56 protein-coding genes (2 of these 56 running past the window's edge) are annotated in these 55,419 nt (G+C 67.1%); 36 read left to right on the top strand and 20 right to left on the bottom strand.

The features are described from left to right. The 3 genes from BLS74_RS09970 to BLS74_RS09960 all read left to right on the top strand — a co-directional run. Positions 1 to 621, top strand: partial view of a TetR/AcrR family transcriptional regulator gene (locus tag BLS74_RS09970; protein ID WP_093105144.1) — the 3' portion only. 36 nt of this gene lie to the left of the window's left edge; 621 of the gene's 657 nt are visible here — the last part of the coding sequence; its start codon lies beyond the left edge, outside the window; its stop codon occupies positions 619 to 621. 30 nt (positions 622 to 651) lie between these two features. Continuing rightward, positions 652 to 1,902, top strand: a complete 1,251-nt coding sequence (locus tag BLS74_RS09965; RefSeq protein WP_093105141.1) for a branched-chain amino acid ABC transporter substrate-binding protein — start codon at positions 652 to 654, stop codon at positions 1,900 to 1,902. A gap of 98 nt (positions 1,903 to 2,000) precedes the next feature. Beyond that, positions 2,001 to 5,219 carry a bifunctional cytochrome P450/NADPH--P450 reductase gene (locus BLS74_RS09960; RefSeq protein ID WP_093105139.1) on the top strand — a complete coding sequence of 1,073 codons (3,219 nt, stop codon included), beginning with the start codon at positions 2,001 to 2,003 and terminating at the stop codon, positions 5,217 to 5,219. 11 nt (positions 5,220 to 5,230) lie between these two features. Here the strand turns inward: BLS74_RS09960 and BLS74_RS09955 are convergent, their stop codons facing one another. From BLS74_RS09955 to BLS74_RS09930, 6 genes are all read right to left on the bottom strand, one after another. Then, entirely contained in the window at positions 5,231 to 5,623 is a 393-nt protein-coding gene (locus tag BLS74_RS09955) for an iron chaperone (protein ID WP_093105136.1), read from the bottom strand. 13 nt (positions 5,624 to 5,636) lie between these two features. Beyond that, on the bottom strand, positions 5,637 to 6,005 hold the full coding sequence (locus BLS74_RS09950) for a VOC family protein (RefSeq protein ID WP_093105462.1): 369 nt from the start codon (positions 6,003 to 6,005) through the stop codon (positions 5,637 to 5,639). Positions 6,006 to 6,030: 25 nt separating this feature from the next. Beyond that, a complete protein-coding gene (locus BLS74_RS09945) occupies positions 6,031 to 6,804 on the bottom strand; it encodes an esterase/lipase family protein (RefSeq protein WP_093105134.1) in 774 nt (257 codons plus the stop codon). Positions 6,805 to 6,876: 72 nt separating this feature from the next. Continuing rightward, positions 6,877 to 7,512: a TetR/AcrR family transcriptional regulator gene (locus tag BLS74_RS09940; RefSeq protein ID WP_093105131.1), complete on the bottom strand. Its 636-nt coding sequence runs from the start codon at positions 7,510 to 7,512 to the stop codon at positions 6,877 to 6,879. Positions 7,513 to 7,539: 27 nt separating this feature from the next. Beyond that, the gene (locus BLS74_RS09935; protein WP_093105128.1) at positions 7,540 to 7,995 is read right to left on the bottom strand and encodes a phasin family protein; all 456 of its coding nucleotides are present in this window, start codon (positions 7,993 to 7,995) and stop codon (positions 7,540 to 7,542) included. 48 nt (positions 7,996 to 8,043) lie between these two features. Then, positions 8,044 to 8,595, bottom strand: coding sequence for a hypothetical protein (locus BLS74_RS09930; protein ID WP_093105125.1), 552 nt, complete (start codon positions 8,593 to 8,595; stop codon positions 8,044 to 8,046). Between the two features lie 205 nt (positions 8,596 to 8,800). On the opposite strand from BLS74_RS09930, the gene BLS74_RS09925 reads away from it, so the two are divergent. Next, the gene (locus BLS74_RS09925; RefSeq protein WP_093105122.1) at positions 8,801 to 10,378 is read left to right on the top strand and encodes a WS/DGAT/MGAT family O-acyltransferase; all 1,578 of its coding nucleotides are present in this window, start codon (positions 8,801 to 8,803) and stop codon (positions 10,376 to 10,378) included. Here the strand turns inward: BLS74_RS09925 and selD are convergent. Then, complete coding sequence (gene selD / locus BLS74_RS09920) at positions 10,368 to 11,429, bottom strand: selenide, water dikinase SelD (protein ID WP_093105119.1); 1,062 nt, start codon at positions 11,427 to 11,429, stop codon at positions 10,368 to 10,370. The two genes, BLS74_RS09925 and selD, sit on opposite strands and share 11 nt — an antisense overlap. A gap of 25 nt (positions 11,430 to 11,454) precedes the next feature. Further along, a complete protein-coding gene (gene senB, locus BLS74_RS09915; protein WP_093105460.1) occupies positions 11,455 to 12,414 on the bottom strand; it encodes a selenoneine biosynthesis selenosugar synthase SenB in 960 nt (319 codons plus the stop codon). 37 nt (positions 12,415 to 12,451) lie between these two features. Here senB and senA point away from each other — a divergent pair, with 37 nt between their 5' ends. From senA to BLS74_RS09885, 7 genes are all read left to right on the top strand, one after another. Then, the gene (gene senA / locus BLS74_RS09910) at positions 12,452 to 13,627 is read left to right on the top strand and encodes a selenoneine synthase SenA (protein WP_093105116.1); all 1,176 of its coding nucleotides are present in this window, start codon (positions 12,452 to 12,454) and stop codon (positions 13,625 to 13,627) included. 32 nt (positions 13,628 to 13,659) lie between these two features. Beyond that, entirely contained in the window at positions 13,660 to 14,523 is an 864-nt protein-coding gene (locus BLS74_RS09905; RefSeq protein ID WP_093105113.1) for a putative selenate ABC transporter substrate-binding protein, read from the top strand. 16 nt (positions 14,524 to 14,539) lie between these two features. Further along, positions 14,540 to 15,379 (top strand): phosphonate ABC transporter ATP-binding protein, encoded by an 840-nt coding sequence (locus BLS74_RS09900; RefSeq protein ID WP_244503819.1) that lies wholly within the window; start codon positions 14,540 to 14,542, stop codon positions 15,377 to 15,379. Positions 15,380 to 15,399: 20 nt separating this feature from the next. After that, positions 15,400 to 16,209, top strand: a complete 810-nt coding sequence (locus tag BLS74_RS34360) for a PhnE/PtxC family ABC transporter permease (RefSeq protein ID WP_244503818.1) — start codon at positions 15,400 to 15,402, stop codon at positions 16,207 to 16,209. Between the two features lie 5 nt (positions 16,210 to 16,214). Next, on the top strand, positions 16,215 to 17,024 hold the full coding sequence (gene phnE / locus BLS74_RS34355; protein WP_170855570.1) for a phosphonate ABC transporter, permease protein PhnE: 810 nt from the start codon (positions 16,215 to 16,217) through the stop codon (positions 17,022 to 17,024). A 22-nt stretch (positions 17,025 to 17,046) separates the two neighbouring features. Further along, positions 17,047 to 17,961 (top strand): arginase, encoded by a 915-nt coding sequence (gene rocF / locus BLS74_RS09890; protein WP_093105110.1) that lies wholly within the window; start codon positions 17,047 to 17,049, stop codon positions 17,959 to 17,961. A gap of 99 nt (positions 17,962 to 18,060) precedes the next feature. Then, positions 18,061 to 18,288: a hypothetical protein gene (locus BLS74_RS09885; protein WP_093105107.1), complete on the top strand. Its 228-nt coding sequence runs from the start codon at positions 18,061 to 18,063 to the stop codon at positions 18,286 to 18,288. Positions 18,289 to 18,292: 4 nt separating this feature from the next. Here BLS74_RS09885 and BLS74_RS09880 read toward each other — a convergent pair whose 3' ends face one another. From BLS74_RS09880 to putA, 4 genes are all read right to left on the bottom strand, one after another. Next, on the bottom strand, positions 18,293 to 18,922 hold the full coding sequence (locus BLS74_RS09880; RefSeq protein ID WP_093105104.1) for a DUF2242 domain-containing protein: 630 nt from the start codon (positions 18,920 to 18,922) through the stop codon (positions 18,293 to 18,295). A gap of 95 nt (positions 18,923 to 19,017) precedes the next feature. Beyond that, positions 19,018 to 19,635 carry a nucleoside/nucleotide kinase family protein gene (locus BLS74_RS09875; RefSeq protein WP_093105101.1) on the bottom strand — a complete coding sequence of 206 codons (618 nt, stop codon included), beginning with the start codon at positions 19,633 to 19,635 and terminating at the stop codon, positions 19,018 to 19,020. Then, complete coding sequence (locus BLS74_RS09870) at positions 19,632 to 20,903, bottom strand: Glu/Leu/Phe/Val family dehydrogenase (RefSeq protein ID WP_093105098.1); 1,272 nt, start codon at positions 20,901 to 20,903, stop codon at positions 19,632 to 19,634. Before BLS74_RS09870 ends, BLS74_RS09875 begins: the two co-directional genes overlap by 4 nt. Positions 20,904 to 20,988: 85 nt before the next feature. Then, positions 20,989 to 23,952, bottom strand: coding sequence for a bifunctional proline dehydrogenase/L-glutamate gamma-semialdehyde dehydrogenase PutA (gene putA, locus BLS74_RS09865; RefSeq protein ID WP_093105095.1), 2,964 nt, complete (start codon positions 23,950 to 23,952; stop codon positions 20,989 to 20,991). 93 nt (positions 23,953 to 24,045) lie between these two features. On the opposite strand from putA, the gene BLS74_RS09860 reads away from it, so the two are divergent. After that, positions 24,046 to 24,525 carry an Lrp/AsnC ligand binding domain-containing protein gene (locus BLS74_RS09860; protein WP_093105092.1) on the top strand — a complete coding sequence of 160 codons (480 nt, stop codon included), beginning with the start codon at positions 24,046 to 24,048 and terminating at the stop codon, positions 24,523 to 24,525. A gap of 88 nt (positions 24,526 to 24,613) precedes the next feature. Then, the gene (locus BLS74_RS09855; RefSeq protein WP_093105089.1) at positions 24,614 to 25,309 is read left to right on the top strand and encodes a hypothetical protein; all 696 of its coding nucleotides are present in this window, start codon (positions 24,614 to 24,616) and stop codon (positions 25,307 to 25,309) included. Here the strand turns inward: BLS74_RS09855 and BLS74_RS09850 are convergent. Continuing rightward, positions 25,302 to 25,997 carry a YggS family pyridoxal phosphate-dependent enzyme gene (locus BLS74_RS09850; protein WP_093105086.1) on the bottom strand — a complete coding sequence of 232 codons (696 nt, stop codon included), beginning with the start codon at positions 25,995 to 25,997 and terminating at the stop codon, positions 25,302 to 25,304. The genes BLS74_RS09855 and BLS74_RS09850 overlap by 8 nt on opposite strands. Before the next feature lie 39 nt (positions 25,998 to 26,036). Here BLS74_RS09850 and BLS74_RS09845 point away from each other — a divergent pair, with 39 nt between their 5' ends. Further along, positions 26,037 to 27,080: a type IV pilus twitching motility protein PilT gene (locus tag BLS74_RS09845; protein ID WP_093105083.1), complete on the top strand. Its 1,044-nt coding sequence runs from the start codon at positions 26,037 to 26,039 to the stop codon at positions 27,078 to 27,080. 31 nt (positions 27,081 to 27,111) lie between these two features. Further along, positions 27,112 to 28,248: a PilT/PilU family type 4a pilus ATPase gene (locus BLS74_RS09840; protein WP_093105080.1), complete on the top strand. Its 1,137-nt coding sequence runs from the start codon at positions 27,112 to 27,114 to the stop codon at positions 28,246 to 28,248. Positions 28,249 to 28,274: 26 nt separating this feature from the next. On the opposite strand, the gene BLS74_RS09835 is transcribed toward BLS74_RS09840, so the two are convergent. Then, positions 28,275 to 29,186, bottom strand: coding sequence for a LysR family transcriptional regulator (locus tag BLS74_RS09835; protein ID WP_093105077.1), 912 nt, complete (start codon positions 29,184 to 29,186; stop codon positions 28,275 to 28,277). A gap of 117 nt (positions 29,187 to 29,303) precedes the next feature. Here BLS74_RS09835 and BLS74_RS09830 point away from each other — a divergent pair, with 117 nt between their 5' ends. Genes BLS74_RS09830 through BLS74_RS09820 form a run of 3 tightly spaced genes read left to right on the top strand, consistent with a single transcriptional unit; the run spans position 29,304 to position 32,771 of the window. Beyond that, positions 29,304 to 30,791 carry an amidase gene (locus tag BLS74_RS09830; protein ID WP_093105074.1) on the top strand — a complete coding sequence of 496 codons (1,488 nt, stop codon included), beginning with the start codon at positions 29,304 to 29,306 and terminating at the stop codon, positions 30,789 to 30,791. Between the two features lie 33 nt (positions 30,792 to 30,824). Next, a complete protein-coding gene (locus BLS74_RS09825; protein WP_093105072.1) occupies positions 30,825 to 31,814 on the top strand; it encodes a Bug family tripartite tricarboxylate transporter substrate binding protein in 990 nt (329 codons plus the stop codon). 33 nt (positions 31,815 to 31,847) lie between these two features. Then, positions 31,848 to 32,771 carry an NAD(P)-dependent oxidoreductase gene (locus tag BLS74_RS09820; protein ID WP_093105069.1) on the top strand — a complete coding sequence of 308 codons (924 nt, stop codon included), beginning with the start codon at positions 31,848 to 31,850 and terminating at the stop codon, positions 32,769 to 32,771. Positions 32,772 to 32,875: 104 nt separating this feature from the next. Here the strand turns inward: BLS74_RS09820 and BLS74_RS09815 are convergent, their stop codons facing one another. The 3 genes from BLS74_RS09815 to BLS74_RS09805 form a co-directional block, all read right to left on the bottom strand. Further along, positions 32,876 to 33,613 (bottom strand): BON domain-containing protein, encoded by a 738-nt coding sequence (locus tag BLS74_RS09815; RefSeq protein ID WP_093105066.1) that lies wholly within the window; start codon positions 33,611 to 33,613, stop codon positions 32,876 to 32,878. Further along, on the bottom strand, positions 33,610 to 34,236 hold the full coding sequence (locus tag BLS74_RS09810; RefSeq protein WP_093105064.1) for an SIS domain-containing protein: 627 nt from the start codon (positions 34,234 to 34,236) through the stop codon (positions 33,610 to 33,612). Before BLS74_RS09810 ends, BLS74_RS09815 begins: the two co-directional genes overlap by 4 nt. Positions 34,237 to 34,333: 97 nt before the next feature. After that, positions 34,334 to 34,690, bottom strand: coding sequence for a YraN family protein (locus tag BLS74_RS09805; RefSeq protein WP_093105061.1), 357 nt, complete (start codon positions 34,688 to 34,690; stop codon positions 34,334 to 34,336). Positions 34,691 to 34,730: 40 nt separating this feature from the next. Between BLS74_RS09805 and rsmI the strand changes: the two genes are divergently transcribed. After that, entirely contained in the window at positions 34,731 to 35,669 is a 939-nt protein-coding gene (gene rsmI, locus BLS74_RS09800) for a 16S rRNA (cytidine(1402)-2'-O)-methyltransferase (protein WP_093105059.1), read from the top strand. A 103-nt stretch (positions 35,670 to 35,772) separates the two neighbouring features. Here rsmI and BLS74_RS09795 read toward each other — a convergent pair whose 3' ends face one another. Then, entirely contained in the window at positions 35,773 to 36,501 is a 729-nt protein-coding gene (locus BLS74_RS09795; RefSeq protein ID WP_093105056.1) for a glutathione S-transferase, read from the bottom strand. 437 nt (positions 36,502 to 36,938) lie between these two features. On the opposite strand from BLS74_RS09795, the gene BLS74_RS09790 reads away from it, so the two are divergent. Further along, complete coding sequence (locus tag BLS74_RS09790) at positions 36,939 to 37,160, top strand: hypothetical protein (RefSeq protein WP_093105053.1); 222 nt, start codon at positions 36,939 to 36,941, stop codon at positions 37,158 to 37,160. A 121-nt stretch (positions 37,161 to 37,281) separates the two neighbouring features. Here BLS74_RS09790 and BLS74_RS09785 read toward each other — a convergent pair whose 3' ends face one another. Then, positions 37,282 to 38,043 carry a GntR family transcriptional regulator gene (locus BLS74_RS09785; RefSeq protein WP_093105051.1) on the bottom strand — a complete coding sequence of 254 codons (762 nt, stop codon included), beginning with the start codon at positions 38,041 to 38,043 and terminating at the stop codon, positions 37,282 to 37,284. 215 nt (positions 38,044 to 38,258) lie between these two features. Between BLS74_RS09785 and BLS74_RS09780 the strand changes: the two genes are divergently transcribed. The 8 genes from BLS74_RS09780 to BLS74_RS33785 all read left to right on the top strand — a co-directional run bounded on the left by BLS74_RS09780 (position 38,259) and on the right by BLS74_RS33785 (position 47,365). Next, positions 38,259 to 39,692, top strand: a complete 1,434-nt coding sequence (locus BLS74_RS09780; RefSeq protein ID WP_244503833.1) for a mannitol dehydrogenase family protein — start codon at positions 38,259 to 38,261, stop codon at positions 39,690 to 39,692. Positions 39,693 to 39,741: 49 nt separating this feature from the next. Then, entirely contained in the window at positions 39,742 to 40,761 is a 1,020-nt protein-coding gene (locus tag BLS74_RS09775; protein ID WP_093105046.1) for a TRAP transporter substrate-binding protein, read from the top strand. Between the two features lie 37 nt (positions 40,762 to 40,798). After that, complete coding sequence (locus BLS74_RS09770) at positions 40,799 to 42,658, top strand: TRAP transporter large permease (protein WP_093105043.1); 1,860 nt, start codon at positions 40,799 to 40,801, stop codon at positions 42,656 to 42,658. Positions 42,659 to 42,685: 27 nt separating this feature from the next. After that, on the top strand, positions 42,686 to 43,894 hold the full coding sequence (gene manD / locus BLS74_RS09765; protein WP_093105041.1) for a D-mannonate dehydratase ManD: 1,209 nt from the start codon (positions 42,686 to 42,688) through the stop codon (positions 43,892 to 43,894). A 40-nt stretch (positions 43,895 to 43,934) separates the two neighbouring features. Beyond that, entirely contained in the window at positions 43,935 to 44,969 is a 1,035-nt protein-coding gene (locus tag BLS74_RS09760; RefSeq protein ID WP_093105038.1) for a Zn-dependent oxidoreductase, read from the top strand. Positions 44,970 to 45,355: 386 nt separating this feature from the next. After that, a complete protein-coding gene (locus BLS74_RS09755) occupies positions 45,356 to 46,246 on the top strand; it encodes a hypothetical protein (RefSeq protein ID WP_093105036.1) in 891 nt (296 codons plus the stop codon). A gap of 272 nt (positions 46,247 to 46,518) precedes the next feature. Beyond that, on the top strand, positions 46,519 to 47,070 hold the full coding sequence (locus BLS74_RS09750; RefSeq protein ID WP_093105033.1) for a tripartite tricarboxylate transporter substrate-binding protein: 552 nt from the start codon (positions 46,519 to 46,521) through the stop codon (positions 47,068 to 47,070). A 64-nt stretch (positions 47,071 to 47,134) separates the two neighbouring features. Further along, the gene (locus BLS74_RS33785; RefSeq protein ID WP_139191662.1) at positions 47,135 to 47,365 is read left to right on the top strand and encodes a type 1 glutamine amidotransferase family protein; all 231 of its coding nucleotides are present in this window, start codon (positions 47,135 to 47,137) and stop codon (positions 47,363 to 47,365) included. Here BLS74_RS33785 and BLS74_RS09745 read toward each other — a convergent pair. After that, a complete protein-coding gene (locus BLS74_RS09745) occupies positions 47,362 to 48,525 on the bottom strand; it encodes a citrate synthase family protein (protein WP_093105030.1) in 1,164 nt (387 codons plus the stop codon). The genes BLS74_RS33785 and BLS74_RS09745 overlap by 4 nt on opposite strands. Positions 48,526 to 48,662: 137 nt before the next feature. Here BLS74_RS09745 and BLS74_RS09740 point away from each other — a divergent pair, with 137 nt between their 5' ends. The 8 genes from BLS74_RS09740 to BLS74_RS09705 form a co-directional block, all read left to right on the top strand. Next, positions 48,663 to 49,616: a 2-hydroxyacid dehydrogenase gene (locus tag BLS74_RS09740; protein WP_093105027.1), complete on the top strand. Its 954-nt coding sequence runs from the start codon at positions 48,663 to 48,665 to the stop codon at positions 49,614 to 49,616. A gap of 49 nt (positions 49,617 to 49,665) precedes the next feature. Beyond that, a complete protein-coding gene (locus tag BLS74_RS09735) occupies positions 49,666 to 50,640 on the top strand; it encodes a Bug family tripartite tricarboxylate transporter substrate binding protein (protein WP_093105024.1) in 975 nt (324 codons plus the stop codon). 32 nt (positions 50,641 to 50,672) lie between these two features. Continuing rightward, positions 50,673 to 51,272 (top strand): TetR/AcrR family transcriptional regulator, encoded by a 600-nt coding sequence (locus BLS74_RS09730; RefSeq protein WP_093105022.1) that lies wholly within the window; start codon positions 50,673 to 50,675, stop codon positions 51,270 to 51,272. A 38-nt stretch (positions 51,273 to 51,310) separates the two neighbouring features. Beyond that, positions 51,311 to 51,826, top strand: coding sequence for a DUF2147 domain-containing protein (locus tag BLS74_RS09725; RefSeq protein WP_093105019.1), 516 nt, complete (start codon positions 51,311 to 51,313; stop codon positions 51,824 to 51,826). Positions 51,827 to 51,835: 9 nt separating this feature from the next. Then, positions 51,836 to 52,837, top strand: coding sequence for an NADP-dependent oxidoreductase (locus tag BLS74_RS09720; RefSeq protein ID WP_093105017.1), 1,002 nt, complete (start codon positions 51,836 to 51,838; stop codon positions 52,835 to 52,837). A gap of 123 nt (positions 52,838 to 52,960) precedes the next feature. Further along, positions 52,961 to 53,665 carry an SDR family oxidoreductase gene (locus tag BLS74_RS09715; RefSeq protein ID WP_093105014.1) on the top strand — a complete coding sequence of 235 codons (705 nt, stop codon included), beginning with the start codon at positions 52,961 to 52,963 and terminating at the stop codon, positions 53,663 to 53,665. Positions 53,666 to 53,735: 70 nt separating this feature from the next. Beyond that, positions 53,736 to 54,830, top strand: coding sequence for an alkene reductase (locus BLS74_RS09710; RefSeq protein WP_093105011.1), 1,095 nt, complete (start codon positions 53,736 to 53,738; stop codon positions 54,828 to 54,830). A 152-nt stretch (positions 54,831 to 54,982) separates the two neighbouring features. Continuing rightward, positions 54,983 to 55,419, top strand: partial view of an alpha/beta fold hydrolase gene (locus BLS74_RS09705; protein ID WP_244503831.1) — the 5' portion only. It continues 415 nt past the right edge of the window; 437 of the gene's 852 nt are visible here — the first part of the coding sequence; the start codon lies at positions 54,983 to 54,985; its stop codon lies off the right edge, out of view.

Here is a 55,419-nt window from a genome sequence, read left to right as displayed (position 1 = left end):
CTGCCGCAGGGCACCGGCCGCCAGCGCGCCGCGACGCAATCGACCGACGCGCAGCGCGAGCGGATCCTTCAGGCCGCGACCGACCTCTTCGCGCGGCAGGGCTACGCGAACACCACGATGGCGCAGATCGTGCGCGCGCTCGGCGTGACCAAGCCCTTCGTCTACTACTACTTCCGCGACAAGCAGGAGATCTTCGAGACGCTCTCGTGGCGCCCCGCCGTCGACTGCTTCATCTCGCTGGACTTCGCCGACGCCGACGAGCGCCCTGCGGTCGAGAAGGTCAAGGAAGGGATCGAGCGGCTGATCCGCGCCACCGTCACGCACCATCCCTGCGCCTTCTTCCCTTATCGCGAGCCGCAGGTCTACCGCCCCGAGTACATCGCCGCGCAGAAAAAGCTCGCGCACCACTTCTACGACCGGCTCTTTCCGCTGCTCGAGGAAGCCCGCAGCGACGGCGACCTGGACTTCCAGGACACCCGGATCACGGCATTCGCCGCGCTCAGCCTGCCGGGCTTTCTCTACAGCTGGTACCGGCCCGACGGCCGTCTTTCCCCCGACGAGGTGATCGCCCAGTTGTCGAAGCTTGCATGGCGCGTGCTGGGCCTGCGCACGACGACCTGATCCTCACCGACGACCCCAAGGAGACAACGCATGATTTCCCTTCGCCTCGCGCCCCTCGCGCTGGCAATGCTGGCCGCATCGGGCCTCGCATCGGCCCAGCAGACCTACAAGATCGCCTACATCGACCCGCTCTCGGGCCCCTTCGCGAACGTCGGCGAGCTGATGCTCACGCACATCCAGTACGCGGTCGAAGACCTCAATGCCAAGGGCGGCGTGCTCGGCGGTACGAAGCTGCAGTTGCTGCAGTTCGACAGCAAGCTCTCCGCGCAGGAGAGCCAGAGCGCGCTACAGGCCGCCATCGACCAGGGCGCGCAGGCCATCGTCACCGGCGGCTCGGGCTCCTCGGTGGTGACGGCGCTGGTGCAGTCGGTGAACCGCTGGAATCAGCGCAACCCGGGCAAGGAACTGCTGGTGCTCAACCACTCCTCGATCGACCCCGAGATGACCGGCAAGGGCTGCAGCTTCTGGCACTTCCAGACCGAGGCCAACACCGCGATGAAGATGAAGGCGCTGGCCAACTACATCAAGAAGACGCCGGACATCAAGAAGGTCTACCTGCTCAACCAGGACTATGCGCACGGCAAGCAATGGGCCAGCTACGGCCGCCAGCTGGTGGGCCTGGCGCGGCCCGACGTCCAGTTCGTCGGCGAGGCGCTGCATCCCATCGGGCGCGTGAAGGACTTCTCGCCCTACCTCGCGAACGTGCGGCAGGCCGGCGCCGACACGGTGATCAGCGGAAACTGGGGCCAGGACATGACGCTCTTGCTCAAGGCCGCGGGCGACGCCGGCTACAACCTGCGCTACTTCAATCACAGCGCCGGCTCCGTGCCGGGCACCGTGCTCGCGGTGTCGCAGGCCAAGCTGGGCCAGCTGACCTGGGTGGCCGAATGGCATCCGGGGGAGGCCGACACGCCCAAGGCCGATGCGCTCGCCAAGGCCTACAGGGCCAAGACAGGCAAGGACTTCCTCGCGCCGCGCATCGAGTTCACGCCGCGCCTGCTGGCGGCCGCGATCAACAAGGCCGGCAGCACCGATACCGTGAAGGTCGCGCGCGCCCTCGAAGACCTGAGCTTCGACTCGGTGGTCGGCCCCGTGCGCATGCGCGCCGAGGACCACCAGTTGCTGCTGCCCCAGGTCGTCAACACCATCGCACCGGTGGACGGCAAGACGGTCAAGGTGGGCTGGGAAGGCACGAACTATGGTTTTCGCACCGACGCGGTCTACACCGGCAACGAGCTGGCGCAAGGCACGGAATGCAAGATGGTCCGACCTGCCTCCTGATGCCCTCGCGCTAAGGGATAGCCCTGCCTGCCGCGCGCAGCGGCATCGAGATACTGCGATGTCGCCCGCAACGGGCTGACCGGAGGCATCAGAACACCATGGCAGGCAAGAACGCGCTCTACCCGATCCCGCATCCGGCGAAGAAACCCTTCGTCGGCAACATCCTGTCGATCGGCTCCGACTCGCCGGTGCTCGACATGTGGAAGATCGCGCAGGAGCTCGGCGCCATCTACTGGCTCGACATGCCGGGCATGCCGGTGATCGTGGTGTCCTCGGCCGCGCTGGTCGACGAGCTGTGCGACGAGAAGCGCTTCGACAAGAGCACCAAGGGCACGCTGCGCCGGCTGCGCGCGCTCTCGCACGGCCTCTTCACCTCCGACACGCACGAGGCGACCTGGTCGAAGCCGCACAACATCCTCTTGGCCAACTTCAGCCAGCGCGCGATGCAGGCCTACCACCCGATGATGTTGGACATCGCCGAGCAGCTCGTCACCAAGTGGGAGCGGCTCAACTTCGACGAAGAGGTGGACGTGGTGCGCGACATGACCGCGCTCACGCTCGACACCATCGGCCTGTGCGGCTTCGGCTACCGCTTCAATTCCTTCTACCGCGAGGGCTTCCACCCTTTCGTCGACGCGATGGTGCGCACGCTCGAGACGGTGCAGAACCGGCGCGGCATCCCGCTCGAGGAGCTGATGCTCAAGAAGGAGCTGGCGCAGCAGCGCAAGGACATCCGCTTCATGCACAAGATGGTGGAAGACATCATCCAGGAGCGTCGAACGAGCGGCGCCGATATCGCGACCAAACCCGACCTGCTGAGCTACATGATCGCCGGGGTCGACAAGAAGACCGGTGAGCGGCTGGACGACCGGCAGATCCGCGACGAATGCATCGAGTTCCTGATCGCCGGCCATGAGACCACCAGCGGCCTGCTGTCCTTCGCGATCTACTTCCTGCTGAACAACCCCGAGGCGATGGCCAAGGCCCAGGCCGAGGTCGACAACGTGTTCGGGTCCGACCTCTCGGTGAAGCCCAGCTACGCGCAGGTGAACCGCCTGGTCTACGTGCTGCAGGTGCTCAAGGAATCGCTGCGCATGTTCCCGACCGCGCCGGCGATCGCGATGGCGGCGAAGGAAGACACGACCATCGGCGGCCAGTACACGATCAAGAAGCGCAACATGGTCATCATGCATGCGCTCGCGCTGCATCGCGACAAGACGGTGTGGGGCGAGGATGCGGAACGGTTCAACCCCGACCACTTCAGTCGCGAAGCCGAGCGCGAGCGGCCCGTCAATGCCTTCAAGCCCTTCGGCAACGGGCAGCGCGCCTGCATCGGGCGGCAGTTCGCGCTGCAGGAGGCGGTGCTCACGCTGGGCATGATCCTGCAGCGCTTCACGCTGGTCGATCACACGGGCTACAAGCTCAAGATCAAGGAGGCGCTCACGATCAAGCCGGAGGGCTTCAAGATCAAGGCGCTGCTGCGCGATCCGGCCACACGGCCGCGCGGCGAGGCCTCCTCGCAGTCGGTGCAGGCCGCGGTCGAGCGCCCTGCCGCCGCGAAGCCGCAGGCCGCGCGCCACGGCACATCGCTGCTGGTCCTTCAGGGCTCCAACCTCGGCACCGCCGAGGACTTGGCGCGCCAGCTGGCCGAGGCCGGCGAGATGCGCGGCTTCTCGACCCAGCTCGCCTCGCTCGACGACTATGCGGAGCGGCTGCCCGCGAACGGCGCCGTCGCCGTCGTCTGCGCCTCCTACAACGGCGTGGCGCCCGACAACGCGGCCGAGTTCCATCGCTGGCTCGACAAGGCCGACGACTCGCTCAACGGCGTGCGCTTCAGCGTGTTCGGCTGCGGCAACACCGACTGGGCCTCGACCTACCAGGCCGTGCCGCGGCGCATCGACGAGCGGCTCGCCGCGCTCGGCGCGACGCGCGTCCACGCACGCGGCGAAGGCGATGCGCGCGAGGACATGGACGGCGCTTTCCAGGACTGGAGCGATGCGCTGTGGCCGCAGCTCGTCGCGGCCTTCGACCTCAAGCAGGGCGACTACACGCCGGCGCAGAGCGAGCCGCTCTACACGCTGGAGGAACTGCCGCCGCCGCAAAAAAACGCGCTGGTCGATGCGCTGGGCGCCGTGGGCATGCGCGTGATCGAAAACCGTGAGTTGCAAAGCGCCGGCAGCAGCGATGTCGAAGGACGCTCGACGCGGCACGTCGAACTGCAGCTGCCCGAGGGCGTGAGCTACCGGCCCGGCGACCACCTGAGCGTGGTGCCGCGCAACGGCCCGGCGCAGGTGGAGCGCGCGATGGCGCGCTTCGGCTTCGACCGCAAGGCGCATGTGCGCCTGCAGGCGCAACCGGGGCGAAAGGCCGCGCTGCCGGTGGACCAGGTGATCGCGGTCGACCGCCTGCTGGGCGACTACGTCGAGCTCCAGGACGTAGTCACGCGCAAGCAGATCGCCCAACTCGCGGCGCACACCGAATGCCCCTTCACGAAGCCGAAGCTGGCGGCGCTGTCGGGCGCCGACGAGGCCTCCGCGGCGCTCTACAAGAGCGAGGTGCTGCAAAAGCGCAAGTCGGTGCTCGACCTGCTGGAAGAGTTTCCGGCCTGCCAAGTGCCGTTCGCCGTGTTTCTGGAAATGCTGTCGCCGCTCTCGCTGCGCTACTACTCGATCTCCTCATCGCCCTCGGTCGACAGCGTGCGCTGCAGTGTCACGGTGGGCGTGGTGGCGGGCCCTGCGCGCTCCGGTCTCGGCCAGTTCGAAGGCGTGTGCTCCAACTATCTCTCGCGCACCGAGGCCGGCGAAATGGTGCATGGCGTGGTGCGCGAAACCACGGCCGAGGGCTTCCGCCTGCCCGACGACCCGCAGCGTCCGATGATCATGGTCGGGCCGGGCACCGGCCTCGCGCCCTTTCGCGGCTTCCTGCAGGAACGCGAGGCGCAGATCGCCAAGGGCGCGACGCCGGGCAGGGCCATGCTCTTCTTCGGCTGCCGGCATCCCGATCAGGACTTCATCTATGCCGACGAGCTCAAGAGCTGGGCCGAGCGCGGCGTGGTGCAGCTCCACACCGCGTTCTCGCGCGCGGGCGACCGCAAGGTCTATGTGCAGGACCGCATCCGCGAGCAGTCGGCCGAGGTCTGGCGGCTGCTGGAACAGGGCGCGATCGTCTACGTCTGCGGCGACGGCTCGCGCATGGAGCCCGACGTGCGGCGCGCGTTGTCGGACATCGCGCGCGAGCATGGGCAGGACGGCAACGCCTGGCTGGACAGGATGATTGCCGAGAAGCGCTATGTGCTGGATGTGTGGGCGGGGAACTGAAGTCGCGATGATCAGCTTCGCCGCTTCCCCGCCTTCGCGCTTGCCTTGGCCAGGTTCTGCTTGACCCTGAGTTTCACGATCCGCTCGATCAGCCCGTACGGCATCGGCTGGTCGAGCGGGAATCGCAGGTTGCCCTTCTCCCCCGCGTAGGCGGACACGGCCTTCTCCAGCCGCGCGTCGCCCCGCACCGGCGGATAGAAGCCGATGTGCTTCTTGAAGGCCGCGAAGTACACCAGAACACCGCCCAGCGTCAAAGCGGGGATCTGGTAGCTGATCGTCTCCTCGGCGTCGGGTGCGGCCTTCCTGATCGTCGTTCGGATCTCTTCGAGGATCGCCTGCACCTCGGGCGAAAAGGCCGCGATATACGCGTCGATGTTCTTCGGCGTCGTCCGGGTCGTCGCCATGCTGTGTAAAAGCTCAAGCCTCCGGCGCGTGGCACACGGCCTCGACGTTGTGCCCGTCGGGACCGATGACGAAGGCGCCGTAGTAGTTGGCGTGATAGTGCTCGCGCAGCCCCGGCGGGCCGTTGTCCTTGCCCCCTGCGGCGAGCGCTGCGTCGTAGAACCGACGGACCTGCTCGCGGTTCTCGGCCGCGAACGCGATGTGAATGGGACCCGGGCTGCTGCCGAACGAGCCGATCCAGAACTGGGGTCTGCCGGGGCGGCCGAGCATGACCCAGCCTTCACCGTCCATCGCGACACCGATGCCGAGCGGCGCCAGCGCCCGGACATAGAAGGCCTTGCTGGCCTGCAAATCGCTCACATTGAAGCCGATGTGATCGAAGATCATGGCCACCTCCAGATCAGCAGGACTATTCCGGCCGCGCCGGATCAGGAAACACCAGCGGCCCGAGCGCGCCTCGATTGAAAGGCTTCCACGCCCCTTCCGGCTGCGCCAGCCGATCCGCCAGCGCATAGAGCACCGCCGGATGCGCACCCAGCCCCAGGTGGCTGGCCACCACTTCGATGTTCTCCGAGCTCGGCCCGGTCTCTTCCACGCTGCATTGCCACGCGACCACGCCGTCGCTGCGGCTGAAGATCGAGGTGGTGGGCACCTTGGGCGTCGGCCGCACCTGCTTCATGCGCCGCGGGTCTTCCGAGCTCTGGCCACTCACGCCTTCGTAGACGCGCCATGCGTTCGTTGCGCGTGCGCTGCCCGTGAAGGGGCTGCCCAGCGTGACCACGCTGCGCACGAGATCCGGCCGGGTCGACGCGAGCAGGCGCGCGTAGACACCGCCCAGGCTCCAGCCGATCAGGCTGACCTTGCGGCCGGTTTCGGTGTGCAGCGATTCGAGCTTCTCGATCATGCCGTCCTCGATGCCCTCGCGCGGGCCGAGGTTGCGCCCCAGGCCCCAGCCGTGGGCGTCGTAGCCGCGGCTTCGCAGGTAGTGCCGCAGCAGCTTGGTGGACATGTCGCTCGCCACCAGGCCGGGCAGCACCAGCACCGGATGACCGTCGCCGCGCGGCGTCAGTTGCAGCAGCGGCCAGAGGGCGACGGCAGCGCCGGCCTCCCAGAGCGCGCGCGCCTCTGCAAGAAGCAGCAGGCGCGAGGGCGGCGGGATGGGGTTGTGGGTGGCTGCCATCATGAAGTTCTCCTTTGTCGTTCTGAGTGAATGTGCGGTCGCGCAGGCCGAATACCAGTCGGACGGCAAGCTCATTTATCGGAGGTATTTGCCCCGGAGGTAATCAAGGTAAGCCCTCGATTCGCGGGAAACGTAGGGGGAAACCAACGTCAGCGTGTAGAAGGCCGCCAGCCCCGGATCGGCCTGCTGCAGGGCGTCGCGGCCCGGCACCAGCCGCTCGAAGGAAAGCCAGCAGGTGGTGGTGAACACCATCTGCAGCGCGAGCATCTGCGCCTCCTCGGCTGTCGCATCGATGACACCGGCGGCCACCAGCGTTTCGCACAAGGATTGCGCCGCCAGCAGGTTCTGCGCCGTCAGCCCCTGCGCCCGCTGCCCGAGTTCGGGGTACTCGCCGGAGAGGTAGGCCATGTCGCGGTAGACGAAGCGGTAGGCGTCGATGGCCTCGAAGCGCAGGTGCAGCGCGAGCCAGAGGTCGTCGATCGCGCGCACGGTATCCGACGAGGCGTTGAGCAGTTCGAGCCGGTCCTCGAAGCGCCGGAACAGCCGATCGACGATCAGCTGCTTGGCCTTGAAGTGGTAGTGGAGGTTGCCGGGGCTGATCTCGAGCTCGGCCGCGATCCTGTGCGTCGACACTGCCGCGAGCCCTTGCGCGTTGAACAGCGCCAGGCTGGTCTGCAGGATGCGTTCGCGCGTCGTGTTGGAGCTGGCCACGGGCTGAAGGGCTCGAAGCGTTGTGCCTCAGCGCTTGCGCCGGCCGGATTCGATGCGCTCGAGATGCTCGAGCAAGAGGCGCATCTGCTCGCGCAGTTCCTGGATTTCCTGTGCGCTGGGCATGCCCAGTCGCTGCATCGCCGTGGCGACGCGCTGGTCGAACACGTCTTCGAACTTGCGGATACCGAAGCTGTCGAGCCCCGGAAAGCCGCGCGCCGGGGCATCGGGCTTGGGTTGCCCGATGCCGAGCAGGCTTTCGATGACGTTGGTCTGGCGCTTGACGACGTCGTTGCGCACGTTGCCCAAGGCCTTCAGGCCTGCGCGCAGCAGGCCTTGCGCGCCGGCCTTCTTTGCAGGCGCGGCGGCTGTCGTTTTCTTGGCTGGAGCCGCCTTGCGCGGCGCCGACTTCTTGGCCGGCGCCGCTTTCTTGGTGGCCGCCGCCTTCTTCTTCACGCTGACAGTTTCATCGCGGCGAGTCGCCATCGTTGCTCCGGAGGACGTTGAAAGAAAGGCGGCCGGCCGCCACAGCCATCAGGCCTTGCGCGTGGTGCTGCGCACGGCGCGGCGCACCACCGGCTTGGCCTTGGCCTTCACGGTCTTGACAACCTGGGCGGCGCTCGTGTCGCCGGCCACGCGGCTTTCGATCTGCTTGGCACCGGCGGCGATCTTGTCGGCGATCTGCACCGAAACGTTGGCGATCGGCATGTGGACGCTGCCCAGCGTGTTCAGCACCGAGCTGCCGAGCGGCGACTCGACGCGCGCCGCGACCTTGGCGACCGACTCGATGCCGCTCGTGGTACCGGCGGCGACACGGTCCATCACCGAGACCACGCGGCCGGTGTCGATGTCGAGGCGGTTGGCCAGGAAGCCGTTGATCTTGTCTTGCGCGCCGATCAGGCGGGCCTTGATGTCGTCGTTCAGGAGCGGCAGTTGGCGTTTGCCGAGGAAGGCGCTGTAGCGCGAAGCGGCGCCGTTCAGCAGCCGATGCGCGCCGGTGCGGTAGGCGCTGACCAGCGTCTTGCCGGCCTCGTTGTACTGACCGACGACATGGATGGCGGCCGTGGAGATGTTTTGCGTGGACATGGTGGTTTCCTGGTGAAGTTGATGAGGCTCATCTTCTTCGCAAAGGCCTAGGCCTGAAAAACTAGAACGGTTCGATAGTTAGTCCAACTGCCCCAATTTTCTTCGGCCCCCGCGATGCTACGACGAGACGCCCTCGGGGCTTACCCGCTATCCGGCGCCTCCCACATTGCCGATCATTTTGACGCGCAAGACACAGGACACCCGAATGAAACACCTGAGCGGCCTCGATGCAACCTTCCTCCACACCGAGACGCCGGAGACGCCCATGCACGTCGGCGGCCTGCACCTGCTGGAGCTGCCCGCCGGCTACAAAGGCGATTTCTACGAGGACGTGAAAGCGCACATCGCGAGCCGCATGCACCTCTCGGAGATCTTCACGCGCAAGCTCGCGCTGATGCCCTTCGAGCTCTCCAACCCCGTCTGGGTCGAAGACGACGATGTCGATCTCGACTACCACGTGCGGCGCGTCACGCTGCCGCGACCCGGCACGATGCGGCAGCTGGAGCAGTACGTGGGCCGCCTGCATTCGACGCTGATGGACCGCAGCCGGCCGCTGTGGGAGTTCTTCGTGATCGACGGCCTGCAGGGCGGCGGCATGGCGATGTACTCGAAAGTGCACCATGCCGGCATCGACGGCCAGGCCGGCGCCGCCTTCGCGCAGGCGATCATGGATCTGACGCCCCATCCCGACCCCATCAAAGCGCCGCGGCAGATCGCGCGGCGCAGGAACTACCAGCTCGGCGTGGCCGAACTGGCGGGCGCCGCCTTCACCAACACGCTGCAGCAGTACGTGAAGCTGGTGAAGACGCTGCCCGACATGGCGCGCGCGGTGCGCAGCCTCATCGTCCCGCAGCCGACCAGCGAGGGCAGCAAGGCCTGGGCGCTGCCGAAGAATCTCAACGTGCTCGGCCCGCGCACGCCGCTCAACGTGGCAATCACCAACCAGCGTTCCTATGCGGTGCGCTCGATCCCGCTGACCGAAGTCAAGCAGGCCGGCAAGAAGCTCGGCGCCAGCCTCAACGACGTGGTGATGGCCATCTGCGCCGGCGCGCTGCGGCGCTACCTGTCGGACCACGGCAAGCTGCCGAAGAAGCCGATGAGCGCAGCCATCCCGGTCACGCTGCGCGCGCCGGGCGACACTTCGTCGAACAACCAGGTCTCGATGACCGTCATGACGCTGGCGACCGACGTCGCCGATCCGATCGAGCGCATCAAGGTCATCTCCGAATCCTCGGCCGCCGCGAAGAACCTGATGGGCAGCATCAAGGCCGCGATCCCGACCGACTTCCCTTCCTTTGGCGCGCCCTGGCTGATGTCGGGCCTGGCCTCGATGTACGGCCGCTCCCGGCTGGCGGACCGGCTTCCGCCGGTGGCCAACGTGGTGATCTCGAACGTGCCGGGCGCGCAGACCGCGCTCTACTTCGCGGGCGCCAAGCTCTTGACCTACTACCCGGTGTCGATCCCGAGCCATGGCATGGCGCTCAACATGACGGTGCAGAGCTACAACGGCATGCTGGACTTCGGCCTGATCGCCTGCCGCCGCGCGGTGCCGGACGTGGAGGACATCGCGGACTACCTGCTGGAAGAGCACCACGCGATCCTGGCGCGCATCAGGTCGCTCGAGGCCGCCGAGGCGACCCCGCATCTGGCGGCCGCCACGGCGGCCAACGCTGCGAAGCCGCTCAAGGTACCTGCCCGCAAGAAAGCCGCGCCCGCCAAGGCCGCGGTCCGCAAGACGCCGGCGCGCAAGAGGACGGCGACCGCTGCCGCGGCTACGCGCTGACGCGCAGGCCGGCCGGCCCGGCTTCCATGCGGCCGATCACGCGCGCGGCTTCGAAGCCCTGCGCATGGAACAAGGCCAGCACCTCATCGACGGTGTCGGGCGCGCAGCTCACGAGCAGGCCGCCCGAAGTCTGCGGATCGCTCAGCAGGTCCTGCGCCACCGGCGGCAGCGCCGCATCGAGCTGCACCTCGGCGCCATAGCCGGCCCAGTTGCGCCCCGAGGCGCCGGTCACGAAGCCCTGCGCCGCCATTTCGGCGACACGCGGCAAGAGCGGCACCTGCGGCCAGTCGATCACCGCCCGGAGCCCGGCGCCGCGCGCCATCTCGAGCGTGTGGCCCGCCAGACCGAAGCCGGTCACGTCGGTCAGCGCATGCACGCCTTCGAGCGCGGCCAGCGCGATGCCGGGCTTGTTGAGCCGCGTGGTGTTGGCGATCAGCTGCGCATAGCCCTCGGCATCGAGCTTCTCTTTCTTCAACGCGGCCGAGAGCACGCCCACACCCAGCGGCTTGCCGAGCACGAGCAGGTCGCCGGCCTTGGCATCGGCGTTGCGCCGGACCTTGTCCGGGTGCACCAGGCCCATCACCACCAGGCCGTAGATCGGCTCGACCGAGTCGATGGTGTGGCCGCCCGCGATCGGGATGCCGGCTTCGCGGCAGACCGCCTGGCCGCCGCGCACGATCTCGCCGATCACCTCCACCGGCAGCTGGTTGACCGGCATCGCGACCAGCGCGAGCGCCATGATCGGCGTGCCGCCCATCGCGTACACGTCGCTGATCGCATTGGTCGCCGCGATGCGGCCGAAGTCGAAGGGGTCGTCGACGATCGGCATGAAGAAATCGGTGGTGGCGATCAGCGCCTGCTCGTCGTTGAGCCGGTAGACCGCCGCATCGTCGGCGGTCTCGATGCCGACCATGAGCTCGGGCGGAATCAGGCCCCCGCCGCTGTTGCGCAGGATTTCCGACAACACGCCCGGCGCGATCTTGCAGCCGCAGCCGCCGCCGTGGGAGAAGCTGGTGAGCCGGATGCCTGGAGAGAGGATGCGATCGTTCATGGAGGGCTTTCGTGGGTCGCAAAGATTATGGTGGCGCCAGCAGATCGCGCAGCAGGCGCCGCACGCTTTGGCGTTCGGCCTGTGGGGTGAAATCGGGTTCGCGCAGCGCGCATTGTGCCGCCAGGCGTGCCGCGAACGCGGGTTCCGACACGAAGCGCTGCATCAGCGCGGCGAGGGCCGCATCGTCGCCGGCGGCGAAGCAGCCCTCGTAGTCTTCGCCCAGCAATCCCAGATTGCCGCCGATGCGGCTCGCCAGCACCGGCACGCCGGAACGCACGGCCTCGATCACCACCTGCGCGCCGCCCTCGATGCGGCTCATGTGCACCAGTGCGCCGGCGCGCGCGATCCAGCGCCGCGCGGCTTCGCGCGGCAGCCCGCCGAGCCACCGGTAGTGCGGGCACTCGGCCATGGTGCGGCGCGCCGCTTCGCCCAGCTCCGGCGCCAGCGCGTCGCCGATGTGCGCGATGCGGATCGGCGTCTCCGGAGGCAGTCGGCGCGCCGCAGCCATCAGGGTGAGCGGGTCTTTCTCGTCGCGCAGATGGCCGACCGCCACCAGGTCGAGGCTGCGGGCGCCGTCGCGGCGGCGCATGCGGCTGGCCGATTGCAGGATCACGCGGGCCTTGGTGCGTTCGCCGGCACCAAGGCGATCGAGCGCATCGGGCTGCAACACCACGAGTTGGCTGGCACACTGGAGCGAATGCTGCGCTGCCTTGCTCTCGTCGATGTCGCGGTACACATCGGTGCCGGTCAGGACCAGCGCGATCGGGCAGTCCGGTCGCGCGGCCCGCAGGCGTGCGATCGAATCGGCGGAACGGCGCGCATGCAGCGCGATCATCGCGTCGCAATGCCCGCCGTCCCACGTGCGTGCAATCTCGACCTCGGCCACCCCCGACAGGAACTGCGCCCAGCGCGAGGCGGTACGCCAGTTGCCGTTGTTGGCGTCCGCCAGTGCCGGCGTAACGATCAGGACCCGGGGTTTGAGCACCGGGCCATTCTGGCAGGGCGGCGCGTCCTGCGTGACCATGGCTGAGGCGCGAACCTTCGCCGGCGAAGCGCTCGCCGCCGCGCTGCGCGAGAGCCGCGCGCGCACGCGCGCCTGGACCTTCGACCTGAGCGATGCGCAATGGCGCGTGCCTCAGCAACCCGGCGTAAACCTCGTCGCATGGGAGCTGGCGCACCTCGCATGGTTCGCCGAATTCTGGGTGCTGCGCGGCCCGCACACGGTCGATACCGACGGCTGGGTGCAGGCCAGCGAGCCCGCTCGCCTGGCGGGCCCCGATGCGCTGTTCGACTCGGCGCGCCTTTCCCACATCGCGCGCTGGGCTGCGCCGCTGCCCTCTCGCGACGAACTCGGCGCGCGGCTCGGCGCGCAACTCGACGCCTGCCTCGCCGCGCTCGCGCAGCAGGACGACAGCGACGAAGCCCTGTACTTCCACCGCCTGACGCTGTTCCACGAAGACATGCACGGCGAGGCCTTCGCCTGGCTGCGCGCGACGCTGGGCTACGGCGCACCCGCAGGCCTGGCCCTGCCGCGTCTCGCCGCAGCGCCCGCGATCACGGTGCCCGCTGCGCAGGTTCGCATCGGCTGGCCGGCAACCCGCGGCGGTTTCGCCTTCGACAACGAGCTGCCGGAGCATCCTGTTCCCCTGGCCGCCTTCGAGATCGATGCCACGCCGGTCATGGCCGGCCAGTACCTGCGCTTCGTCGAGGCCGGCGGCTACGACGATCCGGCCTTCTGGCCCGGCGATGCAGGCCGTTGGCGCGCGGCGCAGTCGCGCAGCCATCCCGCGCGCTGGCGCCGGCAGCCGCAATGGCAGACGCGATGGTTCGACCGCTGGCTGCCGCTAGACCCCGACCAGCCCGTGATCCACCTCAACGCCTGGGAGGCCGAAGCCTATGCGCGCTGGGCCGGACGCCGCCTGCCCACGGCCGCCGAATGGGAACATGCGGCCGCCTCGCAGCCCGACTTCGCCTGGGGACACAGCGTATGGGAATGGACGGCCAGCACTTTCGAACCCTACGCGGGTTTCGCTGCCGGGCCCTATCGCGACTATTCCGACCCCTGGTTCGGCGACCATCGCGAGTTGCGCGGCGGGGCCTTCGCCACCCATGCGCGGCTGCACGACCTCCGCTACCGCAACTTCTTCCAGCCCGATCGCAACGACGTCTTCGCGGGCTTCCGGACCGCCGTTCCTTAAACTGCAGCCCTCCCTCCAACCGGCAGCGCGCCATGAAACGACAACTCCTCCAGCTCGCCCTCTTCTCCCTGCTCGCATTCGCCGCCGGCACGCCAGTCCATGCGCAGAGCGGCGTACTGCGCGTGTCGGCCATTCCCGACGAGGCGCCCACCGAGCTGCAGCGCAAGTTCAAGCCGCTCGGCGACTACCTGAAGAAGGAGACCGGCCTCGACGTGCAGTTCACGCCCGTCACCGACTACGCCGCGGTGGTCGAGGGCCTGGCGACGAACAAGATCGACCTGGCCTGGCTCGGCGGCTTCACCTTCGTGCAGGCCAAGCTGCGCACCAACGGCGCGGCCGTGCCGATCGTGCAGCGCGCCGAGGACGAGAAGTTCACCAGCAAGTTCATCGTGCCGACCGACAGCAAGGCCAAGACGCTGGCCGATCTCAAGGGCGCCACCTTCGCCTTCGGTTCGCCCTCCTCGACCTCGGGCCACCTGATGCCGCGCTACTTCCTGCTGCAGGCCGGCATCAATCCCGACAAGGACTTCAAGACCGTCGCGTTCTCGGGCGCGCACGATGCCACCGTGGCCTTCGTGGCCGCAGGCCGGGCCGAAGCCGGCGTGCTGAACGCCTCGGTGATGGACAAGCTGATCGAATCGGCCAACCCCAACGCCGCCAAGGTGCGCGTGCTGGCGACCACGGCGCCCTACTACGACTACAACTGGACCGTGCGGCCCGGCCTCGATGCCGCGACGACGAAGAAGCTCGCCGATGCCTTCCTCAAGCTCGACGCGGCGAATCCGCAGCACAAGGAGATCCTGGCGCTGCAGCGCGCCTCGAAGTTCATCCCGACCAAGGCCTCGAACTACGACGGCATCGAAGCCGCTGCCAAGTCCGCCGGCCTCATCAAGTAAGGGCTTGGGGCAGCCGGTGAACGCCGAAGCCGCGCTGGCGCTCGAGGATGTCGGCCTCGTGCATCCCAACGGCCAGCGCGCGCTGCAAGGCGTGACGCTGGCCGTCGAACGCGGCGCACGCATGGCCGTCATCGGTCCATCGGGCGCGGGCAAGACCAGCCTGCTGCGCATCGCGGCGACCGCGCTGCGCGCGAGCGAGGGCCGTGTCGAGCTCCTGGGCGCGCGGCCATGGCAGCTCGGGGCACGGCCGCTGAAGGCGCTGCGCGCACGCATCGGCCTCGTCCACCAGGCGCCGCCGATCCCGCCGCGCCTGCGCGTCATCACGGCAGTGCTCGCGGGCCGGCTCGGCGCCTGGTCGAGCGCTCGCGCGCTGGTCTCGCTGCTGGTGCCGAGCGACATCGCCGGCGCGCAGGCCGCGCTCGCGCGGCTGGACCTGGCCGACCGGCTGTTCGATCGCTGCGACCGGCTTTCGGGCGGCCAGCTGCAGCGCGTCGGCATGGCGCGCGTGCTCTACCAGGCGCCCGAACTGATGCTCGCCGACGAGCCGGTCTCCGCGCTCGACCCCGCGCTGGCCGACATGGCGGTCGGCGAACTGATCGCGCAGAGCGAAGCCACCGGCGCGACGCTGGTGGCCTCGCTGCATGCGGTGGACCTGGCCTTGAAATGGTTCGATCGCATCGTCGGCCTGCGCGCCGGCGTGGTGGTGTTCGACGCACCGGCCGCGGCGGTCAGCCGCGCAATGCTGCAGGAGCTCTACGCCACCGAAGGCGGCGTGCTGCCGACCCAGGCACAGGGCGGCTTCAACGACATCGAACGCGGCAGCCGCGAGCCCGTGCTTCCGGCCGCCTGCCGATGAGTGCCGCGAGCCCGCCCGCAATGCGCGATCCGCTCGCACGCCGGCGCCTCGGCGCGCTGCTGCTCGGGTTGCTGGTGTTGTGGCCGATGCTGGTGATCGCAGAGTTCAAGCCGCAGGCGTTGCTGGCCCCCGCCAGCCTGCGCGTGATGGGCGGCTTCCTGGCCGGCTTCCTGCCACCGGCGCTGTCGGCCGACTTCCTCGGCCTGCTGGCGCGCGCGACGCTGGAAACCCTCGCCATGGCCACGGCCGGCGTCGCGCTCGCCTTCGTGCTTGCCGTGCCGCTGGCCTTCGCGGTGACGCAGGCGCTGTCGATCTCGCGCATCGGCCCCGGGCCGGGGCGCTGGCACGGCCAGGCGGTGCGCACGACAGCGCGCGGCGTGCTCACCCTGCTGCGCGCCATCCCCGAAGTGGTTTGGGCGCTGGTGCTGGTGCGCGCCCTCGGCCTCGGCCCGGCGGCCGGCGTGCTCGCGCTGGCGATCACCTACGGCGGCATGCTTGGCAAGGTCTACGCGGAGATCCTCGAGTCGGGCGACACGCGGCCCGCGCGGGCGCTGCTGGAGGGCGGCAGCGGGCGCGTCGCCGCGCTGTTCTACGCCCTGTTGCCGGGCGCCGCGCAGGAGCTGGTCTCCTACACCATCTACCGCTGGGAATGCGCGGTTCGCGCCTCGGTCGTGATGGGCTTCGTCGGCGCGGGCGGGCTCGGCCAGCTGATGGACCAGTCGATGAAGATGCTCAACGGCGGCGAGGCCAGCAGCATCCTGATCGTGTTCCTGCTGCTGGTGCTGATGGCAGATGCACTCAGCGCAGCGCTGCGAAAGTGGCTGGCGTGAAGCCTATGCAGCCGTCAGCCTCGGAGCGCGCGCGGGCCGCCGGGCCCTGCCTCGGCTGCATCGCGGCGACTTCCGCGGTGGCGATCGCGGTGGTCGCAAGCTTCATCTACCTCGGCATCGACTTCCGCGCCCTGTTTGCGCGCGAGTCGATCGCGGCGATGGCGAAGTTCATCGCCGAGTTCTTCCCGCCCGACCTCTCGCCCGCCTTCCTGGCCAAAACGGCCTGGGGCGCGCTGCAGACGCTCGCGATGTCGGCGCTCGGAACGCTGCTCGCGATGCTGGCCGGCGCCGCATTGGCGCTGCCCGCCTCGGGGCGCTACGGGCTGGCGCTGCGCCAGGCCTCGCGCTTCGTGCTGAACTTCCTGCGCAGCGTGCCCGAGCTGGTGTGGGCCGCGCTGATGGTGCTGGCGGCCGGGCTCGGCCCCTTCGCGGGCGTGCTGGCGCTCGCTTTGCATACCACCGGCGTGTTCGGCCGGCTCTTCAGCGAAACGCTGGAGAACGTGCCCGAAGCGCCGGAGCGCGCGCTGCTCGATGCCGGCGGCGGCGCGGTCGCGGCCTTCGCCTACGGCAGCCTGCCGCTGGTCTGGCCCCAATGGCTGGCCTATACGCTGTACCGTTGGGAGATGAACATCCGCATGGCGGCGGTGCTCGGCTTCGTCGGCGCCGGCGGGCTCGGGCAGATGCTGTACTTTCATCTTTCGCTGTTCCAGCAGGCACAGGCGTCGACTGTGATCGGCGCCATGTTCGTGCTGGTTTTCATCGTCGACAGCGCGAGCAGCCGACTGCGCCGCGGACTGGCTCCGGCCTACGCCTGATATCCATCGGAGGTTTTTTCCAATGAACACTCCCACCATCCAGCTGATCGGCGCGCCCACCGACATCGGCGCCAGCGTGCGCGGCGCCGGCATGGGGCCCGATGCGCTGCGGGTCGCCGACATCGCCGGCACCCTCGCGCGACTCGGCTTCGCGATCGTCGACCGCGGCAACCTGGCCGGGCCGGCCACGCCCTGGACCGAGCCGGCGAACGGGCTGCGCCATCTCGACGAGGTGGTGACCTGGAATCGATCGGTCTACGACGCCGTCGACGAGGCGCTGCGTGCCGGCCACCTGCCGCTGCTGATGGGCGGCGACCACTGCCTCGCGATCGGCTCGATCAGCGCCATCGCCTGGCATGCGCGCCAGCGCCGCAAGAAGCTGCGCGTGCTGTGGCTCGACGCGCACTCCGACGTCAACACCGAGCGCACCAGCCCGAGCGGCAACATCCACGGCATGCCGGTCTCCTGCCTGCTCGGCCACGGGCCGGCGGCGCTGACCGGCTGGAGCGGCGAGGCCGCAGCGCTCGAGCACGACGCGATCCGCTTCCTCGGCATCCGCAGCGTCGACGCCGACGAGAAGGCCGCGATCCGCGCGCTCGGGCTGCACGTGTTCGACATGCGCCACATCGACGAGCACGGCATGCGCACGACCATGACCGAGGCGCTGCAGGACATCGACGAAGACACGCACCTGCACGTGAGCTTCGACCTCGACTGCCTGGACCCCGACTACGCGCCGGGCGTCGGCACCGGCGTGCGCGGTGGGCCGACCTGGCGCGAGATGCAGCTGTGCATGGAGATGATCGCCGACACCGGCCGGCTGGGTTCGCTCGACGTGGTCGAACTCAATCCGGCGCTGGACGTGCGCAACCGCACGGCGGAAGTGGCGGTGGAACTGATCGAGAGCCTGTTCGGCAAGTCGACACTGGTGCGCTGAGGGAGCGCAAAAGCCACCGGAGCGTGACTTTTTCACCTCCGCCAAATAGACACATAGTCTTACATTCTTTAGTACTCATTTTGAAAACGGAGTACCGAGATGGACGTGCGAAAGATTGGCTTGCTGGTGGAACAACCCTTTGACGGTTCCTACTACTGGGTGATTCACGAGGACGTGCGCCACGACGGCCATTTCGAGCCGCTGCACCGCGCCGACCGCGCCTTCGCCACCTATTCCGCGGCGCTGGCGCAGGGCTACGGCGTGCTGCAGCGCCTCTGCGGATTGACTGGTCTGCCGGCCTACGCGGCGCGCTCGGTCGCGCTTTGAGTTCTCAACCTCGGGAAAGCGACAGGGGCACCGGCCGCAGCGGCGCGTCGGTGCTCGGCTTCGGCGGCTCGGGCGGCGCGACCGGCGTGACCTCGACCGATTCGGGCACCAGAAAGCGGTCGATCAAGGCAAAGAAGCGGTCGTAGAAGCGTTCGTCGGTCAGCGTCTCGCTGGCCACCTTGACCAGCGCATCGTCGCTGGACGAGAACGGCAGCGACAGGGAACCCAGCGCGCCCACGCCCACGCTCGCCGAGTTGTTGACCTTCTTCAGGCTGTAGCGGTCCTGCAGCGCGCTGGCGAAGGCGACCGTGCTGTTGGCGCTGCCCTCGCGCGCGCAGACCACGCGCAATTCGACCTCCACATGCACCTCGCCGGTCGGCTGGAAGCTCTTGCGGCCGGCCACCAGGTCGGCATTCGCCGCCGTCACCAGATAACCTTGGCTCAAGAGCGCGCGCCGCGCGGCCTCGCAGGTCTGCGCCTGCGTGGCGCGGAAGACGCGCGTGTGCGTGGTGGTCGAATCGAACTCCTCGGGGTCGTAGGAGACGCGCTTGGCAGGCGAGATGCAGCCCGCCAGGAGGAGCGAAAGCAGCAGCGCGGTGGCGGTGCATGAAGACGAAAGGCGCATGACAGGCATCGAAGCATCGGAATGGGCGAGCCGCAGATGCTAGCGGCATGCCACCGGCGTAACCGGCTTCTTTTGGACGTCCTGATCCGCGCCGCGTTCCCGCCTCAGGCGTCGCGATGAATCACGCGGTGCGCCCGGCCGCGCGTGGCGGCGATGCGGCGCGCGTTGGGCTCGTCCGTGTCTGCCACCCAGGCCAGCGCGGCTTCGCGGCTGCGGCCGAACTGCTGGTGGCGCTGCACCAGGCGCTCCATGCGCAGGCCGTCGTCGACTTCCACGTACCAGACCTCGTCGAGCAAGGGCGCAACCTCGGCCCACGGGCCTTCCTGCAGCAGCAGGTAGTTGCCTTCGGTGATGAGCAGCTGCGTCTGCGGCAACACCGCGATCGCAGCTGCGATCGGTTCCTCGATCTCGCGGCGGAATTCGGGCGCGTAGACGATCTCGTCCTCGCGCTGCTCGCGCAGGCGCCGCAGCAGCGCGACATAGCCCGCGCCGTCGAAGGTGTCGGGCGCACCCTTGCGATCGGCTCGGCCCAGCCGCTGCAGCTCCGCGTTGGCAAGGTGGAAGCCGTCCATCGGCACCACCTGCACGCGCCCGGGCAGGGCCTGCCGGAGCGCCAGCGCGAGCGTCGACTTGCCCGAGCCGGGCGCCCCGACCAGGCCGAGCAGCTTGCGCCGGCCATCGGCCAACAGGGCATCGATGTGCGCGCTGTAGTCAGGCGTCATGGATAGAGGCCGCGTTCCTGCCGTGCCATCAGGATGCGCTCGCAGGCCACCGCGAAGGTCGCCGTGCGCAGCGTGATCCTGTGCTTGTCGGCCGTGTCCCAGATGTGGTTGAGCGCGTTCATCATGATGCGGTCGAGCCGCACGTTGATCTCGTCCTCGTCCCAGAAGAAGGATGAGAAGTCCTGCACCCACTCGAAGTAGCTCACCGTCACGCCGCCTGCATTGCAGATCACGTCGGGCACCACGAGCACGCCGCGCTCGGCCAGGATGTCGTCGGCCGTCGGCACGGTTGGGCCGTTGGCGCCTTCGAGCACCAGTTTGGCAGTCGTTTTCTGCGCGCGCTCGGCGGTCAGCTGGCCTTCCAGCGCGGCCGGGATCAGGATGTCGCAGGGGATTTCCCAGAAGGCCTCGTTGTTGATGACGTCGCCGCCCTTGAAGCCCACCACGCCCTCGGTGCGCGAGAGCGGCACCAGTTCTTTCAGATCGAGGCCCTTGCTGTTGACGATGGTGCCGGTGTGGTCCTGCACCGCGACGATCTTGGCGCCGGCCTCGGCGAACAGCTCGGCCGCGACCGAGCCCACGTTGCCGAAGCCCTGCACCGCGATGCGCGCGCCGCGCAGCTCCAACCCGAGGCGCCGCGCCGCCTCGCGGCCGGTGACGAAGACGCCGCGGCCGGTGGCCTTGACGCGGCCCAGCGAGCCGCCCAGGTGCAGCGGCTTGCCGGTGACCACGCCGGTGGCGGTGCCGCCGACGTTCATCGAGTAGGTGTCCATCATCCACGCCATGATCTGGGCGTTGGTGTTGACGTCGGGCGCCGGGATGTCTTGCTGCGGGCCGATGATGATGCCGATCTCGCTGGTGTAGCGACGCGTGACCTTCTCGAGTTCCTGCAGCGTAAGCTTCTTCGGATCGACGCGGATGCCGCCCTTGGCGCCGCCGTAGGGCAGGTTCACCGCGGCGGTCTTCACCGTCATCCAGGCCGACAGGGCCATCACTTCTTCGAGCGTCACGTCGGGGTGGAAGCGCACGCCGCCCTTGCCCGGGCCGCGCGACATGTTGTGCTGCACGCGGTAGCCCTCGAAGTGGGCGATGGTGCCGTCGTCCATCTCGATTGGCACGTCGACGATCAGCGCGCGCTTGGGGCGCTTGAGCGTCTCGACCCAGCGGGCCAGGCCGCCCAGGTAGGGAACGACGCGGTCGACCTGCGAGAGATAGGTGCCCCACGGGCTGTTGGCGGTCGGTTGAACGTAGGACAGATCGGCGCTCATGGCACTCCTGGTTGCTGTTGGGATGCGGCGGACGATAGCTGCGCGGCGCCCGCTGCGCCATGGCCTATGCGCGTTGCGTTGCCCCTTATGCGCTTGCGGCAAGCAGCGCGGCATTGCCGCCGGCCGCGGTGGTGTTGATGGTGAGCGTCTGCTCCGCGCAGAAGCGCAGCAAGTAGTACGGCCCGCCCGCCTTCGGGCCGGTGCCGCTCAGGCCCTCGCCGCCGAAGGGCTGCACGCCGACCACCGCGCCGATGATGTTGCGGTTGACGTAGATGTTGCCCACGTGGGCGCGCGCAGCCATGGCCTGGGCACGGCTGTCGATGCGCGTCTGGATGCCGAGCGTGAGGCCGAAGCCGAGCGCGTTGATCTGGTCGATCACGGCCTGCGGCTCGCCCGACCAGCGCACGATGTGCAGTACCGGGCCGAAGATCTCGGTCTTCACGCGCTCGATGGAGGGCAGCAGGTAGGCATGCGGCGCGATCAGGTTGGCCACCGCCGGTGCGGAGGACACCGGCGCGACCAGCACGCGGGCTTCCGCGTTCAGGCGCTGCAGGTGGCGCTGGATGCCCTCGAAGGCTTCGCGGTCGATCACCGGGCCGACGTCGGTCGCGAGCTCGGACGGGTCGCCCGCCGCAAGCTCCTGCGCCGCGCCGCGGATCATCTCGATCACGCCGTCGGCGATGCTCTCGTGCAAGAGCAGCAGGCGCAGCGCCGAGCAGCGCTGGCCGGCCGATCGGAAGGCGCTCTGCACCACCGCATCGACCACCTGCTCGGGCAGCGCGCTGGAGTCGACGACCATCGCGTTGATGCCGCCGGTCTCGGCGATCAGCGGCACGATCGGGCCGTCTTTGGCGGCCAGCGCGCGGTGGATGATCTTCGCCACCTGGGTCGAGCCGGTGAACACCACGCCGGCCACACCGGGCGCCGCCACCAGCGCGGCGCCGACGGTCTCGCCGGGGCCGTGCAGCAGTTGCGCCGCATCGGCCGGCACGCCCGCCGCATGCAGCAGCCGGACGGCTTCGAGGGCGACGGCCGGCGTCTGCTCGGCCGGCTTGGCCAGCACCGTGTTGCCGGTCGCGAGCGCGGCCGCCACCTGGCCCAGGAAGATCGCGAGCGGGAAATTCCAGGGGCTGATGCAGACCCAGGGCCCGCGCCCCGTCAGCCGCAGTTCGTTGCTCTCGCCGGTGGGGCCGGGCAGCACGACCGGCCGCATGACGCGCTCGGCCTCGTCGGCGTAGTAGCGCAGAAAGTCGACCGCCTCGCGCACCTCGGCGACCGCATCGCCCCAGGTCTTGAAGGCTTCCTTGACCAGCAAGGCGCAGAAGCGCGGCAGCTCGGCATCGAGCGCATCGGCCGCGCGGCGCAGCACCGCGGCGCGTTGCGCGACCGGGGTCTTGCTCCACGTGCGATAGCTGGCCGCCGAAACGGCCACTGCATCGGCGGCTCGCTGCGCGTCGAACTCGGCCACGGCCGGCACGGTGCATTCATCGTAGGCGGCAAGAAGCGGCGCACGCATCGATTCGACCGCCAGATCCACGCCGTTGCTGTTGCGGCGTGCCGGCGGCGGACCGTAGAGCGTGCTCGGCAGCGGCAGCGAGGCATCGCGCTCCAGCCACAGCGGCGAGACCAGCAGCTCGTCGATCGCGATCGCCTCGTCGCCCAGCTGGTTGACGAAGGAGGAGTTGGCGCCGTTCTCCAGCAGCCGGCGCACCAGGTAGGCCAGCAGGTCCTTGTGCTGGCCTACCGGCGCATAGATGCGCACCGGCGCGGTGGTGCTCTTCATCACCTCGCGATAGACGCCCTCGCCCATGCCGTGCAAGCGTTGCAGTTCGAAAGGGGTGTCTCCGGCCATCTGGAGAATGGCCGCAATGGTCCCCGCGTTGTGCGTCGCGAACTGCGGGTAGACCGCATCGGGCGCGGCCAGCAGCGCGCGCGCGCAGGCCAGGTAGCTGATGTCACTGTGGTGCTTGTGCGTGAACACCGGGTAGTGCGGCAGGCCCAGCTCCTGGGCGCGCTTGATCTCGGCATCCCAGTAGGCGCCCTTGACCAGGCGGCACATCAGGCGCAGCCGATACTTGCGGGCGATCGCGGTGATGTGCTCGACCAGTTCCAGCGCGCGCGTCTGGTAGGCCTGCATCGCAAGGCCGAAGCCGCGCCATTGCGGGCGCTCGGCCGCCACCTTGGCGGCCAGCACTTCGAACACCTCGAGCGAGAGCTCGAGCCGGTCGACCTCCTCGGCGTCGACGGTGAGGTTGAGATTCGCATCGGCCGCGAGTTCGCACAGCTGCCACGCGCGCGGCACCAGTTCGCGCATCACGCGTTCGCGCTGCGCATCTTCATAGCGCGGATGCAGCGCGCTGAGCTTGATCGAGATGCCGTCGTTGTGCTCGGGCGTGCCCCCGCTGTCGGCGCCGGCCGCGATGGACCGGATCGCGTTGACGTAGCTGTCGAGGTAGCGAAGCGCATCGACATCGGTGCGCGCGCCCTCGCCCAGCATGTCGTAGCTGAAGCGCAGGGCCTCCTGCTTTCTGTGCGCCGATCGGGCCTCGGCCATCGCCTCTTCGATGGTCTGGCCCAGCACGAACTGGCGGCCCAGCAGTTGCACGGCGCGCAGCGTGGCGGCGACCACGGTGCGCGCGCCGAGGCGGGCCATCAGGCCGGGCTCCGATCCGGGGTGCCCGGGGTCGGGCAGGAACCTCTTCGACAGCGCGATCGCGGAGGAGGACAGGCGCGACAAGGTCGAGTCGGCGGCACCCTCGAAATCGGCGCGGCCCAACTGGTCTGCGGTGAGCGCGATGGCGGTCTCGGCATCGGGCACGCGCAGCAGCGCTTCGGCCAGGCGCATCAGCGCCAGGCCCTCAGCGCTCGAGATCGGGTACTCGCGCAGCAGGCTTTCCATGGCCCAGAAGGGCGGCGGCCGGTCGCGCACGGCACGCACCCAGGGCGCGGCGGCACCGGCCGCCGCGGTCCAGTTGAGCGCACCCTTCAGGGCTGCGAGGCGGTGCGAAACGATGTCGGCTTCCGGCCGATAGGGGGTAGGCAGGCGCATGGGAAAAGCTCCGGTATCGATGCAGCGATGGTCCGCCTTTCGCCGCCGAGTTATTCACCAAATATCGGCCTTTCGCTGGATAATTCTCCAGTCATGAGCACTGAAGCAGCCAGTCTGGATCGGATCGATATGAAACTCCTGAAGATTCTTCAGGAGGATGGACGCATTTCCAACCTCAAGCTGGCCGAGACCGTCTCGCTATCGCCCACCGCCGTGCTCGCGCGCGTGCAGCGGCTCACGCGCGAGGGCTTCATCCAGGGCTACGAGGCCCGGCTCGATCCGCACAAGCTCGGCCGCGGCTTCACCGTCTTCGTCGAGGTGCTGCTCGACCGCACCACCCCCAACGTGTTCGATCAGTTCAAGGCCGCGGTGCAGGTGCGCGACGAGATCATGGAATGCCACATGGTCGCGGGCGGCTTCGACTACCTGCTCAAGACGCGCATGGCCGACATGGCGGCCTACCGCGAGTTCGCGGGCACGGTGCTGTGGCAGCTGCCGGGCGTGCGCGAGACGCGGACCTATGCAGTGATGGAAGAGGTGAAAAGCAGCGCGCGGATTCCACTCTCGATGTGACTTGCGGCCAGTGCGCGCGCACAATCCCCGGCGGCGCAAGCGCCATTGCGCCGCTGTCTTGGGCCAGGAGCAACCAAGAGCGCAAAGCATGAAAGAGATCTTTGAAAGGCTCGTCGGTCTGATCCCGACCTACTTCGAGGCTCTTTTTCCTCTGTTGACCGGGCCGAAACGCTTCATCGCCGAACGTCTTTCCAGCGACGAATCGGCGACGCAGAAAGCACTGATCTTCCTGGCGATTTCCTTTGCGATCGGCTGGATCCTGAAGATCCCCTTGAGTCGGGGCGACCCCTTGCTCGAGCTCGGCACCGACAGCGTGTTTGCCCTGATGAACGTCTTGGCGTATGGAACTGCGCTGTACCTGGCGTGGCGCATCGCCGGAGGCAGGGCAGGACTTCAGAAATTCCTGACTATCCACTTCTACTACGCCGGCGTTCTCCTGCTCCTCGCGACAGGTCTTTATCTGGGCTTTGCCGGGACGATCAGGGCCTTCGATCCCGCTCTGTTCAAGGAACTGCACGACGCCGCATACGCTGGCAATCTTGCGGCTTTCCTCATCGAGAACAAGGAGCGATTGCTCGCAAGCTCCGCCTACCGGGCGTCGCTGCTGGTGCAATTCGCCGTATTCGGCGCCATGCTCGCGTGGATCTTTGCCGGATGGGGCGCCTATCGAGAGCTGAATCGACTCTCGCGGCTGCGGTCGATGGGCGCCGGCCTCTTGTTCTTCGTCTTTTGTTTCCCTGTGACGGCATTTATCTTTGTGGTGGGGAACGCCCTCGTCAAGTAGACACCCGCCCCCCGAAGATCGCCGTGCCCACCCGCACCATCGTGCTGCCGGCCGCCACCGCGGCTTCGAGGTCGGCCGACATGCCCAGCGAAAGCGTGTCGAGCTCGAGGCCCGCCGTGCGCAATGTCTCGAAAAGCACCGCCGCATGCAGGAACACCGCGCGCTGCGCCTCGAAATCCGGCGCCGGCTCCGGGATCGCCATCAGCCCGCGCAGCCGCAAGCGTGGCAAGGCCGCCACAGCCCGCGCCAATTGCAGGGCCTCCTCCGCCGGCACGCCGGACTTGTTGGCGCCGCCGTCCACGTTGACCTGCAGGCACACCTGGAGCGGCGGCAGATGCGCCGGCCGCTGCTCGGCCAGGCGCTCGGCGATCTTGAGGCGATCGACGCTGTGCACCCAGTCGAAATGCTCGGCCACGGGCCGCGTCTTGTTGCTCTGCAGAGGGCCGATGCAGTGCCATTCGAGCTCGCTGCGCAGATCGGCCAGTGCCTGGATCTTGGCCACCCCCTCTTGCACGTAGTTCTCGCCGAAGGCAATCTGTCCGGCGGCGCGGGCCTCGCGCACGGCCTCGGCGGGGAAGGTCTTGGACACCGCAAGCAAGCGCACGCTCGCCGGATTGCGGCCGGCCGCCGTGCATGCCGTCACGATCCGGGCCCGAACTTGCTGGAGCTTGTCACCAATCATCGTCATAATCGTCAAAAGCGTATCAAAACGTCACCGAGGAGCTTCGTGGACATCACCCAACTGTTGGCCTTCAGCGTCAAGAACAAGGCATCGGACCTGCATTTGTCGTCCGGCCTGCCGCCCATGATCCGGGTCCATGGCGACGTGCGGCGCATCAACGTCGACGCGCTCGATCACAAGGCGGTGCACGCCATGGTGTACGACATCATGAGCGACACGCACCGCAAGCACTACGAAGAATTCCTCGAGGTTGACTTCTCGTTCGAGATCGACGGCCTGGCGCGCTTCCGCGTGAACGCCTTCAACCAGGCGCGCGGCGCGGCGGCGGTGTTCCGGACCATTCCTTCGAAGATCCTCACGCTGGAGCAGCTCAACGCGCCGAAGATTTTCGGCGACCTCGCGCTCAAGCCGCGCGGCCTGGTGCTGGTGACCGGGCCCACCGGCTCGGGCAAGTCGACCACGCTGGCGGCGATGGTCAACTACCTGAACGAAACCGAGTACGGCCACATCCTGACGGTGGAAGACCCGATCGAGTTCGTGCACGAGTCGAAGAAGTGCCTGATCAACCAGCGCGAAGTCGGGCCGATGACGCTCTCCTTCGCCAACGCGCTGCGCTCGGCGCTGCGCGAAGACCCGGACGCCATCCTGGTCGGCGAAATGCGCGACCTCGAAACCATTCGCCTCGCGATGACCGCGGCCGAAACCGGCCACCTGGTGTTCGGCACGCTCCACACCTCCTCGGCCGCCAAGACCATCGACCGGATCATCGACGTGTTCCCCGGCGAGGAGAAAGAAATGATCCGCGCCATGCTGTCGGAGTCGCTTCAGGCCGTGATTTCGCAGACACTGTGCAAGACCAAGGACGGCCAGGGCCGGGTGGCGGCGCACGAGATCATGCTCGGCACCTCCGCGATCCGGAACCTGATTCGCGAAGGCAAGGTCGCGCAGATGTACTCGACGATCCAGACCAGCAGCGGCCAGGGCATGCAGACCCTCGACCAGAACCTGACCGACCTGGTGCGTCGCAGCGTCATTTCCGCGGCCGAAGCGCGCGGCAAGGCCAAGATTCCCGAGAATTTCCCGGGCTGAAGAACAGCCCCGCCCGCACCGGAGTACCGACATGGAACGCGATCAGGCCAGCCAGTTCATCAACGAACTCCTCAAGCTCATGGTGAGCCGCAACGGCAGCGACCTTTTCATCACGGCCGAGTTTCCGCCCGCGATCAAGGTCGACGGCAAGGTCACCAAGGTCTCGCAGCAGGCCCTCGGCGCGCAGCACACGCTGGCGCTCACGCGCTCGATCATGAACGACCGCCAGACGGCCGAGTTCGAGCGCACCAAGGAGTGCAACTTCGCGATCTCGCCTACCGGCATCGGCCGCTTCCGCGTCAATGCCTTCGTGCAGCAGGGCAAGGTGGGCATGGTGCTGCGGACCATTCCGGCCAAGCTGCCGACCATCGATGCGCTCGGCATGCCGCAGGTGCTCAAGGACGTGGCGATGACCAAGCGCGGCCTCACCATCCTGGTGGGCGCTACCGGCTCGGGCAAGTCGACCACGCTGGCCGCGATGATCGACTGGCGCAACGAGAACTCCTACGGCCACATCGTGACGGTGGAAGATCCGGTCGAGTTCGTGCACCCGCACAAGAACTGCGTGGTGACGCAGCGCGAAGTCGGCATCGACACCGACAGCTGGGAAGCCGCGCTCAAGAACACGCTGCGCCAGGCGCCCGACGTGATCCTGATGGGCGAGATCCGCGACCGCGAGACCATGGAGCACGCGGTGGCCTTCGCCGAGACCGGCCACCTGTGCATGGCCACGCTGCACGCCAACAGCGCCAACCAGGCGCTGGACCGGATCATCAACTTCTTCCCCGAGGAGCGCCGCGCCCAGCTCCTGATGGACCTTTCGCTGAACCTGCGCTCGCTGATCTCGCAGCGCCTGGTCCCGACCGAAGACGGCCATGGCCGCATCGCCGCGGTCGAGATCCTGCTCAACACGCCGCTAATTGCCGACATGATCTTCAAGGGCGAAGTGGGCGAGATCAAGGAGATCATGAAGAAGAGCCGCAACCTCGGCATGCAGACCTTCGACCAGGCGCTGTTCGATCTGTTCGAAGGCAATGCGATCTCCTTCGAAGAAGCGATCCGCAACGCCGACTCGGCCAACGACCTGCGCCTGCAGATCAAGCTCAACAGCCAGCGCGCGCGCAGCACCGACTTGTCCGCGGGCACCGAGCACTTCGCGATCGTCTAGCAGCACCGGGGGCCGGTTCGGAGCGCTCAAGCCGGCGCCGGCAGCTGTTCGCGCAGAAAACCCAGGAAGGTTCGAACCACCTCCGGCAGCGTGCGGCCGGTGAGGGTTTGCAGCTCGATCGCGCGGCCGCGCATGCCGCGCTCGCGGATCTCGGCGGCGTGCAACTCGCCGCGCCGCACCCGATCGCGCACCGTGATCTCGCCGGAGATGGACAGGCCGCCGCCGTACAGCACGAAGTTGGTGAGCGTCTCGAAATGGTTGCTGACCAGCACCGGCTCGAACACCATGCGGCGCTCGCTGCAGCCGATATCGAAGAGCTGGCGCACGGTGTTGTCGCCCTCGGGCAGCGCGATCGCGAAAGCGCGCATCTGGGCCAGCGTCACGCTGCGAAGGCGGGCCAGCGCATGGTCGGGCCGCATGATGGCCAGCACGGAGGCCGGCTGCCGGTGTTCGATCCGGATGCCTTGCTCGGCCGTGCGGCTGTAGGTCAGGCCGATGTCTGCATCACCGTGCAGCACGGCGGTGGTGACGTCCATCGGGCTGGCCACTCTGAGATGAAACTGGATGCCCGGGTAACGCTCGCGGAACTCCGCGATGGCGCGCGGCAGGAACTCGATCGCAAAGCCCGCGGAACTGGCGATGCGCACCCGCCCGCGGCGCAGCCCCTGCAGGCCCTGGATGTCCGAAACCACGCGATCGGCTTCCAGCGCTCCGCGCCGGGCATGCGCGGCCAGCAACTCGCCCGCGGCGCTGGGCACCATGCCGCGCGGCCGGCGGTCGAACAGCGGCACGCCCAGCAGGTCTTCCAGTATCGCGACCTGGCGGCTGATGGCCGAGGCGGTCACGTTCAGGCGAACCGCGGCCTCGGTGAGGGAGCCGCAGCGCACCACTTCGAGAAAGTAGCGCAGCGAGGTTTCCTGCAGGCGATGGGACAGCATGGGCACGGCGGGTCCGGTTTGCGTAAATTGCAAAGATAACTGGAAAAAACAGCGATTGTTCAAAGGCTGGGGCCTGCCCTATCCTGCGCCCGTGCATCCATCCTGCCGCTGCCGAACATGCTGTTGAAACCCGCTTCGCCGACCGGCGCGCGCGCCACTGGCGCGCCCTCCTCCTACATCGTGGCGCTGGAAGCGACCGCGCTGTCTCGCGCCATCCACGCTAGGGAGCTTTCCTGCGCCGAGGTGCTGGACGCCTACCTCGCGCAGATCGACAGGCTCAACCCGAAGGTCAATGCCATCGTCGCGCTGCAGGATCGCGACGCGCTTCGCCGGCTGGCCGCGGAGCGCGACGCGCAGCTCGCGCGCGGCGAGAGCCTGGGCCTGCTGCACGGCTTTCCGCAGGCGCCCAAGGACATCATGCCGGCGGCCGGCATGGTCACGACGCGCGGCTCCCCGATCTTCAGCGGCAAGGTTTCGACAACCGATGCCGTGGTGTTCGAGCGCATGCGCCGCGGGGGTGCGATCTTCATCGGCCGAAGCAACTCGCCCGAATTCGGGCTCGGCGGCCACACCTACAACCCGGTCTACGGCACCACCCGCAATGCCTTCGATCCCTCGCGCTCCGCCGGCGGCAGCAGCGGCGGCGCAGGCGTGGCCGTGGCGCTGCGCCTGCTGCCGCTGGCCGACGGCTCGGACATGATGGGCTCGCTGCGCACGCCCTCGGCCTTCAACAACGTGTACGGCCTGCGCACCTCCGTCGGCTGCGTGCCGCACGGCCCGACCGAGGAGGTCTTCTTTCAGCAGTTCAGTGTCGCCGGCCCGATGGCGCGCAACATTCCCGACCTGGCCCTGCTGCTGTCGGTGCAGGCCGGCTTCGATCCTCGCCTCCCGCTCACCCGCCGGCAGGACGACCCCGCCGCGTTCACCGGCGCCCTGGAACGAGACTTCCGCGGCGCACGCATCGGCTGGCTCGGCGATCTGGGCGGCCACCTGCCGACCGAGCCCGGCCTGCTGGGCACCTGTGCGCAGGCGTTGAGGCATTTCGAGACCATCGGCTGCACGGTCGAACCCGTGCTGCCGGACTTCGACTTCGAACGCCTGTGGCGCGCCTGGATCGACCTGCGCAGCTTTTCCTTCACGGGCGCCAACGCGGCGCTCTATCACGACCCGGCCACGCGCGCGCTGCTCAAGCCCGAAGCGGTATGGGAAATCGAGCGCGGCCTTCGGCTCTCGGGCCAGGAGGTCTACCGCGCCGCCAGCGAGCGCTCGGCCTGGTACCAGGTGTTGCGCGGCCTGTTCGAACAGTTCGACTTCCTCGTGATGCCCGCGGCCCAGGTGTTCCCCTTCGATGCCGGCCTGGACTGGCCGCACGCCATCGACGGACGCGCCATGGACACCTACCACCGCTGGATGCAGGCCGTGGTGCCCGCCACCATGGCCGGACTGCCGGCGCTGGCCGCGCCGGCGGGCTTCGGGCCCGGCGGCCTGCCTGCGGGCATCCAGATCATCGGCCCGGCCCAGGCCGACGCGGCCGTGCTGGAGATCGGCCATGCCTACGACCAGGCCAGCGGCCATGCGCGCGTGCCGAGCCCGCTGCTGGCCTGACTTTTTCCACTTTCCCTCTCCACAGGAGCTCACATGAGCACGCCACCCCTGCGCCGCTTCCTCCAGTTTCTTCTGACCGCCTGCACGCTGGCCGCCGCATGCACCGGCGCCTTCGCCCAGGACGGTTATCCGGCACGGCCGATCAAGCTGCTGGTGCCCTTTGCGCCCGGTGGCGCCACCGATGTGCTGGGCCGCATGCTGGCGATCGGCCTCGGCGAGAAGCTGGGCCAGCCCGTGGTGGTGGAGAACAAGCCCGGCGCCAGCACGGTGATCGCGGCCTCGATCGTCGCGAAGGCGCCACCGGACGGCTACACGCTGCTGCTGGGCGCCAGCACGACGCTCACACTGAACCCGGCGATCCGCCAGTCGCTGCCCTACGACCCCATCCGCAGCTTCACGCCCATCGGCATGGTCGCCGACATGAGCCTGATCCTGGTGGCCGGCGACACCACCGCCGGCAGCACGCTCAAGGACATCGTCGCGCAGGCCAAGGCGGCGCCGGACAAGTTCTCCTATGGCTCCTTCGGCACCGGCTCCTCCGTGCACTTCGGCGGCGAAATGCTCAAGTCGGTGGCCGGCATCCGCATGGTGCATGTTCCCTTCAACGGCAGCGCCCCCAGCCTCACCGCGCTGATGGGCGGCCAGGTGCAGGTGGCGGTCGACACCGTGGTGGCGGCCACTCCGCTGATCAAGGCCGGCAAGATCAAGCCGATCGCGGTGCTCTCGGCGCAGCGCCTGCCCCTGCTGCCCCAGGTGCCGACCGTGGCCGAGAGCGGTTATCCGGGCTTCGCCATGGGCACCTGGTTCGCCCTGGTGGCGCCGGCCGGCCTTGCGCCTGCGGTGCAGCAGAAGCTCGAGAAGGCCCTGGCCGAGGTCGCGAGCACGCCGGAGATGAGGAAGAAACTGGCCGACATCGGCTTAACCTACGCCTACGGCAACGGCGCGGCACTGAAAGCACGGATCGAAGAGGAACTGCCCAGGATGCGTGCCATGGCCGCGCGCTCGGACATCAAGGTGGACTGATCGAGGCCGCAAAAAGCAGAATAAGCTCGAGCGATGACCTCCTCCATTGCCTCCAAGTCCTACGACTCCACGCCCTCACGCAAGCTCGCCTTTCTCGGCCTCGGCGTGATGGGTTACCCCATGGCCGGCCACCTTGCGCTGGCCGGCCACAGTGTCGCGGTCTACAACCGCACGGCCGCGAAGGCCGCCGACTGGTACAAGGAATTCGCGCCCCAGGCCAAGGGGGCGCTGCGCCCTGCGGCCACGCCGCGCGAAGCCGCCGCGGGCGCAACAATCGTCTTCTGCTGCGTCGGCAACGACGACGACCTGCGCTCGGTCGTGCTCGGCGACGACGGCGCCTTCGCGGGCATGGCCCAGGGCTCGGTGTTCGTCGACCACACCACGGCTTCCGCCGATGTCGCGCGCGAGCTCGCGAAGGCGGCGCTGGAACGCGGCCTCCAGTTCATCGACGCTCCAGTCTCCGGCGGCCAGGCCGGAGCGCAGAACGGCGTGCTGACGGTGATGTGCGGCGGCGACAAGGCGGCCTTCGAGCGCGTCAAGCCGGTGATCGCGGCCTTTGCGCGCGCCGTCACCCTGCTCGGCGACAGCGGCGCAGGCCAGCTTGCGAAGATGGTCAACCAGATCGCGATCGCCGGCCTGGTGCAGGGCCTGTCGGAGGCGATCGCCTTCGGCCAGCGCGCCGGCCTGGACATGAACGAAGTGCTGGCCGTGATCGGCAAGGGCGCAGCGCAGAGCTGGCAGATGGACAACCGCGGCAAGACCATGATCGAAGGCAAGTTCGACTACGGCTTCGCAGTCGACTGGATGCGCAAGGATCTCGGCCTGGTGCTCGACGAAGCCAAGCGCAACGGCGCGCGGCTGCCGGTGACCGCGCTGGTCGACCAGTTCTATGCCGACGTGCAGCAGGCCGGCGGAAACAGGTGGGACACCTCGAGCCTGATCACCAGGCTGCGCTGAGCCCACCCCCAGGCTTCGCGCACTTCGTGTCGCTACGCCAACCCCCTTGCAGGGGGCAACACCAGCGGCCCGGCAAAGCCGGTTCCGCGGTGTTCCTGGAATTCCTATCGAACCGGCGTGGCAGTGGCGCCGCCCGCTGGCGGTGAACCCGCCGGCGGCAGCGGCTCCATCGGCGGCAGCGGCACGTTGGAACGCGAGGCCGGCGCCGGACCGGTGCCGCCCTGCTGCGCCTGGTTCGCGAGCTCCGCTTCGCTGACGATCTCGACCACCCGCACCACCTTCTCCACGCCCGAGACGCCGCGCGCGATGTCGGTCGCGCGATCGGTTTCGCGCCGCGTGGCCAGGCCCATCAGGTAGACCGTGCCGCGGTCGGCGACGATCTTGAAGGAATTGGCGAAGACGTCCTTGGCATCGAGCAGCGAGGCCTTGATCTTGCCGACGATGAAGGCGTCGTTGGAACGCTGCTGGAAGGTGCTCGGCGGCCCCACCGTCAGTTCGTTGACCACCGAACGCACGTTGTCGACCCGGCGCACCACCTCCTCGACGCGCCGCCGGTCGGCCTCGCTGCCCACCGCGCCGGTCAACAGCACCTGCCGATTGAAGCTCGTGATGCTGACGTACATCTGGTCGTTGGCGATCTCGCGCACCCGTGCGCCGCCGCGCAGCTCGATGCCCTGGTCGTCGATCTGCGCGCCCGAGCTGCGGCGGTCGGTCGCGACCATCCCCGCACCAACGACCGCGGCGCCTCCGACCACCAGCGGCACGCAAGCGGAAAGGCCGGCAACCAGTGCGGCGCCGGCGGTCAGGGTCAACGCGATGCGCCGGATGGATGTCTTCGTCATATGGAACCTTCCTGTTCTCCGAGTAGCTGGGCGTCCACGCCGTCGCACAGGCAGTGCAGCGCAAGCAGGTGGACTTCGTGGATTCGCGCCGCGCGTTCGTGCGGCACGCAGATCTGGACATCGGTTTCGCGCAATGCACGCCCCACGGCGCCGCCGGGGCTGCTGCTGGCGCCACTGCCCGCGGCGTTGCCCAGCAGGGCAACCACCGTCATGTCGCGTGCATGCGCTGCCTCGACCGCGGCCAGCACTGCGGCCGACTGGCCGCTGGCGCTCAGCGTCAGCAGCACGTCGCCGGCCTGGCCGAGGGCACGCACCTGGCGCGCGAACCGGTCCGCATCGCTTGCGTCGGCGGTGTCCGCGGCGGGGTCGGTGGTGTCGCCCGGCAGCGCGATCGCGCCCAGCTCGGGCCGTTCGCGCTCGAAGCGGCCGACGAACTGGGCGGCGAACAGCGCGGCGAGAAGCCCCGAGACGCCCGCTCCGCAGGCCAGGATCTTGCCGCCGCTGGTCACGCAGGCGAGCAGGGCCTGCATCGCCTGCCCGATCGGTTTGCTCAGGAGCGGACCTGCCTGGTACTTGAGGTCCGCGCTGTCGATGAAGTGCTGCTGGATCCGTTGCTCGAGCATGGGCCGGGATGATAACTGTGGGTTCTGAAACAAGACGTAGGTGCTGCGCTTGATGCACTTGAGTATGGGGCAACGCATCGGTTCCCTCGGCGGAGGCTCAATCCGCGTCGAAGGCGGCCTGGATCCAGGCGATGCGCTCCTCCACCAGCACGACGTCGAAACGGCAAGGCGGCGGCGTGCGCAGCCGGCTCAGGTAGTGCCGCGCCGCGAAGACGATGCGCCGCTTCTTCACCGCGGTGATGCTCCCGGCCGCGCCGCCATGCGTGGCGCCGGCGCGCTGGCGCACCTCGACGAACACCAGCGTGCCGTCGCGCGGATCGCGCACGATCAGGTCGATCTCGCCGCCGCCGCGGCCCGGGGTTCGATAATTGCGCGCGACCAGCACCAGGCCGGCCGCTTGGAGATGGGCGAGCGCGGCGTCTTCCGCCGCATCGCCGCGCTGCTTGGTCGTCACTTGAAATGCCTCCCCGCCGTCTTGTTCTGGAGAAAACCCATTGAACTCTCTCGCCCCCGCTTCGTTCGGCGCCGCCCTGCAGGCCGCGCGCGATGCTGCGGGTGCGCAGCATTATCCGCAAGCGACGCTCTATGTCGTCGCCACGCCGATCGGCAACCTGGCAGACATCACGCTGCGCGCACTGCAGGTGCTGCAGCTGGTCGATGCCGTCGCCTGCGAGGACACGCGCCACACCCAGAGCCTGCTGCGCGCCTATGGCATCGATCGCCCCTCGGCCCAGCTGCTCGCCCTGCATCAGCACAACGAGGCCGAGGCGGCACAGGCGGTGATCGCGCGGCTCGCGCGCGGTGAACGCATCGCCTATGTCAGCGATGCCGGCACGCCCGGTGTGAGCGACCCGGGCGCGCGCCTGGTCGCGGCCGTGCGCGAGGCAGGCTACCGGGTGCTGCCGCTGCCCGGCGCGAGCAGCGTGACGACGCTGATCGGTGCGGCCGGGCTGGTCGCGGCGGGCGATGCGGGCAGCGCTTTCGTGTTCGCCGGCTTCCTGCCCAGCAAGTCCGGTGAGCGCGATGCCGCCGTGCAGGCACTGGCCGCCGAGCCGCGCAGCGTGGTGCTGCTCGAAGCGCCGCACCGCATCGAAGCGCTGGCACGCGCGCTGGCCATTCTGGGCGAGCGGCGTGTGACGGTGGGCCGCGAACTCACCAAGCAGTTCGAGGAGATCGCCACGGTCGCCGCTGCCGCCCTGCCCGACTGGTTTGCAGCCGGCCGCGACCGCACGCGCGGCGAGTTCGCGCTGGTGCTGCATCCGAAGGCCGTGGCGGAGGACGATGGCAATGGCGAAGCCGAACGCGTGCTGCGGCTGCTGCTTGCCGAGCTGCCGCTCAAGAGCGCGGTGCGGCTTGCGGCCGAGATCAGCGGCGCGCCGCGCAATGCGCTCTACGACACCGCGCTGCGCCTGCGCGACGAGCCCAGCGACTAGGGCCTGTCAACGCTATTTGCGGGGTCGCGAAGGCATGCCAGGGCGTGCCAATCAAAGCGCGCGACGCCGTGCGTGCGGTCCCCGCAAATAGCGTTAACAGGCCCTAACCGTCGAGTTCCGGATAGCGCCTGAAGATGCCGTCTTCGTTGAAGGCGATGCGACGCGGGCTCTGCAGGTAGTCGTGCACGCGCTGGCGGCGGCCCACGTTGGCATGCAGCTTGGCGACCGCGGGCGTCTCGGCCAACACGCGCGCCGTGGCCTTCGAAAAGGCATAGCGCAGACCCGCCACCAGCTGGAACAGCGACAGGTCGGCGTAAGTCAGCGTATCGCCGACCAGGTGGAGGTCGCCCGCGGGATTGCGCTCGAGCACGCGCTCGAACCAGCCGAGGAATTTCGGAATCCGCTCTTCGCGAAAGCACTTGGCGCGCTCCAGCGCGGCCTCGCGCTGGTCTTCGTAGTAGCGGCCGGCCGAGATCGGATGGTGCGTGTCGTGCACCTCGGCCACCATGTCGGCGATGGTGAGCTGCAGCTGGTGCGTCCAGAGCCCGTCGGCCTCGCCGATGCCGGCGAGCCCGAGCCGCGGGCCGAGGTAGAGCAAGATCGCGGCGGTCTGGCCGACCACGATGTCGCCGTCGACGAGGAAGGGCGGCGCGAAGGCCGCGCGCGGATTGTCCGGATCGCTAAGCCGCCGCGCGAGCGCGGCCTCGCCGCCGCCTTTGCCCGGCGGCTCGCGCGCCACGTCGACATACGCGGCGCCAGCTGCCTCGAGCGCGAGGCGCACGAATTCGCCGCGGCCCTGGATGGTGGGCCAGTAGTGGAGTTGGTAGGTCAAGAGGCCCTCCGCGTGCAGATGGGAAGGCCTGAAGGAAATGCCGCGAGGAATCACAACCCCCTTGGCACCCCGCATGAATGCTGAACCTTGGCGACTTCGGCTTCCCGGATACAAAAATACCGACGAAATTCAAGATGTCGCGCTGGCGCAACGCCCCAAGCGAGCGACGATGCGCCACAGCATAGCAACTTCATTAACAGGTGGAGGCCACGGCGCCATGCCGCTAGCGCCCAGACGTGCGGGTGCGCTTCCCCTCTGTTTCCCCTACGTGCCCCGCTGTTTCCCTACGGCCCCCGCGCGTTCGGGGCAACGCAATCGAAAAAGGCCGCTATCAGCGCTCTGAATGACAAACATCAGGAAGCTGAACTTCCCAGGCATAAGGGAAAACCCTAATATTCAGTCTTCGGCCTCGGCCACTCGTTCCCGGGAGGAACACGATGACTTCTTTCGTCGACCTGCGTCCGCAGCGCGCAATGGGAAACACCGCGTTTTCCTTGGTCAACCAGATTTGGGGCCGTGCCGCCGCCGCGGTGCAGGATTTGGCGCGGCGCCGTGCCAGCGCCTTGGCCGACGAGCGCTTCCTGGAGCGCGCCACGCACGATCCGCGCCTGCTCGCAGAACTGCAGGCAGCGATTGCGCGCCATCAATCCAGCTCCTGAAGGTCGGCCGCCGCAGCATCCAGTCGCCGAGGCTGAGGTTGCGGCAGAGCAGGTCCGTGGCGCACGAACCCAGGGAAGACTATCCACCTTTGCTGGACGCTGAGGTCAAGCCAAGGATCGGTCAGTCGGCGAAGTAGCTCGCGGGCGCATGTTCGCGCAGCGCCGTGAGGTGTGCGGTGATGTGATTGATGTGGGCGGCGACGCTCGCGCCCAGACCGGCCACGTCGCGCGACGCCATCTGCGCCAGCATCTGCTCGTGTTCCTTCAGCGCGCGCTCGGCATGGCCGGCCACGTGGCCCAGCAGCAGCCAACGCACGCGGTCGAACTGGCGCTTGATAGGTTCCAGCATGGCCCAGACGTGTTCGCGACCTGCAAACTCGAACAGGCGCCGATGCATCAACTCGTCCAGCTCGGAAAAGCGATCGATCTCGCCGCTCGCGACAGCGTCGCGCTGGCGCGCAACGATCTGGCCGAATTCGTTGAGTTGCGCCGGTGTGATGGTCTGGGCGAGTTGCACATGGCTCGCGCATTCCAGCGTGCTGCGCACGAAGCGGCCTTCCTCGAGCAGCGACATGCGCACGGGTGCCACGATCGTGCCGACCTGACGGTAGATCAGCACCATCTGTTCATCAGCCAATTGCGCCAGCGCTTCGCGCACCGGCGTGCGGCTCACATCGATCAGCTTGGAGATCGTCGCTTCCGAGAGCGCCGTGCGCGGGGGCAAGACGCCGCGCACGATGGCTTCTTGCAGCTGGCTGTGCACCTGCGCGGTATAGGAGCGCGCGGGGTCGAGCTTGAAACCGGCCAGCGCCGCAACCAGAGGGTCTTCGACATGCTGCGCATCGGCATGGTGGGGGTTGCTGGCTAGGACTCGGGCGGTCATCGGATGGGTGCTTCTCTGGTGGGATGAGTCACTTTACACCATGGTAGTGCACGCCATGATCGCGGCCCTATCCGGGTTTCTACCGGTACTTCACACCCCGCTTGATTCGTAGACTCCTCGCATCGTGCCATGCCACCATGGTACTGTGGTGAATGATCGGAGACGCCGAAGTGCCCTTGTCAGCAGATCAGAACTCGCGGCTCTCGCAGCGCGGCCTGCGCGATCTCGGCGACGGCATCGCGCGCCCGCACTACGACCGCGGCGGCCTGGCGCGGGGCATCGTGCATCTCGGACTGGGCGCGTTTCACCGTGCCCATCAGGCGCTCTACACCGAGGCGGTCGTCGCGCGGGGCGACCTTCGCTGGGGCATCGTCGGGGTGAGCCTGCGCGACCCGCGCGTTTCCGAGGCGCTGGCAGCGCAAGACCACCTGTATTCGGTGACCGAGCGCCACGGCGACGATGCACGCACAAGGGTTGTCGGTGCGTTATGCGACGCCCTGTATGCACCCAGGCAACTTGAGCAGGTCATCGCGTCCATCGCCAGTCCGGCGACGGCCATCGTGACCAGCACCGTCACTGAAAAGGGCTACAGCCAGAACCCGGCCAGCGCCGACCTCGACATCGACGACGTCCTTGTGCGCCACGACATCGCGAAGCCGCAGACGCCGCGAACGACGCTGGGCGTGCTGGCCGCAGGCATCCGCCGCCGCCCCGCCGGCGCCCCGTTGACGCTGGTGTGCTGCGACAACATGGCCAGCAATGGCGACACCTTGCGCAAGCTGCTGGTGCAGTACGCGGACCTGTTCGATGCGAAGCTTGCACGCCGCATCGAAGCCGAGATCGGCTGCCCCAACAGCATGGTCGACCGCATCGTGCCGGCGGCAACGCCCGTCTCGCTCGAATGGGCCGCCGCTCGGCTCGGCCTTCGTGACGAGGCGGCCATCGTCTGCGAGCCGTTCACCCAGTGGGTGATCGAAGATCGCTTCGCCGGCATTCGACCGGCCTGGGAGGACGCTGGCGCCCTGCTCACCAGCGACGTGCGTCCCTATCAGGCGATGAAGCTGCGCCTGCTCAATGGCACGCACTCGGCGCTCGCCTACGCCGGCCAGATGGGCGGACTGGAGACGGTGTCCGACGCCATGGCGCATCCTCTGGTCGGCGGCTTCGCGCGTCGGCTGATGCTGGAGGATCTGCGCGCGAGCGTGGCGGCCCCATCGGGTTATGACGTACTGGCCTATTGCCACGAATTGCTCAGGCGTTTCGAGAATCCGGCGCTGGCCCACCGCACGCAGCAGATCGCCATGGACGGGACCCAGAAGATACCGGTGCGCTGGCTGCCAGCCTTGCGCGAGAGCCTGGCGGCGGATGTGGAGCGCCCGCAACTCGAGCGCGCATTGGCGATCTGGCTGCACTACCTGGCTGCCGGGCACGGCGACAACGGCGCAGCACTGGTCATCAGCGACCCGGGCGCCGAGGCGCTCGCTGCGCGCCTGCGGCGGGCCGCCAACGACACCGACGCGGCGAACGCCGCGTTGGCGCACAGCGCCGTCTTCGGCACGGGGCCTTGGCCGCCGGTCTTTGCCGGCCGTCTGGCGCGGCACCTGTCCACGCTGCGCCAAGGCGGCATGACGGCGTTGCTGTCCACCTGAATCGCGCATCCTGCACCACCGACCCAGAAGACCCAACGGAGACCTTGTCATGACCTTCGCGCCCACTCGCCGCCAGTTCGCCACCGCCGTCGCCGTCACCGGCGTGGCCGCCACGCTCCCAGTCCGCTTCGCTTTTGCGCAAAGCGAGATCAAGCTCAAGTACGGCACCGCCTTCCCGGCCGACCATCCCGGCACCTTGCGCATCAAGGAAGCGGCCGAAGCGATACGCAAGGACACCAGCGGCCGGGTCGACTTGCAGGTCTACCCGACCAGTCAGCTCGGCAGCGAGCCGGACATGATTTCGCAGACGCGCGCCGGCGCGATCGACATCATGTCCACCGCCGGCACCAATCTGCAGACGCTGGTGGCAACCGCTGGCATCAACGGCGTGGCCTTCGCGTTCAAGGACTATGACGCGGTGTGGGCCGCGATGGACGGCGATCTGGGCGCCCATGTCCGATCCGCGCTGGCCAAGGCGAACCTGCATGCCTACGAAAAGTGCCTCGACAACGGCTACCGCAATATCACGTCGGCCAGCAAGCCCATCGTCTCGCCGGCCGACCTGAAAGGTTTCAAGATCCGTGTGCCGGGCATCCCGCTGTGGATCTCGATGTTCAAGGCCATGGGCGCATCGCCGACCGCGATTCCGTTCGGCGAGCTCTACTCGTCGCTGCAGACCAAGGTGGTCGACGGCCAGGAGAATCCGCTCGCGCTGATCCAGAGTGCCAAGCTCTACGAAGTTCAGAAGTACTGTTCGCTGACGGCTCATACCTGGGACGGCCACTTCATCTTCGGCAACGCGAAGAAGCTGCAGGCCTTGCCGAAGGAGGTTCAGGAGTCGCTGTCGAAGAATCTCAACGCTGCCGCCCTCAAGCAGCGCGAGGACATCGCGAGGCTGAACGCCGACGCGCAGGCCCAACTGACCAAGCTGGGCGTGACCTTCAACAAACCCGATCCGGGACCGTTCCGCGACATGCTCAAGACCGCGGGCTTCTATACCGAGTGGAAGGGCAAGTACGGCGACGAGGCCTGGGCCAAGCTCGAGAAGTATTCGGGCAAGCTCGTTTGACGCCCGCGCGGCCAACCATCCCGATCAGGAGCGCCCCATGCAGTCCACTGTCGATCCGCTCGCTGTTGCCACGCCTTCCACGTCGCGCTGGTTCGACCGGTTGCTGGCTTGGGTGACCGAGATTCCCGCTGCCGCCATCGTGGTGGCCGAAGTTCTGATCCTGGGTGGCGGCGCCTTCGCGCGCTACGCGTTGCATGACCCGATCACCTGGACCGACGAACTCGCCAGCATCCTGTTCCTGTGGCTCGCGGTGCTCGGGTCGTGCATTGCATTGCGGCGCACCGCCCACATGCACCTGACGACCTTCGTCAAGGATCTGCCGCCCGCAAGGCGCGCCTGGCTCGATGCGCTCGGCATGTGCCTGGTGGTCGCGTTCCTGGTCATGTTGGTCGGTCCGGCCTGGGAGCATTGGCACGGAGAGATCGAGGTCTCGACGCCGGTGCTCGGGATCAGCGAGGGATGGCGCGCAGGGGCTGTGTTCGCAGGCACGGCGCTGATGCTGGTGACCGCCGTGACGCGGCTCTTCGAGCAGGCGAGCTGGAAGCAGATTGCGCTCACCGGTGGTGCTGTGGCGCTGGGCGGCGCGGCGCTGTGGCTGCTGTCGCCGACGCTGGCCGGTTTGGGAAACATCAACCTGGTGATCTTCTTTCTGGTCATGCTGGTCGGCGCGATCGTGATCGGCGTTCCCATCGCCTTCGCGTTCGGCCTGGCAACGATGTCGTACCTGGCGTTCTCCACCAGCACGCCGATGTCGATCATGCCCAACCGCATGCAGGAAGGCATGTCTCACCTGATCCTTCTGGCCGTGCCGCTCTTCGTCTTCCTGGGCTCGCTGATCGAGATGACCGGCCTGGCCCGCGCGATGATCAATTTCCTCGTAAGCCTGATCGGCCACGTACGCGGCGGCCTGCAGTACGTGCTGCTGGGCGCGATGTACATCGTGTCCGGCATCTCGGGTGCCAAGGCGGCCGACATGGCTGCGGTTGCCCCGGCGCTGTTCCCCGAGATGAAGAAGCGCGGCAGCAAGGATGGCGACCTGATCGGCCTGCTGTCGGCCTCGGGCGCCATGTCGGAAACCATCCCGCCGAGCATCGTGCTCATCACGGTCGGCTCGGTGACCGGCGTGTCGATCACCTCACTGTTCATCGGCGGCCTGATGCCGGCCGTCGTCGGTCTGGTGCTGATGGCATGCGTCGTCTGGTGGCAGACGCGCCGCGAAGACATGTCGGGCGTCACCAAGGCGACGCGCCAGCAGGTCGGCAAACTGCTGCTGGTGGCGCTGCCGGCGCTCGCGCTGCCTGTGATCATCCGCACCGCGGTGGTCGAGGGCGTGGCCACCGCGACCGAGGTGTCGACGATCGGCATCTTCTACACCGTGCTCGCGGGCATCTGCATCTACCGTCAGTTCGACTGGCGCCGAATCTACCCCATGCTGCTCGACACGGCGTGCCTGTCGGGGGCGATCCTGCTGATCGTCGGTTGCGCCACCGCCATGGCGTGGGCGCTGACGCAGTCGGGCTTTGCGCAGGACCTGGTCAAGATCATGACCGCGGTGCCGGGCGGCAAGGTGGGCTTCCTGCTGGTGTCCGCTCTGGCGTTCGTGGTGCTGGGCAGCCTGCTCGAGGGCATCCCCGCGATCGTGCTGTTCGGGCCGCTGCTGTTCCCCATCGCCAAGCTCGTCGGCGTCAACGAGGTGCACTACGCGATGGTCGTGATCTTCGCGATGGGCCTCGGCCTCTTCGCGCCGCCGTTCGGGGTCGGCTTCTATGCGGCCTGTGCGATCGGCCGGGTGCCGCCGGACGTCGCGATGCCGCGTGTCTGGCCCCACATGGCGGCGCTGTTCCTCGCGCTCCTGCTGCTGGTGTTCGTGCCCTGGTTCTCGGTCGGATTCCTCTGAGCATCGTCGTACTTCCTGGAGACTGAATTGAAGATCGAACGCATCCAGACGATCGTTACCTGCCCCGGCCGCAACTTCGTGACGGTGAAGATCGTCACGGACGAGGGCATTCACGGCCTGGGCGACGCAACGCTCAATGGCCGCGAGTTGGCCGTCAAGTCCTACCTGGACGAACACGTGTTTCCCTGCCTGATCGGGCGCGACCCCCGCAACATCGAGGACATCTGGCAGTACCTCTACCGCGGCGCCTACTGGCGGCGCGGGCCAGTCACGATGACGGCGATCGCCGCCATCGACATGGCGCTGTGGGACATCAAGGGCAAGCTCGCGGGTATGCCGGTGTACCAGCTGCTCGGCGGCAAGAGCCGGCACGGCCTGATGGTGTACGGCCACGCCAATGGCCGCGACCACGCCGAAGCGATCGAGGCGGTGCACAAGCACGCGCAAGAGGGCTTCAAGGCGATCCGCGTGCAGTCCGGTGTGCCGGGTCTGGCGAAGACCTATGGCGTTGGCAAGACCAAGGGCTTCTACGAGCCGGCCGAAAAAGGCCTGCCGCCGGAAGAGCCGTGGGACACCTCGCTCTACCTGCGTCACACGCCCGAGCTGTTTCGCAAGGTGCGCGAGGCGGTGGGCTTCGAAACGCATCTGCTGCATGACGCCCACCATCGCCTGACGCCGATCGAGGCCGGCCGGCTCGGCAAGGAACTCGAGCCCTATGGCCTGTTCTGGATCGAGGACGCAACGCCGGCCGAGAACCAGGAGGCCTTCCGCCTGATCCGCCAGCACACCACCACCCCGCTGGCCGTGGGCGAGGTCTTCAACTCGATCTGGGACTGCAAGAACCTGATCAGCGAGCAGCTGATCGACTACATCCGCTCGACCATCACCCATGCCGGTGGCATCACGCATGTGCGCCGCATCGCGGACTATGCGGCGATGTATCAGGTGCGCACCGGGTTTCACGGTGCGACCGACCTGTCGCCGGTGTGCATGGCGGCAGCCGTCAACTTCGGCCTGTGGGTTCCCAATTTCGGCATCCAGGAGTTGATGCCGCACACGGCGCTCACCGACGAAGTCTTTCCGCACAACTATCGCTTCGAGGATGGCTACCTGGTGATGGACGAAGTGCCCGGACTGGGCGTCGACATCGACGAGGCGCTGGCGGCCAGGTATCCCTACGAGCGCGCTTATCTGCCCGTGGCGCGGCTCGCCGATGGCTCGATGTGGAACTGGTGACCACGCCCCACGGCATCTCAAACCAACAGGAAATTTCATCATGCTGAGCGTCGTCGTCGATCAACCCAACAGCATGGCCGTGCGCGAGCGGCCCATGCCCGAGCCCCAGGCCGGCGAGGTGCGCGTGCGCGTGCGCTACGCGGGCATCTGCGGCTCTGACCTGCACATCTTTCACGGCCACAACCCGTTCGTCTCCTACCCGCGCGTCATCGGCCACGAGTTCGTCGGTCGCATCGAATCGGTGGGCGCTGGCGTCAGCGCCGCGCGCATCGGCGAGACGGTGGTCGTGGACCCGGTCATCAGTTGTGGGGAGTGCCATGCCTGCCTGATCGGGCGGCAGAACGTTTGCAGCCGCCTGCAGGTGATCGGCGTCCATCGCGACGGCGGCTTCAGCCAGTACGCCTGCGTGCCGGAGAAGAATGCCTACGTGGTGCCCAAGGGCTTGGCCGATGCCAGCGCATCGGTGATCGAGCCCTTTGCCGTGGCCGCGAACGTCACCCGACGTACTGGCGTCTTTCCCAGCGATGTCGCGCTGATCTACGGTGCCGGGCCGATCGGCCTCAACCTGATGCAGGTGCTCAAGCGCGTCTACGGCATTCGCGCGCTCATCACCGATCACTTCGACGAACGGCTCGCCTTGGCGCTCGACTGCGGCGCGGCGGAGGACGAGATCATCAATACCGCGCGTGAATCGCTGCCGGAGGCACTGTCCAAACGCGGTGTCGTTGGCGGACCGACCCTCATCTACGATGCTGTATGCAATCCGACGATTGTCGAAGAGGCGGTGCGCATTGCGGCGCCTGCGGGCCGAATCGGTGTGCTGGGCTTCTCCGCCACGCCTTCTGCCATTCCGCAGCAGGAACTGACAAAGAAGGAGCTCTCGCTCTACGCCTCGCGCCTGAACTGCGCGATGTTCCCGACCGTGATCGACTGGATCCAGCGTGGGCTGGTCGACCCCGGACGCATCATCAGTCACAAGGTGGACTTCCGTGACGTGGCCGGAGCATTCGACATTGCCGAGCGCAATCCACGGTACAGCTGCAAGGTGCTGCTGGACTTTGGCGAGAACGCGTGATCGCCCGCAGGTACTCGGCTTCGACTGCCAAAGACACCCCTCAACTCGCAGCGCGAGCGGCCTGGTCGAGCAGTTGCTGGAGTTCGGCCAATGTTTCTCGTAGCTTTCCAAGCGCCTTGAGCCATTTTCACAATTGCGCCGATGGTCCGAGGCAGCAGTAACCCCGTTCCTCTAGCTGCTAGCCCTTGGCATGCGCCGGGGAGCTCCATCGCGGATGCGAGCTTGTGCGTGGGGGGCGCAGAGTTGTACAGTTGAATACTTTCGATTTCACTTTCCCGGCGTCGGCCTGGGAGATGGCAGCGAATGCAGTTGTAGCGGCGCGCCCTTCGTCGCTTTGGTTGGCCGGGCCGTTCCTTGGAATAGATCAACTCCTCGGACACCAAGCCATGCGCCTCTTCAACAACCTGAAAACAAAAATACAGGAGCTGTCGACTCAGGGACGCCAGGTCGGAGCCGCCATCAGCGGACTGTTCGACCTCACGCTCCACCACCAGACCCGATCGGCCCAGACCGATCATCCCAATCCGCTCAACCGCTACGGAAAGAAGTGCTTCTCCCAGACCGACGAGGATGGCCTCACCCTCGAGATCCTGAAGCGAATCGACTGCCTGAAGAAAGGCGTCTACGTCGAATTCGGTGTCGGCGACGGCACGGAGAACAACACGCTGATCCTGGCTTCCCTGGGCTGGAAAGGCTTCTGGGTCGGCGGCGACACCCTCAGAATCAGCATTGACCCGAACAGCGACCGGTTCGCCTACCTCCACGACTGGATCACGCTGGACAACATCCTGCCGCTGGTGCAGCAAGGGCTGAGCAGGATCTCGTCGACCAATATCGACGTCATCTCGCTCGACCTGGACGGCAACGACATCTACTTTGCCGAGAAACTGCTGGCCAGCGGGCTCGAGCCGAAGCTGTTCATCGTCGAATACAACGGCAAGTTCCCGCCGCCCGTGGAGTTCCAGATCGTCTATGACGCGAAGCACAGCTGGAAAGGCGATGACTACTTTGGCGCTTCACTGACCAGCTTCGCCAAACTGTTCGAACGATTCGGCTATCGGCTCGTGTGCTGCAACTCCCATTCGGGCGCCAACGCCTTCTTCGTTCACGGCGCCTATTCCGCCGCGTTCGCTGACGTGCCAGCCGACATCGAGAAGATCTACGTCGGCCCCCGCTACTTCCCGTACAGGAAATTCGGGCACCCCCAGTCGATCAGGACCATCGAGCAGATCCTCGGCGGCCACCCTGCGCAGCTGGCCGCGCCAGATGTCGGCTGAGCTCGTCTCTCCGGACAGCGTTGCCAAGTGAGCCCCCGCGCATAGCCCCGTCCCTCGCGTTCGATCGCGCCGGCAGAGAGAGATCACATTCACTGGAGTCCAGTCTTGATCAATTTCGGCCGCAAGTAGGCGATCTGGCGAATCGTCAAGAGCCTGGTCTTCAACAGTTGTTCCTGCCCGTCTTCGTCGAGCGCGCCAAGTAGGGCCAGCATCCTCAGTTCGTGGTCTTCTCTTCCGACCTGATCGGCCAGGGCATCAATCTCTAGCGGACGTTGTGGGCCAGGCAATCGCAGGTCACGCTCGCCAACGCCGGCGCCGGCTCGGCCTCCCACCTGTGTGGCTTGCTACTGCAGTCGTCAATGAAGGTGAAGCTGACGACAATCCCCTATCGGGGAACGGGTCCGGCGATGCTCGACCTGCTAGGTGGACAGGTCGATCTCATGTGCGATCTGACCGCGAACGCCTTGCCGCAGATCAGGGGCGGCAAGCTCCGCCCCATCGCGCTGACGGTCGCGCAGCCGGTCAAGGACGCCGCCCTGGCGGGCACCCCATCGATGCGCAGCTTCGGATTCGAGAACGTCGAGTTCACGATCTGGTACGGGCTCTATGCCCCGCGAGGCACGTCACCCGCCATCGTCAGGCGCCTGAGCGCCGCGTTGGCCGAAGCCGCGGAAGACGCAGGCTTTCAGCGGCAGCAGGCCGATGTAGGGCTCTCCGTGGTGCGCGACGATCGCCTCTCGCCCGCCGGTCATCGCCGCCATCTGCGAAAGGAGATGGACCGCTGGGCGCCGGTGATCCGGGCGTCGGGTGAGTACGCCGATTGACCGGCCAGGACGCGCGCCTGGCGAAGTCGTCGAACAGATTTCTCGCACCCAGGACGAGGCAGGAATGAAGAAAGACGCGAAGCGTTCGTTCGCAAGGCGCTGCAGCGCGAGGGCGCGCCATGGCCTTCGCGTCGTACCCAACGCGGCCTTTGGCAATGCGGCGCCCGACATCCTCGTCGTGCCGGGCGGCATAGTGACGACGGTCATGCAACACGCCGGCACCATTCGGTGGATCCGATACACGCTCGAAGGGCCCTGGTCGCCGGCAGAAGCTCGAACGGCAGAGGCCGCCTAAGTTCGGGCGCCCTGCGGCATGTTGGGTATCGGGCCCACATAGCGCCCGCGTGGGCGGATCACTTGCGCCACGCCCAGTTGTTCCAAGCTGTGCGCCAGCAACCCGACACTGCGCGCCGTTGCAAACAGGCCAAAGGCCGCATCGGCGGGCAGTCGATGGTGCGCAACCAGGGCGGCCAGGGCCACGTCGATGTTGGGCTGCAAACCGGTCAGGTTCGTCACCTTCTGGATGAAGCGCGCGATCACCTCCGAGGGCTCGAACAACGCCAGCAAGGCGGCTGCGCGCGGATCGCCATCGGGATAGAGGTGGTGACCAAATCCTGCCAAGGGCAAACCGGTCGACAGGTAGTGGGCCACCACCTGGTCCTCTCCAAGTCGTTCCACTTCGCTGAACAGCGCCTGGACGCGGCCTGAGGCATCACCATGCAACGGGCCCGACAGCGTGGTCAATCCGGCCAGAAGGCATGCCGGCAACGACGCGCCTGTCGAAGCCGCAATGCGCGCGACAAAGGCTGAACTTGTCAATTCATGGTCGACCAGCAACACCATGGCAGTTCGCAGCAAATCAGCCACCTGGGTCGATTGTTTCCACCCTTGCGCAAAGCGCACGTGCAGCGGCTGGCGCCCCGGCTGGGCACCGAATGCATTGGCCAACTGACCCACCAAACTCTGGCCCTCGTTGTGCAGCACCCGTGTCAGACGTCCACGGGTGGAATGCCCGGCGGCTGCCAGACCGGCCAAGGCAGTGAAAGCAGCGACTCGTCCAGGCTTGCCCGAGCGCATCAGCGCAGCGGACGAAAAGTCGGCGGGTTGCTCCGCGCCCCACAACAGTTGAGCCACATCTTCCAGGGTGGCCGACCGGGCCAGGCTCACGGCATCCTGGCCGCAGTAATACGGGCGCCCGCGAAAGAACGCACACAGGGCCGTCGGGATGCTGGGCTCCGAGCCGAACAGCGTGTTGGCGGCCAGGGTCTCGTGTTTGCGGCCGGCCTGTTTGCGCTTGGCCAAGCTTGCTACGTCCTCGGCGCGGTACAGGCTACGGCGCGTATCGGCCGGATCGGGCATGACTTCGAGCTTGCCGCGGCTCACGTAGGCGTAAACCGTCTGGGGTCGCACCCCGAGAAGGTGGCACACCTCGTCCATCGAAATCCAGGAAACCATGGTCGGGTGCGAGAAAGTTTATATGTTGATTTTATACATCAATATTGACTTATTAATCAATCATTAACAACATGCTCCCATCCTGAAGAAGCCGTCTTGGACACATGGGACACGTCTGCCCCGTTGAACGAATTCACATGAAACCCCAGGTCCTCCAACTCAATCCGATCCTGATCCCTGCGATCAACGACAAGCTCGCATCGCTCTACACGGTTCACAAATACTTCGAGGCAACCGGCCGCGAGGCCTGGCTGCGTGAACATGGCGCATCCGTCGACGCCGTGATCACCGGCGGGCACACCGGCATTTCGCGACCGATGCTGGAGCAGTTGCCTGGCCTCAAGGTCGTGGCCGTCAACGGAGTCGGCACCGACGCTGTGGATCTGGCGTACTGCCGAGGCCGTGGCCTGCCCGTCACCGCAACCCTGGGCGCGCTGACCGAAGACGTGGCCGATCTGGCCATCGGGTTGCTGATCGCTGCTTGCCGAAACCTGTGTGCCGGCGACCGCTTCGTGCGCGGCGGCCAGTGGGAACTTAGCCCCCAACCCAGCGCCATCCCACTCGCGCGCCGGTTCAGCGGCATGCGCGTTGGAATCGTCGGAATGGGAAGGGTGGGCCGCGCCGTCGCGGCTCGGGCGGCGGCCTTTGGCTGCCCGATCAGCTATACCGATCTGCACCCCATGGACGACATCCCCCACCGGTTCGTGCCGTACCTGGTGGACCTCGCGCGTGACTCCGACGCGCTGGTACTGTGTGCGGCGGCGGACACGGCCGAAGGCATCGTCAACGCGGCCGTGCTCGAAGCGCTCGGCCCAAGCGGCTTCCTGGTCAACGTCGCCCGTGGCCGCCTAGTCAATGAGGTTGACCTGACAGAGGCGCTGGCCGCCGGTCGCATTGCCGGTGCGGGCTTGGACGTGTTCGTCGACGAACCCCGCGTTCCCCTGACGCTGCGCCAGTCCGACAGCGTGACCCTCCAGGCCCACCGCGCCAGTGCCACCTGGGAGACCCGAACCGCCATGGGCGAGATGGTGCTTGACAGCCTCGCTCAGGCCCTGGCAGGCGAACGCCCGACGATGAGCCTGACCACCTGAGCCCGCCGGCGCTTCATGACGATTTACCCACCCACAAGAGGAGACTCCTATGCAACTCACAGCCCTGTTCAAGATCCTTGCCGCCTCGGCGTCCCTGGCCGTGGTGCCGACCTTGGCATCGGCCCAGGCCTACCCGACCCGCGCTATCAAGATCATCGTGCCCGCCCCGCCGGGCGGCGCTATCGACACCATTGCGCGCGTCGTCGGAGACAAGCTCGCGGTGTCGATGGGTCAGCCGGTGGTCGTCGACAACAGGCCTGGCGCATCCAACAACCTCGGCACGGATGTCCTCGCCAAAGCCGCGCCCGATGGCTACACGATCGGCATCGTGGGCGGCAGCCACAACATCAACAAGTTCCTGTTCAAGAACCTGGGCTGGGATCCGGAGAAAAGCTTCGAGCCCATCGTCTACACCCACGAGGTTCCGCTGGTGTTCGCGATCTACCCGCAGATTCCCGCCAAGACACTGCCCGAGTTCGTGGCCTGGATGAAGGCCAATCCGGACCAGTCCAAGGTCGCCACCTCTGGCCGCGGCAGTGCTCAGGAAATGGCGGCAGAGATGTTCCGCATGGCGAGCGGCGCGCAGGTGCTGCTGGTCCCTTACAAGGGATCTGCCGCTGCCCACCCGGATCTGCTGGCCGGGCGCACTGCGCTCTACATCGACACGATCAGCGCCATCCAGTCGCAGGTGAAGGCCGGCAACGTACGCGCCATTGCGGTGTCGACCCGCAAGCGAACAACGTCTCTGCCGGACGTGCCGACGGCGGACGAACAGGGGCTCAAGGGCTACGACGCCAACACGAATGGCGGGTTCCTGGCGCCTGCCGGCACGCCCAAGGCGATTGTCACCAAGCTCAATGCCGAGATCAACGCGGCGCTGAAGCTGCCTGACGTGCGGGCCAAGCTGGAGGCTGCGGGCATCGAGATCCAGGGCGGAACGCCGCAGGAGTACGCCGCACTGATCAAGTCCGACCTCGCAAAGTGGGGCAAGGTCGTCAAGGAGGCGGGCATCCCGTCGGAGTGAGTCCGAGGGCTACGTGCTTTGCGAAATCATGTATGATGCACATCATGCGAAACGCAAAGCACAACGTCAGAACGGCAGCCAAGGAAGCTTCACACGAACGCATCGTGTGCGCAGCTGCACGGGCGATCCGTCGTAGCGGCTATGACGGTACTGGAGTCGCCGACATCATGAAGGAGGCCGGCCTGACCCATGGCGCCTTCTACGCCCATTTCGAGTCGCGCGAGGCCATGTTGGCAGAAGCAGCGAATCGGGCGTGCGCCGAGTCAGCCGCCGTAGCGGCGGACGTTGTCGCCAGCGTGCCCCCCGAGCAGGCTTTGGCATCCATGCTTCGCACCTACCTATCGCGGGAGCACCTGGAGCAGGTTGAAATGGGATGCCCCCTGGCCGCACTGGGCTCGGAGACGCCGCGCCAGGCATCCGAAGTACGCCGAGTGACCACCCGGCACATCAAGGAAATGATCGATCTTGTCGCCCGTCAGTCGCCTGACTGGGGGCAGCCCGGTGCCCACGAACGAGCACTCGTGACCGTCGCCACCATGGTGGGCACGTTGCTGTTGGCTCGTGCGGTCGACGAGCCCGCACTATCGGCCAGCCTGTGCGAGGCCGCACTCAAGCACCTGCCTCCCGCCTGAATCCACCGAGAAACGACGCTTTTCGTTCGACCACAAATATGATGAGCATCATGCGACATAAATATAAATCCTCTGGCAACCCTCGCTCTCTTGCCCTCCCGCTCCTGCCCGCACTCGCGTTCAAAGCCTTCGCCGCGGCCGCAGCGCTCACGATGCCGCCAGTCTGGGCAAACGAGGCGTCGCCCATTGGCCTGTGGAAGAACGTCGACGACGTCAGCGGCAAGCCGAGGGCACTGGTCCGAATCACGGAATCGAATGGAGCCCTGCTGGGCAAGATCGAGAAAGTGTTCCCGGCTCCGAATGAAGACCCGAATCCGAAGTGCGACAAGTGCGAAGGCGCAAACAAGAACGCACCAGTCATCGGGCTGGTGATTCTGAATGGCCTGACGAAGGACGGCGACGAATATGCCGGCGGCCAGATTCTCGATCCGGACAACGGCAAGGTCTATCGCAGCAATGTGCGCCTGATCGACAGCGGCAAGAAGCTCAGCGTGCGCGGCTACATCGGTGTGCCAATGCTGGGCCGTTCGCAAACCTGGTTGCGCCAGGAATGAGGAAGAACCGTGAAGGCATTTGTTCTCGAGCGATATGGAAAGAAGCGCGCGTTGCGGTTGGCAGACATGCCGGATCCGGAGCTGCGCGATGACGAGGTCCTGGTCCAGGTCCACGCCGCTGGCGTGAACCTGCTGGATTCCAAGATCAGGGATGGTGAGTTCAAGCTCATCCTGCCCTATCGCCTGCCCCTCGTCCTGGGCCACGACGTAGCTGGGGTGGTCGTCAAGGTCGGTCCGCGCGTGCGGCAGTTCAAGCTGGGCGATGAGGTCTATGCGCGGGCGGATGATTTTCGGATCGGCACGTTCGCTGAATTCGTCCCCGTCAAGGAAGCTTCGCTGGCGCTCAAGCCCAAGGGTCTCACGATGGAAGAAGCCGCTTCCATCCCCCTGGTGGCCCTGACGGTCTGGCAGGCACTGATCGAGAAGGCCGATCTGAAGAGGGGCCAGAAGGTCTTCATTCAGGCGGGCTCCGGCGGCGTAGGCACTTTTGCGATTCAGTTGGCCAAGCATCTGGGCGCAACCGTTGCCACGACGACGAGCACGACCAATGTCGCGCTCGTGAAGAGTCTGGGCGCAGACGTCGTCATCGACTACAAGACGCAGGACTTTGAGGATGTCTTGCGCGACTACGACGTGGTCCTGAACAGCCAGGACGGCAAGACGCTCGAAAAATCCCTTCGCGTGCTCAAGCGCGGCGGAAAGCTCATCACCATCTCCGGACCGCCTGATCCCGAATTCGGCAAGGAAATCGGGGCACCGGGGTTCGTGAAACTGGTCATGCGGCTGCTGAGCTCTGGAATCAGACGAAAGGCAAAGAGCCGCGGGGTCAGCTTCTCGTTCCTCTTCATGAAGGCGAACGGAAGCCAACTGCGCGAGATCACCCGTCTCTTCGATGCTGGCGTCATCCGCCCCGTGATGGACCGGGTGTTCCCGTTCGAATCAACCAATGAAGCCCTGGCCTACGTCGAAGCCGGCCGCGCAAAGGGCAAGGTCGTCGTCAAGGTGAGATAGAGGCAAGTCCCGCCAAGGGAAATGCCGTCGCCAAGTTCAAGTGCGTTTTGTTCATTTCGGTGTTGCTGGAAGACCTGAAAGCCGGCAGCTGAATCTGTTTGTCCCCCCTCTTTGGAGATTCCCATGAAGATTGAGAATGCAGTTGCCCTCGTCACAGGTGCCAATCGCGGCATCGGCCTGGCGTTCGCGCGCGAACTGCTCGCCCGCGGTGCCCGCAAGGTCTATGTGGGCGCACGCGACCCCGCGGCCGTCACCCAATCCGGTGTTCAGGCCCTGCGACTCGACGTCACCAAGTCGGAAGACGTGTCGTCCGCCGCAGCGCTGGCGTCGGATGTGACGCTGGTGATCAACAACGCCGGCATTGCCCAAACGGGAGGCTTTCTCGCAGCCGATAGCGAAGACGCCGCACGGCGCATCTTCGAGACCAATTTCTTCGCCGTGTTGCGCGTGAGCAAGGCCTTCGCGCCGGTTCTCAAAGCCAACGGCGGCGGCGCGTTGCTCAACGTCCTGTCGGTCGCCTCGTGGGTGAACGGCGGCGAGCTGGCGGCCTATTCGGCAAGCAAGTCCGCAGCCTGGTCGCTCACCAATGCCCTTCGCAGCGAACTGGCCACGCAGAAAACTCAAGTGCTGGCACTGCACATGGCCTACGTCGATACCGATCTCACGCGCGGGTTCGATGTCCCGAAGTCCAGTCCTGAGGAGATCGTCAAGCGTGCGCTCGACGGACTCGAGTCGGGCTTCGACGAGGTGCTGGCCGATGAGCTCACGCTGCAGGTCAAGCGCGGGATGACGGCGCCGAGGCCCAGCTACCTCCCGCAGGCGTCCTGAACCCGAAACCTGACTGGATCACCAGCCAACAACAAGGGCTCGAGCGCCCCGCATTCAACCAAGGATCACAATGCTCTTCGAACCTCTCGTCGCACCTTCAATTCAATTCGCCAACCGCGCCGTCATGGCACCAATGACGCGCAGTCGCGCCGTCGATGCGAACACACCCAACGCACTGATCGCCGAGTACTACGGCCAGCGTGCAACGGCCGGCCTGATCATCACCGAGGGTACCTCGCCGTCGCCCAACGGCCTGGGCTACGCACGCATCCCGGGGCTCTTCAATGATGCGCAGGTGCGCGGATGGAAGGCAGTCACAGATGTGGTCCATGCCAAGGGCGGCAAGATCTTCGTGCAACTCATGCACACCGGTCGCGTGACCCATGCGGCCAACCTGCCCGCAGGCGCGGAGGTGGTCGGACCGATGGCCAATGTCTGCCCCGGCGAGATGTACACCGACTCACAGGGCATGCAGCCGCACAGCGCCCCTCGGGCGATGACCGCGATCGACATCGCCCACGCCGTGGAGGAGTACGCCAAGTCGGCGCAGCTCGCCATCGAAGCGGGATTCGACGGCGTTGAGTTGCATGCCGCGAACGGCTATCTGATCGAGCAGTTCCTGAACGCCAATGTGAACCAGCGCACCGACGCCTACGGCGGCAACATCAATGGCCGCAATCGCTTTGCGCTCGAGGTCGCCCGCGCCACGGCAGCCGCCATCGGCGCCGATCGCGTCGGGATCCGGCTGTCGCCTTACGGCGTGTTCAACAGCACGGGAGCCTACCCCGACGTCGAGGCTCAGTACTTGGCGCTCACCCAGGAGCTCTCGCAGCTGGGCATGCTGTACGTCCACCTGCTCGATCACTCGGCGATGGGCGCGCCGCCGATGCCTGCCGAGTTGAAGGCTCGGCTTCGCGCTGCGTTCCAGGGCTTGTTCATCCTTGCCGGCGGCTTCGATCGTGCCGGTGCAGAAAGTGCGCTCAAGACAGGCCAAGCAGATCTCATCGCCTTCGCCCGCCCGTTCCTCGCCAATCCCGACCTGATGGAGCGCATGCGGGCCGAAGCGGCGCTGAATGCCGTGGACATGGCGACCTTCTACACCCCAGGCCCAAGGGGCTACACCGACTACCCGACCCTTGCGCAGCAATCCAGTGTGCCGGCATGAACTGACCGACTGTTTCCAACCCTGGAGATCATGCAATGCGTCGTTTACCCAAAGCAGGCGTCCTGGCTATCGCCCTGGCTGCACCATTTATTTCACCGGCGGCAGGGGCAAGCGATGGTCCGCCCGACGGCGCGAAGACCAGTCCACCGCCAATGGACCAGGCGGTGAGCATCCACTGGACAAACGTTCCAACGAAATCCATCTCCGCAGGCGGAGTCAATTTCGCATACCGCGAGTTGGGAAAGCAAAATGGCGGAACGCCGGTGGTGTTTCTCGTCCATCTGGCCGCCGTGCTGGACAACTGGGACCCCCGGATCATGGACGGCATTGCGGCGAAGCATCACGTGATCGCCTTCGACAACCGCGGCGTCGGGGCATCCAGCGGCTCGCCGTCCAGTTCGATGGAGCAGATGGCCGACGATGCCATCACCTTCATTAAGGCGAAGGGGTTCGAGCAGGTTGACCTCTTCGGCTTCTCGATGGGTGGAATGATCGCCCAGGAAATCGTGCTGAAGGAGCCGCAACTCGTCCGCAAGATGATTCTCGCGGGCACAGGTCCCGCTGGTGGCGAGGGCATCAGCACCGTGGC

This window comes from Variovorax sp. CF079 (genome assembly GCF_900101545.1).
Lineage (GTDB): Bacteria > Pseudomonadota > Gammaproteobacteria > Burkholderiales > Burkholderiaceae_C > Variovorax.
Note: the sequence above shows the minus strand (reverse complement) of the source record. Positions and strands in the feature narration are given on the sequence as shown.

Excerpts from the sequence above, each read along its gene's own strand:
- BLS74_RS09965 (WP_093105141.1), top strand. The coding sequence starts at position 652 with ATGATTTCCCTTCGCCTCGCGCCCCTCGCGCTGGCAATGCTGGCCGCA.
- BLS74_RS09960 (WP_093105139.1), top strand. The coding sequence starts at position 2,001 with ATGGCAGGCAAGAACGCGCTCTACCCGATCCCGCATCCGGCGAAGAAA.
- BLS74_RS09955 (WP_093105136.1), bottom strand. The coding sequence starts at position 5,623 with ATGGCGACGACCCGGACGACGCCGAAGAACATCGACGCGTATATCGCG.
- BLS74_RS09945 (WP_093105134.1), bottom strand. The coding sequence starts at position 6,804 with ATGATGGCAGCCACCCACAACCCCATCCCGCCGCCCTCGCGCCTGCTG.
- BLS74_RS09935 (WP_093105128.1), bottom strand. The coding sequence starts at position 7,995 with ATGGCGACTCGCCGCGATGAAACTGTCAGCGTGAAGAAGAAGGCGGCG.
- BLS74_RS09930 (WP_093105125.1), bottom strand. The coding sequence starts at position 8,595 with ATGTCCACGCAAAACATCTCCACGGCCGCCATCCATGTCGTCGGTCAG.
- BLS74_RS09925 (WP_093105122.1), top strand. The coding sequence starts at position 8,801 with ATGAAACACCTGAGCGGCCTCGATGCAACCTTCCTCCACACCGAGACG.
- selD (WP_093105119.1), bottom strand. The coding sequence starts at position 11,429 with ATGAACGATCGCATCCTCTCTCCAGGCATCCGGCTCACCAGCTTCTCC.
- senA (WP_093105116.1), top strand. The coding sequence starts at position 12,452 with ATGGCTGAGGCGCGAACCTTCGCCGGCGAAGCGCTCGCCGCCGCGCTG.
- BLS74_RS09905 (WP_093105113.1), top strand. The coding sequence starts at position 13,660 with ATGAAACGACAACTCCTCCAGCTCGCCCTCTTCTCCCTGCTCGCATTC.
- BLS74_RS34360 (WP_244503818.1), top strand. The coding sequence starts at position 15,400 with ATGCGCGATCCGCTCGCACGCCGGCGCCTCGGCGCGCTGCTGCTCGGG.
- phnE (WP_170855570.1), top strand. The coding sequence starts at position 16,215 with ATGCAGCCGTCAGCCTCGGAGCGCGCGCGGGCCGCCGGGCCCTGCCTC.
- rocF (WP_093105110.1), top strand. The coding sequence starts at position 17,047 with ATGAACACTCCCACCATCCAGCTGATCGGCGCGCCCACCGACATCGGC.
- BLS74_RS09885 (WP_093105107.1), top strand. The coding sequence starts at position 18,061 with ATGGACGTGCGAAAGATTGGCTTGCTGGTGGAACAACCCTTTGACGGT.
- BLS74_RS09880 (WP_093105104.1), bottom strand. The coding sequence starts at position 18,922 with ATGCCTGTCATGCGCCTTTCGTCTTCATGCACCGCCACCGCGCTGCTG.
- BLS74_RS09875 (WP_093105101.1), bottom strand. The coding sequence starts at position 19,635 with ATGACGCCTGACTACAGCGCGCACATCGATGCCCTGTTGGCCGATGGC.
- BLS74_RS09870 (WP_093105098.1), bottom strand. The coding sequence starts at position 20,903 with ATGAGCGCCGATCTGTCCTACGTTCAACCGACCGCCAACAGCCCGTGG.
- putA (WP_093105095.1), bottom strand. The coding sequence starts at position 23,952 with ATGCGCCTGCCTACCCCCTATCGGCCGGAAGCCGACATCGTTTCGCAC.
- BLS74_RS09860 (WP_093105092.1), top strand. The coding sequence starts at position 24,046 with ATGAGCACTGAAGCAGCCAGTCTGGATCGGATCGATATGAAACTCCTG.
- BLS74_RS09855 (WP_093105089.1), top strand. The coding sequence starts at position 24,614 with ATGAAAGAGATCTTTGAAAGGCTCGTCGGTCTGATCCCGACCTACTTC.
- BLS74_RS09850 (WP_093105086.1), bottom strand. The coding sequence starts at position 25,997 with ATGACGATGATTGGTGACAAGCTCCAGCAAGTTCGGGCCCGGATCGTG.
- BLS74_RS09840 (WP_093105080.1), top strand. The coding sequence starts at position 27,112 with ATGGAACGCGATCAGGCCAGCCAGTTCATCAACGAACTCCTCAAGCTC.
- BLS74_RS09835 (WP_093105077.1), bottom strand. The coding sequence starts at position 29,186 with ATGCTGTCCCATCGCCTGCAGGAAACCTCGCTGCGCTACTTTCTCGAA.
- BLS74_RS09830 (WP_093105074.1), top strand. The coding sequence starts at position 29,304 with ATGCTGTTGAAACCCGCTTCGCCGACCGGCGCGCGCGCCACTGGCGCG.
- BLS74_RS09825 (WP_093105072.1), top strand. The coding sequence starts at position 30,825 with ATGAGCACGCCACCCCTGCGCCGCTTCCTCCAGTTTCTTCTGACCGCC.
- BLS74_RS09820 (WP_093105069.1), top strand. The coding sequence starts at position 31,848 with ATGACCTCCTCCATTGCCTCCAAGTCCTACGACTCCACGCCCTCACGC.
- BLS74_RS09815 (WP_093105066.1), bottom strand. The coding sequence starts at position 33,613 with ATGACGAAGACATCCATCCGGCGCATCGCGTTGACCCTGACCGCCGGC.
- BLS74_RS09810 (WP_093105064.1), bottom strand. The coding sequence starts at position 34,236 with ATGCTCGAGCAACGGATCCAGCAGCACTTCATCGACAGCGCGGACCTC.
- BLS74_RS09790 (WP_093105053.1), top strand. The coding sequence starts at position 36,939 with ATGACTTCTTTCGTCGACCTGCGTCCGCAGCGCGCAATGGGAAACACC.
- BLS74_RS09785 (WP_093105051.1), bottom strand. The coding sequence starts at position 38,043 with ATGACCGCCCGAGTCCTAGCCAGCAACCCCCACCATGCCGATGCGCAG.
- BLS74_RS09775 (WP_093105046.1), top strand. The coding sequence starts at position 39,742 with ATGACCTTCGCGCCCACTCGCCGCCAGTTCGCCACCGCCGTCGCCGTC.
- BLS74_RS09770 (WP_093105043.1), top strand. The coding sequence starts at position 40,799 with ATGCAGTCCACTGTCGATCCGCTCGCTGTTGCCACGCCTTCCACGTCG.
- BLS74_RS09760 (WP_093105038.1), top strand. The coding sequence starts at position 43,935 with ATGCTGAGCGTCGTCGTCGATCAACCCAACAGCATGGCCGTGCGCGAG.
- BLS74_RS09755 (WP_093105036.1), top strand. The coding sequence starts at position 45,356 with ATGCGCCTCTTCAACAACCTGAAAACAAAAATACAGGAGCTGTCGACT.
- BLS74_RS33785 (WP_139191662.1), top strand. The coding sequence starts at position 47,135 with ATGAAGAAAGACGCGAAGCGTTCGTTCGCAAGGCGCTGCAGCGCGAGG.
- BLS74_RS09745 (WP_093105030.1), bottom strand. The coding sequence starts at position 48,525 with ATGGTTTCCTGGATTTCGATGGACGAGGTGTGCCACCTTCTCGGGGTG.
- BLS74_RS09740 (WP_093105027.1), top strand. The coding sequence starts at position 48,663 with ATGAAACCCCAGGTCCTCCAACTCAATCCGATCCTGATCCCTGCGATC.
- BLS74_RS09735 (WP_093105024.1), top strand. The coding sequence starts at position 49,666 with ATGCAACTCACAGCCCTGTTCAAGATCCTTGCCGCCTCGGCGTCCCTG.
- BLS74_RS09730 (WP_093105022.1), top strand. The coding sequence starts at position 50,673 with ATGATGCACATCATGCGAAACGCAAAGCACAACGTCAGAACGGCAGCC.
- BLS74_RS09725 (WP_093105019.1), top strand. The coding sequence starts at position 51,311 with ATGATGAGCATCATGCGACATAAATATAAATCCTCTGGCAACCCTCGC.
- BLS74_RS09715 (WP_093105014.1), top strand. The coding sequence starts at position 52,961 with ATGAAGATTGAGAATGCAGTTGCCCTCGTCACAGGTGCCAATCGCGGC.
- BLS74_RS09710 (WP_093105011.1), top strand. The coding sequence starts at position 53,736 with ATGCTCTTCGAACCTCTCGTCGCACCTTCAATTCAATTCGCCAACCGC.